The 57,671-nt window shown below is 47.4% G+C and carries 40 protein-coding genes (2 of these 40 cut by a window edge); 26 read left to right on the top strand and 14 right to left on the bottom strand.

Annotated features, from left to right (window positions below; genetic code table 11):
• From LRP49_RS15640 to LRP49_RS15610, 7 genes are all read left to right on the top strand, one after another.
• Window positions 1–365, top strand: partial view of a dihydroxyacetone kinase subunit DhaK gene (locus tag LRP49_RS15640; protein WP_274143238.1) — the 3' end only. Its footprint begins 1,270 nt before the window's first position; the window shows 365 of its 1,635 coding nt (coding positions 1,271–1,635); the start codon falls outside the window, past its left edge; the stop codon is at window positions 363–365.
• Window positions 366–392: 27 nt separating this feature from the next.
• Complete coding sequence (locus LRP49_RS15635) at window positions 393–1,475, top strand: glycerol dehydrogenase (protein ID WP_274143237.1); 1,083 nt, start codon at window positions 393–395, stop codon at window positions 1,473–1,475.
• A gap of 172 nt (window positions 1,476–1,647) precedes the next feature.
• Window positions 1,648–3,444 (top strand): helix-turn-helix domain-containing protein, encoded by a 1,797-nt coding sequence (locus LRP49_RS15630; protein WP_274143236.1) that lies wholly within the window; start codon window positions 1,648–1,650, stop codon window positions 3,442–3,444.
• 9 nt (window positions 3,445–3,453) lie between these two features.
• Entirely contained in the window at window positions 3,454–5,145 is a 1,692-nt protein-coding gene (locus tag LRP49_RS15625; protein WP_274143235.1) for a sigma 54-interacting transcriptional regulator, read from the top strand.
• Between the two features lie 529 nt (window positions 5,146–5,674).
• A complete protein-coding gene (locus LRP49_RS15620) occupies window positions 5,675–6,835 on the top strand; it encodes an N-acetylneuraminate epimerase (protein WP_274143234.1) in 1,161 nt (386 codons plus the stop codon).
• A 261-nt stretch (window positions 6,836–7,096) separates the two neighbouring features.
• Complete coding sequence (locus LRP49_RS15615) at window positions 7,097–7,387, top strand: hypothetical protein (protein WP_274143233.1); 291 nt, start codon at window positions 7,097–7,099, stop codon at window positions 7,385–7,387.
• A 92-nt stretch (window positions 7,388–7,479) separates the two neighbouring features.
• Window positions 7,480–7,791, top strand: coding sequence for an antibiotic biosynthesis monooxygenase family protein (locus LRP49_RS15610; protein WP_274143232.1), 312 nt, complete (start codon window positions 7,480–7,482; stop codon window positions 7,789–7,791).
• Between the two features lie 66 nt (window positions 7,792–7,857).
• Here the strand turns inward: LRP49_RS15610 and LRP49_RS15605 are convergent, their stop codons facing one another.
• The 3 genes from LRP49_RS15605 to LRP49_RS15595 form a co-directional block, all read right to left on the bottom strand.
• Entirely contained in the window at window positions 7,858–9,960 is a 2,103-nt protein-coding gene (locus LRP49_RS15605; protein ID WP_274143231.1) for a TonB-dependent hemoglobin/transferrin/lactoferrin family receptor, read from the bottom strand.
• A 311-nt stretch (window positions 9,961–10,271) separates the two neighbouring features.
• Window positions 10,272–10,883, bottom strand: coding sequence for a response regulator transcription factor (locus LRP49_RS15600; RefSeq protein WP_274143230.1), 612 nt, complete (start codon window positions 10,881–10,883; stop codon window positions 10,272–10,274).
• Window positions 10,880–12,586: a sensor histidine kinase gene (locus LRP49_RS15595; RefSeq protein ID WP_274143229.1), complete on the bottom strand. Its 1,707-nt coding sequence runs from the start codon at window positions 12,584–12,586 to the stop codon at window positions 10,880–10,882. Before LRP49_RS15595 ends, LRP49_RS15600 begins: the two co-directional genes overlap by 4 nt.
• A gap of 400 nt (window positions 12,587–12,986) precedes the next feature.
• Here LRP49_RS15595 and LRP49_RS15590 point away from each other — a divergent pair, with 400 nt between their 5' ends.
• The 15 genes from LRP49_RS15590 (at window position 12,987) to LRP49_RS15520 (ending at window position 38,070) form a co-directional block, all read left to right on the top strand.
• Window positions 12,987–13,973 carry a sulfurtransferase gene (locus LRP49_RS15590; RefSeq protein WP_274143228.1) on the top strand — a complete coding sequence of 329 codons (987 nt, stop codon included), beginning with the start codon at window positions 12,987–12,989 and terminating at the stop codon, window positions 13,971–13,973.
• Between the two features lie 118 nt (window positions 13,974–14,091).
• On the top strand, window positions 14,092–15,885 hold the full coding sequence (locus LRP49_RS15585; protein WP_274143227.1) for an FAD-dependent oxidoreductase: 1,794 nt from the start codon (window positions 14,092–14,094) through the stop codon (window positions 15,883–15,885).
• Window positions 15,882–16,652, top strand: coding sequence for a heterodisulfide reductase-related iron-sulfur binding cluster (locus LRP49_RS15580; protein ID WP_078753152.1), 771 nt, complete (start codon window positions 15,882–15,884; stop codon window positions 16,650–16,652). Before LRP49_RS15585 ends, LRP49_RS15580 begins: the two co-directional genes overlap by 4 nt.
• Window positions 16,653–16,799: 147 nt before the next feature.
• On the top strand, window positions 16,800–17,477 hold the full coding sequence (locus LRP49_RS15575; protein WP_274143226.1) for a TVP38/TMEM64 family protein: 678 nt from the start codon (window positions 16,800–16,802) through the stop codon (window positions 17,475–17,477).
• Window positions 17,478–17,638: 161 nt separating this feature from the next.
• Window positions 17,639–18,787 carry an ABC transporter substrate-binding protein gene (locus LRP49_RS15570; RefSeq protein WP_274143225.1) on the top strand — a complete coding sequence of 383 codons (1,149 nt, stop codon included), beginning with the start codon at window positions 17,639–17,641 and terminating at the stop codon, window positions 18,785–18,787.
• 6 nt (window positions 18,788–18,793) lie between these two features.
• Window positions 18,794–20,503 (top strand): ABC transporter permease, encoded by a 1,710-nt coding sequence (locus LRP49_RS15565; RefSeq protein WP_274143292.1) that lies wholly within the window; start codon window positions 18,794–18,796, stop codon window positions 20,501–20,503.
• Window positions 20,469–21,131, top strand: a complete 663-nt coding sequence (locus LRP49_RS15560) for an ATP-binding cassette domain-containing protein (RefSeq protein WP_274143224.1) — start codon at window positions 20,469–20,471, stop codon at window positions 21,129–21,131. Before LRP49_RS15565 ends, LRP49_RS15560 begins: the two co-directional genes overlap by 35 nt.
• Entirely contained in the window at window positions 21,124–21,735 is a 612-nt protein-coding gene (locus LRP49_RS15555; RefSeq protein ID WP_274143223.1) for a CDP-alcohol phosphatidyltransferase family protein, read from the top strand. The genes LRP49_RS15560 and LRP49_RS15555 overlap by 8 nt, the downstream gene beginning before the upstream one ends.
• Before the next feature lie 239 nt (window positions 21,736–21,974).
• Window positions 21,975–22,271 (top strand): PTS fructose transporter subunit IIB, encoded by a 297-nt coding sequence (locus LRP49_RS15550; protein WP_274143222.1) that lies wholly within the window; start codon window positions 21,975–21,977, stop codon window positions 22,269–22,271.
• Window positions 22,272–22,276: 5 nt separating this feature from the next.
• Window positions 22,277–24,757, top strand: coding sequence for a phosphoenolpyruvate--protein phosphotransferase (gene ptsP / locus LRP49_RS15545; protein ID WP_274143221.1), 2,481 nt, complete (start codon window positions 22,277–22,279; stop codon window positions 24,755–24,757).
• 70 nt (window positions 24,758–24,827) lie between these two features.
• Window positions 24,828–27,260: a GH92 family glycosyl hydrolase gene (locus tag LRP49_RS15540; protein WP_274143220.1), complete on the top strand. Its 2,433-nt coding sequence runs from the start codon at window positions 24,828–24,830 to the stop codon at window positions 27,258–27,260.
• 254 nt (window positions 27,261–27,514) lie between these two features.
• Window positions 27,515–30,223 (top strand): GH92 family glycosyl hydrolase, encoded by a 2,709-nt coding sequence (locus LRP49_RS15535; RefSeq protein WP_274143219.1) that lies wholly within the window; start codon window positions 27,515–27,517, stop codon window positions 30,221–30,223.
• A 68-nt stretch (window positions 30,224–30,291) separates the two neighbouring features.
• Window positions 30,292–32,988 (top strand): GH92 family glycosyl hydrolase, encoded by a 2,697-nt coding sequence (locus LRP49_RS15530; RefSeq protein ID WP_274143218.1) that lies wholly within the window; start codon window positions 30,292–30,294, stop codon window positions 32,986–32,988.
• 75 nt (window positions 32,989–33,063) lie between these two features.
• On the top strand, window positions 33,064–35,520 hold the full coding sequence (locus tag LRP49_RS15525; RefSeq protein WP_274143217.1) for a GH92 family glycosyl hydrolase: 2,457 nt from the start codon (window positions 33,064–33,066) through the stop codon (window positions 35,518–35,520).
• 54 nt (window positions 35,521–35,574) lie between these two features.
• On the top strand, window positions 35,575–38,070 hold the full coding sequence (locus tag LRP49_RS15520) for a GH92 family glycosyl hydrolase (protein WP_274143216.1): 2,496 nt from the start codon (window positions 35,575–35,577) through the stop codon (window positions 38,068–38,070).
• 125 nt (window positions 38,071–38,195) lie between these two features.
• Here LRP49_RS15520 and LRP49_RS15515 read toward each other — a convergent pair whose 3' ends face one another.
• The 5 genes from LRP49_RS15515 to LRP49_RS15495 all read right to left on the bottom strand — a co-directional run bounded on the left by LRP49_RS15515 (window position 38,196) and on the right by LRP49_RS15495 (window position 46,039).
• Window positions 38,196–39,527, bottom strand: a complete 1,332-nt coding sequence (locus LRP49_RS15515; RefSeq protein WP_274143215.1) for an NCS2 family permease — start codon at window positions 39,525–39,527, stop codon at window positions 38,196–38,198.
• A gap of 33 nt (window positions 39,528–39,560) precedes the next feature.
• Window positions 39,561–40,661: an adenosine deaminase family protein gene (locus tag LRP49_RS15510; protein ID WP_274143214.1), complete on the bottom strand. Its 1,101-nt coding sequence runs from the start codon at window positions 40,659–40,661 to the stop codon at window positions 39,561–39,563.
• A 150-nt stretch (window positions 40,662–40,811) separates the two neighbouring features.
• Window positions 40,812–41,729: a LysR family transcriptional regulator gene (locus tag LRP49_RS15505; RefSeq protein WP_274143213.1), complete on the bottom strand. Its 918-nt coding sequence runs from the start codon at window positions 41,727–41,729 to the stop codon at window positions 40,812–40,814.
• A 516-nt stretch (window positions 41,730–42,245) separates the two neighbouring features.
• Complete coding sequence (locus LRP49_RS15500; RefSeq protein ID WP_274143212.1) at window positions 42,246–42,905, bottom strand: imm11 family protein; 660 nt, start codon at window positions 42,903–42,905, stop codon at window positions 42,246–42,248.
• A gap of 467 nt (window positions 42,906–43,372) precedes the next feature.
• Window positions 43,373–46,039, bottom strand: coding sequence for a beta propeller repeat protein (locus LRP49_RS15495; protein ID WP_274143211.1), 2,667 nt, complete (start codon window positions 46,037–46,039; stop codon window positions 43,373–43,375).
• A 219-nt stretch (window positions 46,040–46,258) separates the two neighbouring features.
• Between LRP49_RS15495 and LRP49_RS15490 the strand changes: the two genes are divergently transcribed.
• On the top strand, window positions 46,259–47,221 hold the full coding sequence (locus LRP49_RS15490) for a transposase (RefSeq protein ID WP_274143210.1): 963 nt from the start codon (window positions 46,259–46,261) through the stop codon (window positions 47,219–47,221).
• A 234-nt stretch (window positions 47,222–47,455) separates the two neighbouring features.
• On the opposite strand, the gene LRP49_RS15485 is transcribed toward LRP49_RS15490, so the two are convergent.
• The 6 genes from LRP49_RS15485 to LRP49_RS15460 form a co-directional block, all read right to left on the bottom strand.
• Window positions 47,456–47,899, bottom strand: a complete 444-nt coding sequence (locus tag LRP49_RS15485) for a pentapeptide repeat-containing protein (RefSeq protein WP_274143209.1) — start codon at window positions 47,897–47,899, stop codon at window positions 47,456–47,458.
• A 60-nt stretch (window positions 47,900–47,959) separates the two neighbouring features.
• Window positions 47,960–48,358, bottom strand: coding sequence for an ArsR/SmtB family transcription factor (locus LRP49_RS15480; RefSeq protein ID WP_274143208.1), 399 nt, complete (start codon window positions 48,356–48,358; stop codon window positions 47,960–47,962).
• Window positions 48,359–48,435: 77 nt separating this feature from the next.
• Window positions 48,436–49,359, bottom strand: a complete 924-nt coding sequence (locus LRP49_RS15475; RefSeq protein WP_274143207.1) for a permease — start codon at window positions 49,357–49,359, stop codon at window positions 48,436–48,438.
• 504 nt (window positions 49,360–49,863) lie between these two features.
• Window positions 49,864–50,691 carry a helix-turn-helix transcriptional regulator gene (locus tag LRP49_RS15470; RefSeq protein ID WP_274143206.1) on the bottom strand — a complete coding sequence of 276 codons (828 nt, stop codon included), beginning with the start codon at window positions 50,689–50,691 and terminating at the stop codon, window positions 49,864–49,866.
• A 213-nt stretch (window positions 50,692–50,904) separates the two neighbouring features.
• Window positions 50,905–51,219: a PTS fructose-like transporter subunit IIB gene (locus tag LRP49_RS15465; RefSeq protein ID WP_420791591.1), complete on the bottom strand. Its 315-nt coding sequence runs from the start codon at window positions 51,217–51,219 to the stop codon at window positions 50,905–50,907.
• A gap of 40 nt (window positions 51,220–51,259) precedes the next feature.
• A complete protein-coding gene (locus LRP49_RS15460; protein ID WP_078754633.1) occupies window positions 51,260–52,312 on the bottom strand; it encodes a PTS fructose transporter subunit EIIC in 1,053 nt (350 codons plus the stop codon).
• 561 nt (window positions 52,313–52,873) lie between these two features.
• On the opposite strand from LRP49_RS15460, the gene LRP49_RS15455 reads away from it, so the two are divergent.
• The 3 genes from LRP49_RS15455 to LRP49_RS15445 all read left to right on the top strand — a co-directional run.
• Window positions 52,874–55,129, top strand: a complete 2,256-nt coding sequence (locus LRP49_RS15455; protein ID WP_274143205.1) for a hypothetical protein — start codon at window positions 52,874–52,876, stop codon at window positions 55,127–55,129.
• Window positions 55,130–55,133: 4 nt separating this feature from the next.
• The gene (locus LRP49_RS15450) at window positions 55,134–57,029 is read left to right on the top strand and encodes a toxin-antitoxin system YwqK family antitoxin (protein ID WP_274143204.1); all 1,896 of its coding nucleotides are present in this window, start codon (window positions 55,134–55,136) and stop codon (window positions 57,027–57,029) included.
• Window positions 57,030–57,102: 73 nt separating this feature from the next.
• Window positions 57,103–57,671 carry the start of a toxin-antitoxin system YwqK family antitoxin gene (locus LRP49_RS15445; RefSeq protein WP_274143203.1) on the top strand. Its footprint extends 1,114 nt past the window's final position, so only the first 569 of its 1,683 coding nucleotides appear in the window; the start codon lies at window positions 57,103–57,105; the stop codon falls past the right edge of the window.

The raw sequence follows: 57,671 nt of genomic DNA, 5'->3' as shown, positions 1-57,671 counted from the left end.
GCGTGATGGGTGGTTCTTCAGGCGTTCTACTTTCCATCTTCTTCACCGCCGCTGGCCGCCACTTGGCAACAAGCAATGACTTGGTTGCAGCTTTGCAAGACGGTCTTGCACGCATGATGCAATACGGCGGCGCGAAACCAGGCGACCGCACCATGATTGATGCACTGTTCCCGGCGTTTAACGCGTGGGCGGAGCAAGGTCTGGAAGGTGCTGCAATCGCAGCACGTGAAGGTGCTGAAGCGACAGCAACCATGCTGAAAGCGAACGCAGGACGCTCTTCTTATCTAAACAGCGACAGCCTGAACGGCACCAAAGATCCAGGTGCATTTGCGGTTGAAAGTGTATTCGCTTCATTGACTAAATAACACGAATTAAGAATAGGAAAGTCACTCATGGACAAAATTATTATCTCTCCAAGCAAGTACATCCAAGGCGAAGGCGCACTGGCTAACATCGGCAAATACGTTTCAACCTTCGGTTGCAAACCGTTTGCTATCGCGGACGACTTTGTGATGGCGTTGACGCAAGACACGGTTTGCACCAGCTTCGCGGCGAATGACATGTCAGTCCAGATGGAACGTTTCAACGGCGAATGTTCTCGCCCTGAAATTGAGCGTTTGCTTGCATTGGCAGAAGGTATCGAAGCGGATGTGATCATCGGCCTCGGTGGTGGTAAAACGCTGGATACCGCAAAAGCGATCGCGTTCTATGCAAAACGCCCAGTGGTTGTTGTTCCAACTATCGCTTCAACCGATGCGCCAACCTCAGCACTGGCAGTTATCTACACACCAGAAGGTGAGTTTGCAGAGTACCTGCTGTTCCCATCAAACCCGAACATGGTGATCATGGACACTGCAATCATCGCGAAAGCACCTGCACGTTTGCTGGTGGCAGGCATGGGGGATGCATTGTCTACGTGGTTTGAAGCGCGTGCAAATATGACCTCTGGCAAGGCAACCATGGCGGGCGGCGCACCAACGCGTTCAGCACAAGCACTGGCGAAACTGTGCTACGAAACCCTGCTCGCTGATGGCCTGAAAGCGAAAGTGGCGGTAGAAAATGGTGTGTCTACCAAGGCGGTTGAGAACATCATCGAAGCGAACACTTACCTGAGCGGCATCGGCTTTGAATCAAGCGGTCTGGCGGGTGCACACGCAATCCACAACGGTTTGACCAAACTGGAAGAGTGTCACCACCTTCTGCACGGTGAGAAAGTGGCGTTCGGTACGCTGGTTCAACTGGTTCTGGAAAACGCTGACTACGAAGAAATCCAAACGGTTATCGGCTTCTGTCGCAGCGTGGGACTGCCAACAAACCTGCATCAAATGGGTGTTGAAGAGTTGGACAATGACAAGTTGATGGAAGTGGCTGCTGCGTCTTGTGCAGAAGGTGAAACCATCCACAACATGCCTTTCCCAGTGACGGCTGAGAAAGTGTTTGCGGCGATTCTGACTGCGCACCAATTGGGTCAGTAATGCGCTGATTTAAAATAGAAAAAACCTCGGTACTGCGTAGTGGTGCCGAGGTTTTTGATTAGCGTCAAAATGCATGCATTTTAGCTGTTCAAACCTCTCACTATTGCCATAACGCGATATGTAATAAAAACCCACGTATTACAATGATTTGTCTTTAATTCGAGTTGTAAATATGCGTCGTTCCGGTGACCGTTATAAGAAGTGGCAACTTCACACACAAAACCATTGGCCAAACAGAAAAGAAATACAGGAACCTTTGGTTCAATCGTGGTGGGAAGACCGCGAACTTTGTGCATTTGATTGGCAAATTCAGAAAAAACCTGCTGCAGAGTTACTCCTGAACAATCGAAACGGTGCGAGTAGTTATCTCGATTACTTATTCAGTGCAGATTTGCTCTCACAATTAGGTGATGGCGCGGCATGGTGTCTGTTAGATAATCAGGGTGTTGTGTTGTCGTTGCTGGCGTCACCTTCAGTACGTCCACTGATTGAAGAACGTGGGATCAGTGAAGGTTTTAGCTTCGCGAAGGCGGATGTGGGCACAACGGCATTTTCATTGGCGCAATCCAAAACTGACAGTGCTTTGGTGTATTGCTACGAGACGTATAAAAAATCGCTGCATGTCTTTGCTTCTGTTTGTGTACCTGTCAAAAACGATACCCGCGGCTATTTTCTGATGGCGTTGTTTGATGAAGAACACGAGAAGAATCTGGTGATGACACAGGCCAGATTGGAAAGGCTGGTGCGTTACCCTTCAGAAAATCTCTCAAAAGTCGCCCTCTACAGCAATATTCTGGATGCATTGCCACAGATGATATTTGTGCTTAGTGAGGACGGTAAGCTCAAGTACCGAAACGAAGAAGCAAAGCGAAATTCAACCGCAGTCGGCATTTTGGTGGAAGGAATCACGGCATTTACATTTACCGATATGATGCAGGCGACGGACGAACCACTAAACCGGACTTTACCGTCAATGCGTGTTTCGATGAGAGTTGAAAAGCGTACTCAGGGTACTGATGTACTTTGTTTTGTGACCGTCAAATCTGAATCAATCAATGATGACACGTGGAAATATCGCGTTGTCGGCCAGTGTTTAGGAAAAGACAGTTTTCTCGATAAAGCCATAGCGCAAAGGGCCAAAGGCGGGTTAAGACTGTTTCTAACATCAGACGTGGGGGCTGGCGAGCAGTATGTTGTTAGATATATAGCCCAGCATTTTAGCGAGAAAACACGTCACACTTTGGATTGCATGGCGGGTTTCTCAGGTAAAAGCGCGTCAGAAGCAGCAAAAATACAATTTATTAATCATCTGCAGAATGCCAACGGCCATGTTCTGTGTATCGAGAACATCCATGCACTGGCCACAGATCTGAAAAGTACCTTATTAAAGTTCTTGTCGACAGGTTTAATCACCGATCATGACAGCTGTGTCGTGCCGCTTAATATCGAGCTTGTTTGTTGCTCGTCGCCACGTTTTGATTGGCAGGAAAGTCGGATCAGCCGTTTGTTGTTCCTCATGCTTTCGGGGATGCAATTGGATCTCAAACCCTTGTCGTCAGACCAAGCGAAAGTCGATGTGGCACTGGATTTGGCGTTGGAACAGCTCAATCTTCGTGAAGGGAAGCATTACGTTGTCGATCTCATCGCCAGAGATGCATTACTGAATTATCGATGGCCGGGCAACTACTTAGAGCTATTTCAAGTCGTCGAAAACGCGGCACTGCGCTGTGTAAATGACACCTTATCGCTTGAAGACTTACCAGAAAGAATGAAACAGAAATCAGAGGTTGGCAGCGGGTTTGCCAACATCATTGAAGCCGAAAGAAACGCCATCATCGTCGCGTGGCGAGAGAATGGCGGTCGAGTTACGCGCGTTGCGAATGCACTCGGTTTAAGCCGCACAACGTTGTGGCGAAAAATGAAAAAACTAGAACTAGATCGTCAGGGCTTGGTCGAAGGAAAATACTAAGGATAAACCATGGTTGCACTACATTACGGCATTGCGGAAGCACGGCTGGAAGGCGTTAAATCGCCAGGGATGATTAAGGATTTCATTCGCGTGATGACCAAAATCGGACATCTTCCGATGGGCATGGAAGGCGTGTTTGTTCTCTTTAGCCACGAGTTTGTCAGTCTGTCTCTACGTGGCAACAAAGACATAAAATTAGAAATTGAAGCCCATTCATTGGCGGTAGGCAGCTATTGGTCTCCGGAAACGCTCGGTCTTCAAGATTCTGAAAGCTTGCGCATTGGAAACCTCAAATCGTTGTCTATTCAGAGTGTGCCTGTGGTAGACCCAGAGTCAGGTGTATTGGGGTATGTTGCTTATATTCATTCCGACAGTGAGGCTGTTAAAACAGCAGAACTGACGTTAATGGTACTGACTGAATACCTGATTGAAACAGGCATGGGACGTCGTCACCGTTTTGAAGATGAAATCAATAAACGTTTCGTGGAACAGAGTCAGGCTTGTTTTCTCGTCATTGATAATGAGCATTTTATTACCTACGCAAGCCCAGAATTCTATGATCAGTTCAATTCCAGCGCGCAAGAAATTGTGAATGGAAACTTGTTCGAGTACTTCCTGTTTCCGCCGAAAATAAAAGTACAGATCCACGAAGGGCAGGTGATAGACGGCGAAAATGTTGATTTCGATTATTCGGGCAACCTTAAACAACTCAGTGTGTCGGTAAATGCGCTTGATAATTCACACCGCGTGATTCGATTCTTGCCTATCCAGTCATCGCGTGCGAAGACAGATAAAAATCACCGCTTGGTGTCGACGCTAGACCGCTTTCAAACTCAATCACCGGCGATGCAGCGTGTTGTCAATGCAGCAAAAGAGTCAATCAAAGGCACGTCTCCCATTTACATCATGGGGGAAGAGGGAACGGGAAAACGCAGCTTAGCACTGACCATTCATAATTCCTGTGAACGCTACCGCGAGGGGCCTTTCATTGCCGTTAATCTCCATTCAGTGAAGAAAGAAGATCTGTCTACTTTGCTCCTTGGCAATGAAGAAGAAGGTTCTAAATCAAAATTTGAAATGGCAAATGGCGGCACGCTTTATATCGAACGGATTGATTTGTTACCGGGTGTATTGCAAGCAGCTCTGACGCACATCATCCTGACAAAAACGCTGTTTGACATTAACACCAATAAATCCATCAGCTTGAATTTCAGGCTAATAACCAGCTCAATTAAGCCGTTGGAGGATCTGGTGCATGAGCGTCGGTTCTGTCCATCGTTGTATTACTACCTTACGGGTGCATCACTGATTCTGCCGAATCTCCAGCATCGCATGGAAGATATTCCCATGTTTGTTGATCGCAAACTGGGGGACTTGTATGGCGGCCGAGAAGACATTGATGAAAACCTGCGTCAATTGTTGGTAGAGCATGCGGCGAATCGCACGTGGATAGGGAATATCTCTGAACTGGCGAAATGGATTGAACATACATTCTTGCATCGAGACAGCGTGCTACTTGATGCATCGGCGGTTGATGCAATGGCGGTGGTAGCAACACCTATCCAGCCATTGGATGACATTGAGAAGCGGGAAATTGCGAACGCCCTTGCCGTATTAAACCGTAAGTATATCGATGTGGCTGATCAGTTAGGGATCAGTCTTTCCACCCTTCGCAGAAAGATTGCTAAGTACGATTTATAAAGATTGACGCCATATTGAGAAGCACTCTCTTACTGAGAGGCTTCTCTTAGCTATAAAGTGCTCCTCAAACGCACGTTGTGACACCTCTTTCGTTTCATCCACTGGCTCGACAATTTTTCTACGAGTAGGTCCATTTATACCGCGTCTTTACGCTGCATTTTCGTGACATGGCTTCATGCTGACCAGATCCTTTAGCATTGACAGCTGTTTTTTTGATGACTTTTCGTGGCGCAGATCTCCATTGTGAAAATATGCATTTGAAGTAATACTCCGCTGCGTTTAATTTAGTCATATTAACAGTGTCGTGAGGTGCGATAAGTTTAAATAACAAATCAGTTTCTTAATAAAGTATGGAAAGCGTTAACACCTAGGAATGTATTTTTCATGATAGTGAGAAAATGCATATTTTCGGGTTTTTAACGTAAGCCAAATATCAAACTAAAAATAAAATATCAGTGCGTATGCCTTCGTTGGCAGGTTATGTCTCGCATTAACATTTAGCTATCTGTTTTTCGCAAGGAATATAGAAATGAATAAGGTGAAACCATTAACTTCTGCTCTTTTAGCCCTTCCTTTTCTCGCCGCTTTTTCAGTTTCTGCACATGCTAATCAAGCTTGGCCCGACTTGCCTGACGGCGTAAAAAATGGCGTGGGTGCGCAAATAGAATCCAAAATTTATGTCGGTCTCGGGTCAATGGGCAAACAATTTTATATGCTTGATTTGGAGCAGCTTGATAAAGGCTGGCAAAAACAAGCAGACTTTTCTGGCCCAGCGCGTGATGGCGCGACTGCAAGCGTGATAGGCGATGATATTTATATTTTTGGTGGTTCTGGAAAAGTAGACAGCAACGCCAAATCGCCCATTGTGTTTGATAGCGTGTACCGCTTCGATGCAGATGCAAATTCATGGTCTGAAGTGGCGACCAAAGCCCCTGTGGGTTTATTAGGTGCGGCATCTTACTCTCCGGATGACGAACAAATTCTCTTTTTTGGCGGCTACAACAAAGGGAAGTTTGACCAATACCTTCATGACGTGCTGACGACCGACTCAAAAGAGGAGCCAGAGAAATGGCAGAAAATTGTCAGTGACTTTATGGGTATGAAACCGACGGATTACCAATGGAACCGTCAGGTACTCAGTTACACCCCATCAACCAATGAATGGCAAGATTTGGGTGCTTCGCCGTACTTACCAAACTGCGGTGCCGCATTAGTTGTTGACGATGAAAACGCGTTATTGATCAGCGGTGAAATTAAGCCCGGTTTACGCACAGCGGAAGTGAAATCCTATCATTTCGGTGAGGCTCAACCTTGGCTAAGTGAACATCCATTGCCAACACCAAGCTCACAGCCACAGCAAGAAGGGGTGGCGGGTGCTTTTGCTGGCTTCAGTAACGGGGTTGTACTCGTTGCTGGCGGTGCGAATTTCCATGGCGCAAAACTCACATTTGATAAGGGCAATATGTTCGCGCATAACGGCTTGCCAAAAGCCTTTAACGCAGAAACCTACGTGTTTGCAGACGGTGCGTGGAAGCAAGACGTCAACCTCAAAGAGCCTTTGGCGTATGGTGTGTCCTTCTCCATTGATGACGGGATTTTAATGGTTGGCGGCGAAAACCCAGACAGTTCCGCGAGTCCTAAAGTCACCAAATTGGCGTGGAATGGTAAACATGTGGAGCAACAGGATTAGCGCGTTTTTTAACGGATAAATTTTTTCTTCACGTCTAAAAGCTCGGACACTGGATGTCTGAGCTTTTTTTATGAACCCACGCTAAGGGCCAAGCGATTGATGTTTAATTGATAGTTTTACATTTAGGTACACGTTAAATTGCAGAACGAAACTCAAATTTATTATTGTCGCTTTATTGTTGGCGTCTCCATTGCTAGGTTGGGAGCTTGCTATTACCTTTTCGCGCAAGCACCGTTTTAATAGCAAAGGGATGAAGAAAATATGGATATTTGGGCTTTATTGCTACTCGGTGGCGGTGCGCTGTTTTACTTCTTTGTGTTGTATTCGAAGCCTCAGGATGAGGACTGGAAGAAACTCCCGACATTGGAAGAGTATTTGGCGGCGAATCCAGAGTGCAGGGTAGAGGACCCTCAGTTGGCTAAATGTCGTCATTGTGGTTCGGAGAAGATCGTTTTCCAAACTTTGACAGGAGTGGCGTCAGACCCGCGCTTTAAATATATCTGTGTTTCCTGCAAGAAAGTGCTTTATCGCGACAAATCCCTCATGTCTTAATCCATCCGATATTTAGTTTAATACGCTAAATTGACGCTATTCAGGTTCATTCGGGCCTGAATGCGTTTATATCTAGATGAAAAGGAATTCACATGATCGCAAGGGAATGGAAGGCCCGTTGTCCCAAACAACATGAACAAGGTTTTGTCGACTATCTCTATGAGACGGGCGTGAAGGAGACCTCAGAAACAGAGGGATTTCTCGGGGCGCAGATATTCAACCGAGATCTCGGCGACCAAGCTGAGATCACCCTCATTTCCTATTGGAAAACCCTTGAATGTATTCAAGCGTTCGCTGGGGAAAATATTGGTATTGCAAAGCTATATCCGGAAGATGACAAGTACGAACTGGATCCGGATAGGCATGTGAACCATTATGAAGTGGTAGAAAACCGCTGGGTTTAATTGTTACGGATTAACCAAAAGCCCAGCATAGTCGCTGGGCTTTTTATTGAGCTACGTTCGTGAAGATTAGAAGTCGTATTTGGCGGTAATGGCCCAATTACGCTTCGGCTGGGTGAGGTCTTTGTTCTCGCTGGTGGCACCGCGAACATCGTTCCAGTGGTAGTACTCTTCGTCGGTGAGGTTAAAGATACCTGCGCGAAGCGTGAGATCTTCCATGGGTTTGTAGTAGGCCGTCAGATCAACAACGGTTGCGCTTGATAGCGGCAAAATGTCGTCTCCGTTGATCTCGCTGCCTGATTTGGCGGCGGTGTAACTGACATTCAGTGTCGAGCCCCAGTGCTTTTCAGAGTCGTAGCTAACGCCAGCGACAATGTTCCATGGGTTCACACTGTTAAGCGGGTTACCTTCGCCATCTTCGCCTTCGGTATAAGCAGCAGCGACGCGAGAGCTAAAGCCTTCCACCGGCATAAAGCCATTCCAAGACAGACTGTTCGAGGCTTCGATACCTTTGATTGTTGCTTTACCAATGTTAACAGACTTGAAGACGGCAGGGTCCACAACAGGAATGAACCTGCCCGATACTTGCTGTCTTTCGATGAAGTTATCGTAGTCGCTGTAGAAGATGGCCACTTCGCTGCTTGCCGTGCGGTTGTTGTGACGCCAGCCAAGCTCATAAGAAACACTCTTCTCCGCTTCCAGCTCTGGGTTCGGCTTATTGACGTAACCGTGCGTTGGATTGCCAAAGGAGTAATACAACTCTTGGAAATCGGGCGCGCGGAAGCCTTGGCTGATTTGCGCAAAGAGACGATGTTCTTCGTTAAGCGCATAAACGGTGCCCAATCTCGCTGTGAACGCGGAATCGGAAAAGTCGCTGTATTCATCTTCTGGGTTCTGGCTTGGGTTGTCAGACGATGAACCGGGGCTCGTTTTGAAATTGTCATAACGAATGCCCGGTGTAACCGTCCATTTCCCAAACGACATTTCGTCTTGAATAAAGAAACCATAGCGGCGTTCAGTCGCCGAAGGGATGTAGAAAATCTCTTTATCTGAACCCACGGTGTTGTATTCACTGTTGGTGTTCTTAATGTCTTTGTCCGTAAGGGATGCACCGTAAACGATATAGTGTTCAACGCTGCCAACGGTCAGGAACTTATCCAATTGAAGGTCGAATTGAAAACCCTCGTCAGAATAGATGTAGTCTTTGCGTTGCTGGTTACTTGTCGCGGTGTTGATTCGATTGGTAATGCTGTTTTCGTCTTTGCTCAGCCAATCAAATTGCCAAGTGAGCGTATCGACAGCAGCGACGTTTACGTCCCAGATATGCTTAATGCCAAGTTGGTACTGCTTTGTATCATCGCTGCCAATAACATCGGTATAGCGTTGCCCACGAATGACGGTATCAGGCAAATTTGTATCGCCGTTCTTGTTGATATAGCTGCCATTGAACTCAAGGCGGTGCGCATCGTTAAGTTGGTACTGCAACTTGACCAGAAGGTTGTCAGCATCGTTATCTTGCTGGTCGGGCTCACCAAAGTTTTTCACTTCTTTGCCATCGCGGCGGGTATAAGCCACCAAAGACTCTAAATCGCCGTTGCGACTTGCTAGCGCAACGGACTCGCTGAAGGTTTCGTCTGACGAGGAATAGTTGAACTTGGCGTGGCCACCAAAATCACTGTCTTTGAGGAAATCAGCAGGGTCTTTTGTTTCGAAGGCAACGATACCGCCGATCGCGTCGGAGCCGTGTAATGAAGAGGCCGCGCCTTTAACGACTTCAACGGCTTTTAGCAGGTCAGTGTCAACGTCAACACGTGCTGAGTTAATAAAGCTGTTACCGGACTCGAATTGGTTACCTAGCGCGACGCCATCAACCAGTACTTTGATTCGGTTACCTTCGATACCGCGGATATTGATACTTTGTACGCCTTGGCGCGAGTTGGTTTCGACCGTAACGCCAGGTGTGTACTTGAAGAGATCCTCCAAGCCCGTGATCATTTCTTCTTCAATTTGTTGTTCACCAATCACAGTGACAGATGCTGCTGTATCTTGAATTTGTGTGTTGGTACGCGTGGCAGAGACAACGACTTCGTCAAAAGTGATTGGCTCTTCGGCGTTGACTCCCGAAGAAAGGGCTAAAAGAATGGATGCCGAGAGAAGAGACTTTTTACACATTGAATTTACCGCCTTTAATCCATGTTAAGCATTAAAACGGGCATCATCCTATATAATACTAATGATAATTACTATCATTATCGTTAAGATTTATGCTTATTTGTATTCGAATTGTGTGTACTTAGATGGGCTTTATTTCTTATATAACAGTAAATTAACGAGAGTTTCCCCCTCCTGTTTATTTGATGTTTTGTTTCAAATATGGGATGTGGGTCGAACACGCCCACAAAGGTGAGGGACGTTGATTTCAAATGCTTGATGAGAAAACGGGGACTGAAGAGGTGGCCAAATAGCCACCCTTTAAAGAGAGATTAAAGCTTGTTTTGTTGGATAAGATGGCTGAGCCGAAGGACGAGATCGGCCACGTTTGTCGCTTCAAATTTCTTCATCATGTTTGCGCGATGAACTTCAATGGTACGCAGTGAAACACACAAGGTTGTCGCCATTTGTTGGTTAGTTTGGCCTTTCAGCACTTCTTTCAAAACCGACTTTTCACGCTCTGTCAGGCTATAAAACTTGTTTTCAACGCCCACATGGTTTGCACGTTGAAATGAATGGGTTAGGGCCTTTTCAATTGCCTTAACCAGCAAATCACCGTCGACGGGTTTTTGAAAGAAATCGACCGCTCCGTCTTTTAATGCATCAACTGCCATCGGTACGTCACCATGGCCAGTAAGAAAAATGATAGAAAGGGGACTGCGTGTTTCGTTCAGTACCGCTTGTAGCTCCTGACCGCGCATTTCGGGCATACGGCTATCTAGCACAATACAACCTGGCTGCGTGGTGTCGACGTGCTCTAGAAAAGCAGTGGCCGATGCAAAGTCTTTGATATTTAGACCATAGCTTTCCAGCATAAATACCAAAGATTCGCGCACGGAATCTTCATCATCGACGATGTATATCAAACCATCTGTGTTGCTCATTCTTGTTCTTCTCGTTGAATAGGTATGATAACGGTAACTTCGCAGCCGTGAGGTTTTGTTGGCTGCATGATCAGGTGGCCTTTGTGGGCCTCTATAACTTCTCGACAAATGGGTAGGCCGAGACCCAAACCATCGTCTTTCGTGGTGTAGAAAGGTTCCTTAACTTCGGTAACGCTGGCAGCTAAACCGATGCCATTATCTTGCACGCGAATAACCACTTCGTTGAGGCCGTACAGCAGCTCAACATTCACCGTCGGGTTGTGGTTGCAGCCAGTGTTTTCCAAGCATGCATCCTTGGCATTTCGCAGCAGGTTCAACATGACTTGTTGCATGCCAATGATGTCGAATTGCCCCTGTTGAGGTACGCCGTCAATGGACAGGTCAAGGTGGATATTTTTCGCCTTGAAGTCATATTCGATGAGCGCAATGGACTCTCGTACAAAATCAGCAGGGTCGCAGGTCACGTAGTCAGTAGGCGTTTGTTTGATCAAGCCACGTAAACGTTGAATGATACCGCTAGCAACGGTGACTTGATGCTGGATTTTGCCTAACACTGGGGCCAGATCTTCCGGGCTCATACCTTGATCTAATCGGCGGATCACGCCTTCCGAATAATTCTTTATAGTCGAAAGTGGCTGGTTAATTTCATGGGCAATGCTGCTACCTAACTCACTAACAATCATGGTGCGTTGGGCGTGCTCTAGCATTGAGTTTCGCTCTTGAAGTTCGAACAAGGTATTTTCAAGTTGTCGTTTACTGCGATTGAAATGAAACTCCACCCAGACGTGATAAATGCTCATCATGACAAAGACAAACACGCAGGCGAATGCAATCAGCTTATTGTTTTCCAGCCATTGGTAAAGCATCTCTTGTTTGCTTTTTTGCAACGGATGAATATCGAGGTGTTTGAATACCTTATCAACCGACACAGGGCTTGCTGGCAGTGTCCAGCCAACATTGCCTGCCGAGAATGCGGCATCGGCATCGGCGGGCATGTCGAGTAAGGCTTGGGTAACTTTCTTACCTATTTCGTTAGATGCACGTTCTGTTTTGGCAAAGGTCCAGTTGGGGTAGACACCCGTCGAGACATCACATACAGAGTCATAGGGATTGCGTCTTTCCAGTACACGCACATCAGTGCGGTTGATAAGACCTTCTTTGGTCATGTTCTCGAGCGTACAGGCGGGGACAATGGCGACATCTAAGTCACCTTCTAGGACATCATAAAGCAGCTTGTCAGTCGGTGGCCCTGTAAAACGGATGTTCTCGTAGAAATCAGCGTTGAAGTAGCGTCGCTTATCAAGTTCGTAACGGAAGGCAAGGAATCCGCCGAACGCTTTTTCCGAAACGGCTGCGATATTCGCGTGTTTAATATCTCGCAAATAAAAGTACGGAGAGTCTCTGTGCACAACCACCACGGAAGCAATGGAATGGGTGGCATTAGAACTGTAAGGCGTTTTTTGAGTGGCTAGCCAATTAAGCTGGTATTCACGCGCAATACGGGTGGCCTGACCGGGACTCGTTAACAGGAAGTCGAGTTGGTTGTGTTTAAACGCATCGTCGAGTTCATCAAAGTCATAAGTGTGAAGGTCGAAATATACACCCGGAATCTGAGTCGACAGCCAATCGAGTGTCGGTTGCCACGATTTTTTTGCATGATCGTCTCCGCGAAGGGCTAAGACGCCGACATCGTAATGTTGCATCGTATCGGCTTGTGCTGGGCAAACGCATATACAGCAAAGCGTGATAATTGATAGGAACACCGTCTTGATAGCAACGAGGGGTGTTAAGCGCATGAAATACTGGAACAAGGGGCCGCTAAAAAATCTTAATCTGACAGGCGCGCATCATACCTGATAAATACCCAAACAATAGGGTGCTTTAGATCAAACTTTTGAACTTATTGTGGTAAACCACAATATCCCCACTTTTTCTAATGTCACACAATCCGTGCCACAGGCTCAGAGCAGCCTATTTGCGAATTTTTGTGTGATGTTTCGCTGGCACCAACTATAAACAATAAAGCCGACATGCCGACCTCACACCACCGATTTCAAATTGCCTGTTGAAGGCGCAAACTTTACACAAAATTGGATGTTAGTAATGAAGAAATCGACTGTTGCAATCGGTGTGGTTGCGGCTGTGTTGGCAGGTGGCTATGTTGCCTACAACACTATGTTTGGTGCAGAAGCCGTACAAGTAAGTGCTGAAGCGTTAGACCAAAAATTCGCAGAATACTCAAATCCAGAAGCGTTTGTGTCTGCACAAGAGCTGAAAGGCCTGATGGACAAAGGCGAGAACGTGGTTGTCATTGGCGCGCTGAACCCAGTGAAGCCAGATGCGCCTATCTCTGGTTCTTTTTCTATGTGGCGTGGTGACTACTCTGCGGCAGAAGGCGAATACGCTTATGACGGTATGCGCAACTCTGTAGAAGACATGGAAGCTCTGCTGAGCAAGTTTGGTGCAAACACTGACACCACTATCGTTGTTTACGCAGCAAACGCACACCACGACGCTGCTCGCCTGTTCTGGCAAATCAAAAACCTTGGTCACGATAACGTTCGCTACCTTGACGGTGGTTTGAATGCATGGATTGGTGAAGGTTACCCAACCGGTGATGCGAACCCTACCGTCGTGGCAACCGATTACGATGCACCAGCACCACAAGTCGAAGAGTCTGCACTTGCAACTCTGGACATGGTTCTGGCGGCGCAAAACGCACAAGATTGGGTGATCATCGACACCCGTGGTCAGGAAGAATTTGACGGTACGACTACCGTAGGCGGCGCATTTGGTCCTGGTACCATTCCTGGCAGCGTTCACATCAACTGGACGAAAGCACTGAACGCCGACACCACGCTGAAATCAGCAGAAGAGCTACAAGCTCTGTACGGCGATGTCATCAAAGACAAGAAAGTGATCGCGTACTGCCAATCTGGTGTGCGTTCAGCACACACCATGATGGTTCTGGAAGAAGTTCTGGGTGCACAAGACGTCTACAACTATGACGGTTCTTGGATTGAATATAGCTACGCCCACTACGAACAAAAACGCGAAGACGTAAACGTTCAGAACGGCGCGAAAGGCTAATAACCCCCCACATTTGATGTCGCAGCGGTAATGACTGCGACATTCATGGGCTCGGTTATTCAAGAGGGCAAATAAAGCCCCGCACAACAGAATTTTAAAAACTGGAACTATAAAAATAATGAACAATGTCATTTTTAGCCAAAAGCTATACGACGCGGCGCAGAACGTTGTCGATGGCTGTATGGGCGATGCCGATCCGGCGTGTCAAACAGCTTGTCCAATGCACACTGATGTTAAGCAGTACGTGCGTCTGGCAGGTGAAGGTAAATATCAGGAAGCGTTAGACGTTATTCGCGGCAAACTTTTCCTACCTCAAACACTGGGCCGCATTTGTGCGCACCCTTGTGAAGCGGCGTGTCGTCGTCAAACAGAATACGGTCAAGCAATCAGCGTAGCGGGTATCAAACGCTTTGTTGCAGAGAAGATGGACAACCAGGAAAACTGGGATCTGGCTATCTTGAACCCGACCGGTAAGAAAATTGCGATTGTGGGTGCTGGCCCTGCGGGTGCACAAGCTGCAATCGAACTGCGTCGTAAAGGCCACGAAGTGACTATCTTCGAAAAACTCGACGTTTACGGCGGCATGATGCGTGTCGGTATCCCTGAATACCGTCTGCCACGCAATGTTATCGATTTCGAATACAGCTACCTGAACATGCTGGGTATTGAAACCAAGTTCGGCGTAGAGATCGGTAAAGACATCTCATTTGAAGAACTACGTAACACGCACGATGCAGTTGTACTGGCGCACGGTGCACACGTTGGTTCAATCATCCCACTTCCGGGTCACAAAGCAGAAGGCGTTTTCTCTGCAGTTGAGTACCTGAAAGAAGTGTCTGAAACTCGCGCATTCCCACGTTCTGGTAAGCGTGTCATGGTTATCGGCGGCGGCGACGTTGCAATGGACTGTGCGCGTTCTTCTTGGCGCATCGGTTGCGACGAAGTTTACCAGTGTTCACTGGAAGCGATGGACGCACTGCCAGCAAGCCACATTGAAATTGAAGAGTCGCTGGAAGAAGGCGTTGTGTTCAACGCGGGCTGGGGTCCAGTTTCTATCGAAGAACAAGACGGCAAAGTCGTGTCTATCACCCTGAAGCGCGTTCTGTCTATTTTCGATGAGCAAGGCAACTTCGCGCCAAGCTACAGCGATGAAACCCGCACTATCGAAGTCGATACTGTTCTGTTCGCAACAGGTCAGATCGTAGCAGATATCACTGGCGGCGCACTGGAGCAAACCCGTGGCGGTCGTTACGTAGTGGATAAAAACACGCTGGCAACGTCTATGGAAGGCGTATACGTGGCAGGTGATGCAGCTGGCGGCAACATTGTTATCGAAGCAATGGCACTTGGCCGTAAAGCAGCAATGAGCATCGAGCGTCAATTCGCAGGTCGTCCTTTGGAAGAAGGTCGCGACTTCGTTGAAGAATACAGCTACAAGTCTCGTCTAGACATCCCATTGCCAAAAGGCACGACCGATGTACCTCGTCTACACGGCGAACTGCGTGATGCAGAAGTGCGCAAGCGTGACTTCGCTCAGGTAGACCTTGGCTTTACCCAAGAACAAATCAAGCAAGAATCAGCGCGCTGCCTGCAGTGTACCTGCAAGCTGTGTATGAGCGAGTGCATCATGATGAACGACTTCGGCGACTGTCCGAAGACTCTGTTCGGTGATTTCGTCACTAAGAAAGAGATGGATCCACTGTTGGCATACTCCTGTAACGCCTGTGACCAGTGCACCATCGTTTGCCCGAAAGATTACCCAATGAAGGAAATCTTCCTGGGTGCGCGTATTGACTTTGTTAACGCTAACAACGGTGAATCACCGATGAAAGGCCACAAGGCAATCAATATGCACCAGAAACTGGGCTTCTCGAAACTCTTCACAATGGCTAAACGCGCGGTAACCAAATAATGAGCAAAGTATTTATGCCAGGCTGTAGCCTGCCGTCTTATTCGCCAGAAGGTGTAGCTGCGATTGCACAACACCTGAAAAACGTATTTCCAGAAATGGGCGCGGTTCAAAAGTGCTGTGGTAAACCAACAGCGGCAGTAGGCCAATACGAAAAATTTAAAGAGCGTTACGGTCAGCTGCAAGCGGACTTTGACAAGCTGGAAGCTGAAGAAGTGATCGTGGCATGTCAGAGCTGCTACGGCATGATCAAGAAATCTGGCGGTACACAAAAGCCAGTTTCTCTGTGGAAACTTCTGCCAGAAATCGGCCTGCCACCAGAATTGGTTGGCAAAGCAAAAGACAGTGACGTGGTATTCACCATTCACGATTCTTGCTCAACCCGCTACGAGCGCGAACTGCAAGACGGTATCCGTTGGATCCTGAACGAGCTGGGCTACAAAACCGCTGAGCCTGAGCACACACGTGAAAACACGCGTTGTTGTGGCTTCGGCGGCATGGTTGTTCCTGCTAACCCAGGCGTCGCTACTCGCGTTGTTCAACGCCGTGTAGATGAGTTTGAAACTGACTTCGTTGTTGTTTACTGCTCAGCTTGTCGCGCGTCAATGATGGGTGTTGGCACCAAGTCTTGGCACATCCTGGATCTGGTATTCGGCCCAGTTGTTATGCAAAACAGCGAGCCACCAGTGAACGTGCTGGCAAGCCCTGCGAAAGCATGGTTCAACCGCTACAAATCAAAAGCTGGCCTGATTAAGTGCATGTCAGTGTGATTTAAAGAAGTCGCTGAGAAGAAAACTCATACGCACTATGACAGGGTCGAGGTTGTCTCCCTCGGCTCTTCCTCAGCGCGCTTCTTTCCCCCTTTGGTTAACGCCTCTGGGCTTAAAGAATTTCAAAATATTTTCAGGTAAATCATCATGAAATTTCTAAAAATCGGTATCGCGCTGCTGGTTGTAGCGTTAGCACTTTTCGCGGCAAAGCAAACGGGCATTCTTGAAATCATCACTGACATCAAGAGCCTGCAAGAGTGGATCGCAAGCTTCGGCGCATTAGGTTACGTTGTTTTCGTTGCGGCATTCGTGTTTGCATGTGTGTTCTTGCTGCCTGGCAGTGCGTTCACCATCGTAGCGGGTATCGTATTCGGCCCAATCAAAGGCGGTATTCTGGCTCTGTTCTCGGCGACGCTGGGCGCAGTAGTTGCATTCGTTGTTGCACGTTTCTTGCTGCGCAATACCATCATGAAGAAGTTTGGTGACAACCCAATCTTTAAGAAAATTGATGACGGTGTAGCGCAAAACGGTACCAGCTTCCTGATCCTGACCCGTCTGGTTCCTGTGTTCCCATTCAGCCTGCAAAACTACGCGTACGGTTTGACCAGCCTGAACCTAGGTACTTACGCTCTGGTTTCTTTGGTCACCATGGCACCGGGTGCATTTATCTTTGCTTACATGGCAGGTGACATTGCAACCAACGGTGTGTCTGCAATGCTGCTGGTGAAATTCGCCGCTGCAGGTCTGGTGCTGTTTGGCATGTCTCTGATCCCGAAATACATTGCCAAGAAGAAAGGCATTGATATGGCAGAACTGTCGAAATAACTTGCGCTGGATAGCGAAGTGAATATTGTATCGTCCCCTGCTTAATGTAGGGGGCGATTTTCGCGTTTCGGGGGGCCGGAAAAGTGGTGGTTTCAAAGAGCAAATTTTTGGCCAAACCCACTTTGATGGGAATGCAAAAAAATACATAAGAACAACGCGCTATGAAAAAACTGATTTCTGCGATAGCGATGCTCTCTGCGTCGTTTTCAACGCTCGCAATGGACCCAACAAACTGGCAACAGGTGGAAGCCGATGCCGAGGGTCAGCACGTCTATTTCCATGCCTGGGGTGGTAGCCAAGAAATTAACCGCTATATCCATTGGGCGAAGAAAGAACTTCAACGTCGTTACGACGTCACGCTTCATCACGTCAAAGTCACCGATATTTCTGAAACCACCACGCGACTGATTGCTGAAAAAGCAGCAGGGAAAGAAGAGGGTGGCAGCGTTGATCTGATTTGGGTTAACGGAGAAAACTTCAAATCGCTCAAAGATAACAAGATGCTGTTTGGTCCGTTTGCTGAGTCTTTACCAAGCTGGCAATACGTGGACACAAATCTGCCTGTGACCGTTGATTTCTCTGAGCCGACAGAAGGGCTTGAGGCACCGTGGGGCATGAGTCAATTGGTCTTCATTCACGACACGGAAGAATTGCCGAACCCACCTCGCAGTTACGCAGACATGTTGAATCACGCCAAGGTGAACCCAAACCGCCTGACGTACCCGCGTCCGCCGGAATTTCATGGCACCAGTTTCCTGAAATCGCTGCTGATTGAACTTTCTTCAAACGATCCGCGTTTGCAACAACCGGTTTCTGAGGCGGATTATGCTGCGGTAACAAAACCGCTGTGGGATTACTTGAATGAATTCCACACCGTCGCGTGGCGTGGTGGCAAACAGTTCCCATCGGGCACAGCGGAAACCTTGCAATTGTTGGATGACGGCCAAATTGATTTAGCCATTACGTTCAACCCAAATGCCGTGTATGCCGCGCATGCGTCGGGCAATTTGGCGGAATCTACCGTCGCGTATGCGATGGACTCCGGTGCGTTGTCGAACATTCACTATCTGGCTGTGCCTTGGAATGCCAATGCAAAAGCCGCAGCGTTAGTGACTGCTAACTTCCTGCTGAGCCCTGAAGCGCAATCGCGTAAAGGTAACATCTACATCTGGGGTGATCCTTCCGTGTTGAAGTCTGAGTTCCTTTCTGGCTCAGCAAAAGAAAACAAAGCGTTTAAGTCAGTACAGGAAACACACCCAAGCTGGCAAAACGCCATTGAGAAAGAGTGGCTGCAACGTTATGGAAGCTAATTGCTGATGTTACGTGCGTTCTATCTCGTCATCATTCTTTGCTGCGTATTGCCGACGGCCTTTGGATTAACCGGCGTGGCGGTGTCGTCACTTGGTTACATTCCGCCTTTGGACATGCATACGCTGACCCTGAGCGGCTTTTCGATGGTCTTCTCTTGGGAAGGCGTGTGGCAGTCGATTGGTATGACGGTTTACTCGGCGATTGCCAGCACATATTTGGCATGCCTGATCACGTTCGCGATTTTGCAGGCGAGTTGGGGGACGCGTTTTTGGCGCAGTGTTGAAGTCGCACTATCGCCGTTATTGGCGGTTCCCCATGTTGCGTTTGCCATCGGTTTTGCCTTCTTGTTCGCACCCACAGGTATTGGTGCTCGACTATTGAGTTCGACCTTTGGGTATGAAGCGTCAGCTAACGGGGTTGAAGATCTCGCGCTACTGGTGAAAGACCCATACGCACTCGGCATGATCCTGATGCTTGCGCTCAAAGAGGTGCCTTTCCTGTTGCTGATGAGTATTTCTGTGCTTCAGCAAGTAAAGGTCAACCAGATTGAAAAAGTCAGTGCATCTTTGGGATACAACCGCGCACAGGCGTGGTGGAAGTGCGTGTTCCCACAATGGTTGGCAAAGCTGCGTTTTCCGATGCTGGCTGTCATGGCATATGGCTTATCAGTCGTCGATGTTGCGCTGATTATTGGTCCAACGAACCCTCCAACGTTTGCGGTGTTAGTGTGGCAGTGGTTTAACGACCCTGATCTAACCTTATTGCCTCGTGCCGCCGCAGGTGCTGTTGTATTGTTCGCCATTTCGTTGATGCTAATTGGTGTTGCTCGCGTCGTAGAATGGACCGTCACCAAAGGCGCGCGTGCGTGGCAATACGCCGGACGTCGTGGTGTCGCGCTGCCGGGCAAATCGGTGTTCACAACCTTGGCGGTGTTATCTGCCCTGATGATCCCAATCATGCTTCTTTGGAGTGTGGCACAACGTTGGCGATTCCCAGATTTGCTGCCAAGCCGTTATAGCCTGCGTTTTTGGGAATACGAGTGGACATCAATTCTTAATACAGTTGAGCAAAGTCTGGCAATTGCGCTGTTTTGTTCGACCGTTGCGTTGGTCATGGCATTGCTTGCCCATGAATACCGTATTCGTCATCGACTTCAAGTGCCGGGATATGTCATCGCAGTCCCGATGCTGATCCCGCAACTCTCCGTGCTCTTTGGTATGCAAGTCGCGACCTTGTACGTGAATGCGGACGCCCACCATCTGTGGGTGTGTTGGGCGCACGTTTTCTTCGCTTTCCCGTATGTGTATTTGTCATTGGATGGCCCTTGGCGCAGTTATGACGAGCGCTTAACGCGCGCGGCATTGAGCTTAGGTAAGTCCCCACTTCGCGTCTGGTTCAGTGTGAAAATGCCCATTCTGTTACCTGCCATTGCGTTTGCATGGGCGATTGGTATCAGCGTGAGTTTGGCGCAGTACCTGCCAACGCTGATTTTGGGCGCGGGACGTATTAGCACCATCACAACGGAAGCGGTAGCACTGTCGAGCGGCTTTGACCGTCGCGTGACGGCAATTTATGCCATCTGGCAGGCACTACTGCCATTTATGTTCTTCTCTCTGGCGATATTAACCAGTCGTTTGCAACTGAAATACCGTCGATTTTCTTCCCGGAGAAATATTCGCAATGAGCTTATGTCTCGAAAACCTCGCCATTCGTAAAGCGGGTGGCGAAGAGCTTTTTTCTTCACTGAACATGCGTGTAGAAAAAGGTGAAATCCTTTGTTTGATGGGGCCGAGTGGCTGTGGCAAATCGACCTTGTTAGATGTCGTAGCAGGGCACTTGTCCGGCGAGTTTTCTTATTCTGGCAGCGTTCGACTGAACGACGTGCTGTTGGACGGTGTGCCGCCGCATAAGCGCGAAGTGGGCATTCTGTTTCAAGACGACCTTCTGTTCCCGCACCTGAGTGTATGGGAGAACTTGGCTTTCGCGTTGCCCGATCATATTAAAGGCGAAGCGCGCCGAGACCGCGCGATGCTGGCACTGAGAAATATTTCACTGTCCAAGCTGGCAGAGTCGTATCCGGATCAGATATCAGGTGGTCAGCGTGCCCGTATCAGTTTGACACGTATGCTGTTGGCAAACCCTAAGGTTGCGTTGCTGGATGAACCGTTCAGCAAACTGGATAAAACCCTGCGTACGCAATTTCGTGACTGGGTGGTTGAGCAGCTAAAAGAGGCGAATATTCCCGCGTTGATGGTCACACACGATATGGAAGATATCCCCCCTGGCAGTCAGCTTTTAAGCTGGCCATGGAATGCGGTACGTGAGGAAGCGACCCATGCTTGATAGTGTTGGCATTAAAGTGGTGCGTTGGCCACTGTCGCAAACGGCAAAGCTCGTGGACAACCTAGGTGTAACGGCTAACCAAACCACCCTAGCCGGTTTCTTGATTGGCTGCTTGGCGTTGCCATCCCTGATTTTTCAGCAGTATGAACTGGCGTTGGTGTTCATCTTGCTTAATCGCATGCTGGACGGTTTAGACGGCGCATTGGCGCGTATTCAGGGTGTGACGGATGCGGGTGGCTTTCTTGATATCAGTCTGGACTTTCTGTTCTATTCGCTGGTGCCGTTCGGTTTTATTCTCGCGAACCCTGAGCAAAATGCAGTGGCGGGAGCATTTCTGATTTTCTCGTTTATTGGTACGGGAAGTAGTTTTCTGGCGTTTGCCATTATGGCGGGTAAGCAGGGTATTAATGACCCCGTGTATAAAAACAAATCACTCTACTACATGACAGGACTGACTGAAGGTTCAGAGACGATTCTCTGCTTCATTGTTATGTGCGTATTTCCTCATTATTTCGTAGAGATTGCCTGCGTGTTTGGTGCGATGTGTTGGTTTACGACCTCGTCACGAATTTACAATGGTTTCAAAACGCTCGCGAAATGTTAACCGTTCTAATTCCGCCTCAAATTGTAAATTAATCCAGTTGAAACCCGCTATTTATGCGGGTTTTTCTTTTTTTGCTGCAATGTCACAGAATTATATACCCCCCTCCCGATTTCCGGTGACCCAATTCACACATTGATTTGTATGCGACTTTTATCCAGTAAATGCGAGTTATTTCATCTGTTTGAGCCGCCCCGAAAACAATAGGATAGGCCCATCCTAGTCAAACGAAAGTCGTGTTTATGAAAGTTGTTGCTATTACCGCATGCCACACAGGTATTGCGCATTGTTATATGGCTGCAGACCGCCTGATAGAAGCGGCGCAAGTGCTTTCTATTCAAATCAAAGTAGAAACGCAAGGCGCTATGGGCATTGAAAACAAAATCTCACAACGAGAATTTGATGAAGCAGACCATATCTTATTAGCAACCGAAATCACGCCGTCTGAGAGCGACCGTTACGAAGGCAAAAACCTGACAATCGTCTCCGTACAAGATGCACTCAATAACCCAATCGCATTACTAAAAAAATTTAAGTGAACACAATGAAAAAAGAAGTCGCATTTACCTGTGAACTGCCAAACGGCATCCACGCTCGCCCTGCGAATCATCTGGAAGCAGTATGCAGCAAGTTCAACAGTGACATTACATTGAAAAATCTGCGCAACGGAAACGAAGGCTCGGCGAAAAGCGTTCTTTCGTTGGTTGGTACGGATACGCTGCTGAATGACCCGTGCTCACTGATCATCGAAGGTGACGATGCAGAAAGCGCATTTGAAACCCTCGCGAAATATATTCAGGAAGAGTTTCCGCATTGTGATGAAGCGTTAGAAGTGATGGAGCAAGGTGATGTTCTTCTTCCTCAATCGCTGATGCATCACAACCCAAATCTGGTACACGCAAAACGTTTGTCTACGGGTATCGCGAAAGGCAAATTGGTACGTTACACCGACGTTGAGCTTTCACTGTTCAACGACGCAGAATCAGACATGTCATTTGCACAAGCAAAACAGGCAGTGACTGAGACGCTGTTGGCGAAAGCGGAAACGGCAAACGGCCAAGAAAAAGAAATCATCAATGCGCATTTGGGCATTCTGAAAGACGAAGCACTGAACAGCCAAGTCATGGATGCGGTCTCTCAAGGCAAAACGCTGGCTCGCGGTATTTTGACTGCAGTAGCAAGCATTACTGAAACCTTGTTGCAGTCGTCGTCTGACTACCTGAAAGAGCGTGTGCTGGACATCAAAGACATCGCGCTTCAATTGCTGATCACCGCGCACCCGCACATGAACGTGTCGACCGAATTTACACTGACTGAGGCGTCGATTGTTATCGCCAATGATCTGACGCCTAGCCAATTCCTGGGTCTGGATCGTGCTCACCTGCAAGGTTTGATCCTGACGCAAGCGGGTTCAACCTCGCACACCGTGATTCTGGCGCGTGCATTCAACATTCCGGCGGTTTCTGGCGTGTCTATCGACCAGTGTGCATCGCAAGAAGGTGAACTGGTTTACGTCGATGGCGGTTTGGGTGTTGTTGCACTTGAAGCGTCTCAAGACGTTGCGACTTACTTCGAGCGCGCGATTTGGTTGGCTGAGCAAAAAGCCAAGGTAGAAAGCGAGTTTGTTAACGACGCAGCGCAAACCAAAGACGGTAAGCACATTGAAATCGCGGCAAACATTGCGTGTACGGTAGAAGCCGAGCCAGCGTTTGCGAAAGGTGCTGAAGGCGTTGGTCTATTCCGTACTGAGATGCTGTTCATGGACCGCGCGACTGCACCGGATGAAGACGAGCAGTTCAATGCGTACAAAGCAGTACTGGAAGCGGCAGAGGGCAAGGCTGTCATTATCCGTACTATGGATATCGGCGGTGACAAGCCAATTGATTACCTGAACCTGCCACACGAGCACAACCCATTCTTGGGTTACCGCGCGGTGCGTATTTACCCGCAGTTTATTGCGCTGTTCCATACCCAAATTCGTGCCATCTTGCGTGCTGCACCGTTCGGTCACACCAAAGTAATGATCCCGATGATCCAAAGCATCGAAGAGATCCGCTGGGTGAAAGAACAAATCGCGACGGTAAAAGCGGTGATGGACAGCGAAGGCGTTGCTTACGGCGACATCGAACTGGGCATCATGGTGGAAATCCCATCGGTTGCATTCATCATGGATCAGTTCTGTAAAGAAGTGGACTTCTTCAGTATTGGTTCGAACGACATGACCCAATACCTGCTGGCAGTAGACCGCGACAACGACAACGTTGCCAAGCTATACAACAGCCTTGCGCCATCTTTCCTTCGCTTGTTGAAGGCAGTGGTAGAGGGTGCACATGAGCACGGTAAGTGGGTTGGCCTGTGTGGCGAACTGGGTGCAAACAAGAAAGTCCTTCCACTGCTAGTTGGCGCGGGTCTGGACGAGTTGAGCATGGCTGCACCAAGCATTGCTCCTACCAAAGCTGCACTGCGTCAATTTGACAGCGAGCAATGCCGTGACTTGTTTGCTCAGGCTTGCGATTGCGCGACCATCGCCGACGTAGAAGCACTGCTTGATGCGTTCAGCAAAGCACAAGAAGACAAGCCACTTTTGGCAACCGAATGTGTGCTGCTGGATTGCGAATTCAACAGCAAAGAAGAAGCGATTCAAACGCTGGTAGGTAACTTAGGTATTCGCGGCCGTACTCACTTGGTAAGTGAACTGGAAGCGGACATCTGGGCGCGTGAAGCTGTGTTCTCAACGGGCTTGGGTAACGGCTTTGCCATTCCTCACACGAAATCAGACAACATCGCGCACTCTTCAATCTCTATCGCGCGTCTGAAAAAACCAGTGCGTTGGAGCGAAGACGAAGATGGTGATGCAGAGTTCGTTATCATGCTGACGCTAAACAAAGATCAGGGTGACCAACACATGCGCATCTTCTCTGGTCTTGCACGCAAACTGATCCACGAAAACTTCAGAAACACCCTTAAGAGCATGCCGACAGAAGACGAAGTCATCGCCTTCTTGAAGTCAGAACTGGCTCTCTAAGTTAAATAAAAATTATAAAAATATGGTGCTGCATCCCCCTGCGGCACCCTTTTTCCTAAAGGTAAATAAGATGAACATCAAGATAGCGCCTTGTGCACTAGCTGTAGCCCTTGCTTTGTCTATTGTTGGCTGTAATTCAGATTCTTCTACGGATCAGCCAAGCATTTCAATTCCATCAGTTTCTATCGTTGATAAAACGGTACTGAAATACGTTGATCCAATGATTGGTACCGCTGCATCGGGCCACACATTCCCAGGTGCCGTTGTGCCAGCGGGTATGGTTCAACTTTCACCAGATACCTTCATTGGCTCAGAACAAGGCCATGAATCAGGCCAGAATGCATGGCATTCGGCGTCAGGTTACTGGGATTCGTCCAACTATGAGACCGGCGAAATTGTGGATACCGATGTATCACTTTACGGTTTCTCTCACACCCACCTGTCGGGTACAGGCGCGACTGACTTAGGTGACATTCTTGTTCTGCCTTACGCAGATTTGAACGACGCAGAGCTAAATACGTTCGATAAAGTGAACGAAGTTGCCACTGCAGGCTATTACAAAACCACATTAAACAACGGTGCAATTGATGTAGAACTGACCACGACGAAACGTGTTGGTTTGCACAAATACACCTTTGCGAAAGGCGCTGATCGTAACGTGAAGTTCGATTTGGGCCATACCTTGTTGCCGAATGGCGGCAAGTCGCTAAAAAACAAGATTGAAGTGATCGACGAATACACCATTCGCGGTCGTAAATCGTCAACGGGTTGGTTCCAGGGCCAAGACCACCAAGGTCATGACATCTTCTTCTACGCCAAATTCAGCCAGCCAGTTGCAGAAGCATTGCTAGGCAAAGATGGCAAACTACCTGAAACAAGCATGCGCCACAATGCGGTGTATCAAGGCGATGATCTAACCGCATTCCTTAATTTTGGTGCTGGCGACGACGCGATCGAAATTCGCGTAGGTATTTCACCGGTTAACTGGCACGGCGCTCAGAAGAACTTGGAAGCAGAAGCACCAACGTTTGATTTTGCGAAAGTGAAAGCTGACGCTGAGTTTGCTTGGGCTGAAAAACTGGCGAAAGTGAAAGTAGAAGGCGGTACAGACGCTGAGAAAACCAACTTCTACACCGGTATGTACCATATGATGATTGCGCCAATCGAGTTCTATGACGTCGATGGCCGCTACGTGGATATGCTGGGTACGACGCGCACTCTGGAAGAAGGCGATACGCCAAACTATTCAATTTATTCAACGTGGGATACGTTCCGCGCGGTTCACCCATTCTGGACCATCATCGATCCAAAACAAGCCACGCTGTATGCGGAAGACTTGATCCGTAAATCAAATGACGAATTCGGTATGTTGCCGAAGTGGGAAGGTCATGGTTCTGAAACCGGCACCATGATTGGCTACCCATCAACGGCGATTCTGGGTGATGCGGTGACCAAAGGGCTGGTGGATGCAGAAGAAGCTCTGACAGCCTCTGTGAAATCTGCGCGTTATCGTCCGCATGACTTCCCACAGATCAACGATGGTATCTTGACTGCGCTTATGGCGGGTCAATTGAACTACCACATTAATGAGAAGTGTGTACGTGTTCCAAACTGGAACTCAGTATCTTACTCACTTGAATTCTCTTTCTACGATTGGACCATTGCTGAAATGGCGAAGGCCGCTGGCGACATGGCAACGTATGACGAATTCAAAGCGCGCTCTTACAACTCGTTGACTCATTGGGATGCTGAAACTGGCTTCTTCGTACCAACCGTTCAAGTGGGTGATGACAAGTGTGCGCCGCTTGCAGGCTCTGGCACCTCATGGGAACAAGATTTGTATCCGGAAGGCTTTAGCCCTTACGTCGCTAACCCTTATGCGTTCACCGAAGGTAATGCATGGCAGTGGCAGTGGGCGTTCATGCAAGACTTGGACAAGCTGACTGAAATCATGGGCGGCACAGCCGGCCTGAACCAGAAACTCAACAACCTGTTCAATGCAGATTCAAACGAAGGCGACCAGCACCAAGACATGACGGGTTACATTGGTCAGTACATTCACGGTAACGAGCCGTCACACCACGTGATTTACTTGTACAACCGTACTGAAGAGTCTTACAAGGCGCAGGAATACTTGGATCAGGTTTACGACAATTTCTACAAGCCTACGCCAGACGGCATCATCGGTAACGAAGATGTGGGTCAGATGTCAGCGTGGTACTTGATGTCTGCACTTGGCTTCTACCAAATTTCGCCGACTGATCCGACTTACAGCATCGGTCGTCCAATCTTCGACAAAGCCACTATGTCGATTGGCGACGGTAAGTTTACGGTTATCGCGGAAAACAATGGTCCAGATAACCTGTATGTGAAATCGGTGACCATCAACGGTAAGCCGTTGGAGAAATTCAATACCTTCAAACACGACGAGTTTGTGGCGGGTGGCGAATTGCGATTTGTGATGACCGCAGACAAGTCTGAGGCGATGCAAGCGAATCTGTAAGTAATGAACGTTTAATAACGTCTCACTGAAAATAAAGGAGAACCGTCCAAGTTATTTAAGCAAGGTTTCAATGTTTAAGTACTGGGCGGTTTTTTTATGAAATACCCAAAACAATAAAATAATTGGCAGTCGAATCTTATGTAATCCCCTTTATATAAGCGGTGATTTCTATGTGAAATAAATATGCATGCTGAATTCAGCAGGGATTCGTTCACGCCAAATTCCTGAATAACGTTAATGAATAAAGGTCGAAAATGATAAATAAAAAGTCTGTACTCGCGATGGCCATATTTTTTGCATTGGCAGGGTGTCACTCTGATTCAAATGAATCTGACGATCTGACGGGTACCTTGCCACAACCTGACCTGTCGGTACTGAACTACGTTGATACCATGATTGGCACCAAGGGATTGGGGAACGTAAACCCGTCACCTGTGATGCCAGAAGGCATGATCCAGCCTTCTCCTGATAACTTTGATCCTAATGGCTGGAACGGCAAGGGCTCTCCTTCTGAGTACGACCCATCAAATGCTCTTCTGTCTGGCTTTACCATGACCCACATTTCAGGTGCAGGTAAAGGTGACTTAAACGATTTCGCTTTCCTGCCATACACGGGTTTCAACACTGACGCGCCAACCATCAACAAAACGACCGAAACCGCAGAAGTGGGTTACTACGCCGTTGATCTGGTCGAAACGGGCGTTAGAGCAGAACTGACAGCAACGGACCGCGTTGCGTTTCAACGTTACAACTTCAAAGACGGGGAAGACCGCAAAGTCCTTATCGACCTTCAGCACGAGCTGCTCGAAGTCTACGGTAACCACTCGCGCAATATTTACTACAAGCGTTTGAATGACACCACCGTGGTGGGTGCGCGTACTTCAAACGAATGGGGTCAGTGGCAAACCGTCTTCTTTGTCGCTGAATTCTCCGAGCCAATCGTTGAAGAAAACCTATATGCCAAGCTGGCGTCTGAAAGCCAGTTACGACCTGTTGACGCGACAGAAATTGGCCTTGCTGACTACCGCGGCTACGCAGAACATCAACCGATGCCGGGCGAGCCAGAGCCAGATGCTGACCGTCTGGCACAACGCGCCAATGACGTAATGACACACCTGAACTTTGGTAAAGGTGATGCACCAATTACAGTGAAAGTGGCCATTTCTGGTACCAGCATTGATGGCGCGATTAACAACCTAAACGCGGATACAAACGGCTTCGACTTCGACGCAGTGGTTGAGAAAAACCGCAACGCATGGGCGACTGTGCTGGGTAAATTCAAGCTGGAAGGTGGTAAAGAAGCGGATAAGACCATGTTCTTTACCTCGCTGTATCGCACCTACATTGCGCCATTTGTCTACCAAGATGTTGACGGCAAATATCGCGGTATGGACGGCAAAGTACACCAAGCTGAAGATGGATTGGTGAACTACTCGGTTTACTCCATGTGGGATACCTTCCGTGCTGCCCACCCGCTGAAAACCATCATCGATAAGCCTCGTGCCATTGAATACGCACATGACTTGCTGAACAAATACAAAACCGGTGGCGTGCTGCCGAAATGGGAACTTCACTCTGATTACACGGGCGAAATGGTCGGTCATCCAGCCGTTTCTGTGATTGCAGATATCATGGTGAAACACCCAGAAGCGTTCACGCAAGAACACTTTGAACTTGCGATTCAGGCTGCCAATGACACGCTTGATTTTGACCTGATGAAAACCGACAGCTGGGTGCCTTATCGTGATGCATGGTCTGGTGACAAGCGCTTTACGGTGATGACCCGTCACAATACCTACCAAGAAGATCTGGGTTACATTCCGGCTAACACCAAATGGGCAGATGATTCGGGTGACAAACCAGCTTACGTAAACGGCCTGAAAAACGACAAGTACGACGAACTGGTCAATGAGTCAGTCTCCTACGGTTTGGAAAATGCCTACTACGACTGGACCGTTGCTCAGATTGCCAAGTTAGCGGGTGATGACGTTGCGTTTGAACGCTACATGGCGCGCTCAGAGTCGTTCAAGAACTACTTCGACTACAACCCTGACTTCTACGGAAAACTGCTGGATAGCAAAGGCAACTCACTAGGTGCGACAGGCTTTATGCGTCCGGTGTACAACCTGAATGGCACCAAGACCTTTGCCAATAACCTGAAAGCGGATTGTGTAGACGCAAACCTAGCACTGTCTATCCCTGACGGCTTGGATTACAACGGCTGTAAAGACCGTAAGACCCTGACAGAAAACGATGTGTTCTGGCCATACCGTGCTGAGCACCGTGGCGAAGACTTTACCGAAGGTAACACCTGGCAGTGGACATGGTTTGCCCCGCATAGCATTAGCGGTTTGGCGAATATCATGGGCGGCGAATTCAATGTGCGTACCGACTTTGACACGCCGGAAGCGATGTCAGATGCAGGTAAAGCGGCACTGCTAGCGAACCTTGATGCCTTGTTTAATGCCAACTCAAACGCAGACACCAGCCAATCTCACGATATGTCGGGATACATTGGTCAGTTCGTGATGGGTAATGAGCCTGATCACCACGTACCGATGATTTACAACTGGACGGCAGAGCCTTGGAAGACCCAAGAAATCGTTGATCGCGCCATGAATGAATTCTACCACCCAACGTTGGAAGGCCTGATTGGTAACGAAGATGTCGGTCAAATGTCGGCGTGGTATGTGATGAACGCACTGGGCTTCTATCAGGTAACGCCTGCTGCTCCGTCGTACACCATTACGCGTCCAATTTTCGACAAAGCTGAAATTCCTGTCGACGGTGGTTCATTCACTATTACGACGGAAAATAACAGCGAAGAAAACATTTACGTTAAATCTGTGGTGATTAATGGTCAGCCATTAAATAACAACTTCTCATTTAAACATTCAGATCTTAAACCGGGCGGACAATTGCATTTTGTGATGACCGGAAATAAAGAAGACGCTTTAAAGTAAAAATAAAAAACATGGGGGCCCTGTTTAAGGGCCTCTCTATTCGTATTTTTGTGAAATGAAGGTGTAACATGAAGTTCAGGAAGAGTTTTATTTATGTCGCAGTTATTTCGGGCATCTTAGGATCTGCAGGTTGTACAACGCAGAGTGTTTCTTTAACCGATCAGCCGATGATTGAAATGGGGCTAAATGTTCCTGTTTTATTTGATGACATGGACGTTACCCGTTATGTGAATCCATTTATCGGCACCGGCAATTTAGGCAATACCTATCCGGGCGCAACAACGCCACACGGCATGGTGCAGCTTTCTCCAAACAATGGCTCTAACGGTTGGGAATATACCTCGGGGTATTACTACAACGACAACCGTACCGTCGGCTTTTCCCACACCCACCTTTCTGGTGCTGGCGCAGGTGACCTGAATGACATTCTGGTAATGCCTATTAACAGCCGCTCAGACTACATGCTCAATGAAGGTTCATCGCGTTTGCATGTGGAAGGCTCGCGCTTCAAGCATAAAAACGAACAAGCGACAGCAGGTTACTATTCGGTCTTCCTTGATGACTATGACATCAAAGCGGAATTAACCGCCTCTGATCGCGTGGGCGTTCACCGTTACTCTTTCCCGCAAGACGAAAAGTCCGAAATCATCGTCAACCTTGGCTTCACCATTAACTGGGACTACACCGCTGAGTCTCACTTTGAGTGGGACAAAGACGCAAACACCTTGTCAGGTCACCGTTTTTCTGATGGTTGGGCGGCCAGCCAGAAAGAATTCTTTGTCATGGAGTTCGATCAGCCAATCAAAAGCATTCGCTTTGAATACTACGACAACGACGCCAAAACGTATGTGCCCGCAGAAGCTGGCCTAACCACGTTCACCAAGCAATATGCGCGTGCCTATGTCGAGTTTGACACTGCAGATTCTGCGCTGGTGGTTGAAGCGAAACTGGCATTGTCTAACACCGAAATTGGCGAAGACAATAAGACTGGTGCATCACTTAATATGACCGAAGTGGCGGGCAAGTCGTTCGACCAAGTTCGTCAAGATGCAACCGCCAAGTGGGAGAAAGAGCTGGGTAAAATTAAAGTGGAAGGGGATGTCGAGTACAAACAAACCTTCTATACCGCGCTTTACCATACCTTCCTTGGTCAAACGATCCATGCTGACCTTGATGGTCGCTACCGTCAGGTACTTCAAGGACGCGGAGCTTACCCAGACGGCACCAACGCCAATGGCGATGTGGTCTCTGAGCCGCTGATTGAAAAAGTACGCATTGCGGATGCCAACAAAGATGGCAAAGCAGACTTTGTACGTTACGACACCTTCTCGCTGTGGGATACCTACCGTTCTGTCCAGCCGCTTTCAAGCATCATTGAGCCTGATCGCTTGGCCGACGTTGTCCTTTCTATGCTGTCCTATGCGGAAGAATCTTGGGTCGATCATAACGGGAAAACCCGTCACGGTCGTTTGCCTGAGTGGACGTTCAAAGGCAATGAAACGGGCATGATGATGGGTATGCACTCAACGCCAGTGATTGCGGATGTGTTGACCAAAGGTTCGTTAGACAAGCGTATGGACGACCTTGGCTTCTCTGAAGCAGAGCAGCAAGACATCAAACTTCGCCTTATCAGTGCCATGATCAAAGACGGCCGCAAAGGCAGTGCGGTTGATTCCATCGACGAGTACGTAAAGAACGGCTTTAAAGCCTCGAAAATGCGTATCGGGAAAGGGGACTTGTGGGCGCACTCGCCATTTGAAACCAGTTGGACCGCCTCTTATTCACTGGAATACGCCTATAACGATTGGACCATTGCACAAGCAATCAAAGCCGTTTTAGGTGAAGACGCGCCGGAGTACAAAGAGTTTGCTGACCGTTCTAACAACTGGATGGCGCAGTTCGATTTCAACGGCAAGAAATACAAAGGCTGGTTCAAAGCTCGTGACACCAAAGGCGACTTTATCGACGCAGATTGGGTCGATCCAGCAACCGGTTTGGCTGTCGATAAAGATTGGCGTCCAGACATGTTCAACTATGCGTTTGCAGAGTCAAACGGTTGGCAATACTCGTTCAGTGTTCAACATGACATTCATGGCTTGATTGACCTGATGACCGAGTTCGATAAAACCCAGAACCCAGACGCAAAACGTGGTGACCTGTTCGCGGCGCGTTTGGATGAGTATTGGTCAACCTACCCAGACCGTAACGCAGGTGACAACCAATTCCCTGTGTTCAATACCGGTAACGTTGGCCAGCATGTTCAGGGCAACGAACCTGACCATCACGTACCGTACCTCTACAACTACGTGGGTCAACCATGGAAGGGACAAGCGGCCATCGCAGCGGCCACTAACGTGTGTTACGACAACACGCCAGACGGCATTTGTGGTAACGACGACTTCGGCACCATGTCTGCGTGGTTTGTGTTCCGTGCCCTTGGCTTCTATCCAGTGAGCGCGTCCACAGGCATCTATGAAATTGGTACGCCGTTGTTTGATAACGCGTCAATTGATGTGGGCAACAGCAAAACCTTCACGGTGAAAGCTGAAAACGTCAGCAGAGAAAACATCTTCATTCAATCTGCAACCTTAAATGGTCGTGAGTTTACGCGTACCTATCTGACGCAAGCAGACATTGTGAATGGCGGAACACTGTCATTCGTGATGGGTGAAGAGCCGAATAAAGCATGGGGTTCTCAGCCAGAAGATACACCACCAGATTTTGGTGTAGGTCGCTTCTTGCATGCGGATGCTATGCCGAAATAACTGCGCGAAGTTAAAACAAAATAACAATAAAAAATAAAGGGAGAGTTCTCTCCCTTTTTCTAAAAGGAATGAAAAATGAAACTTAAATTAGCACCGTTGGCGGTGGTGATCTCTATTGTGCTATCTGGCTGCAACTCAGATTCCAATTCAAACCCGCAAACAGATCTTGGCGGTACTGTTGTTAATAAATCCCTCATCAAATACGTTGACCCGTTTATTGGCACAGGTGCTGACGGCCATACGTTCCCGGGTGCTGTGTACCCAGGCGGCATGGTGCAACTGTCTCCTGATACTGAAATGGAAGGGTGGGGCTCTGCTGCTGGCTACTTTGACCACGGCAAAAAGGTAGATATTCCGGTTTACGGTTTCTCTCATACGCACCTTTCTGGAACCGGTATCACTGACTTGGGTGATATTCTGGTTCTGCCATTCACAGAAAAAAGCAACGCGACATATAACACCTTCGATAAAGAAAATGAAAAAGCGGAAGCGGGTTATTATTCTGTCGAATTAAATCGTGGTGATATTAAAGTGGAATTAACCACTTCGCCGCGTGTGGGTTACCACAAATATACGTTTAAAGAGGGCGCAACACCTTTCCTTAAACTTGATTTAGACCACACCTTAAATAAAAGCTGGGGCAACAGAACCACCATTGGTGACATTGAGTTTATTGATGAATATACCGTGCGTGGTAAACGCAGTTCTGATGGTTGGGCGAACAACCAGCACATCTATTTTTACGCGAAATTCAATCAGCCTGTTGTGAAAGCAACCGCAATGGTTGATGGAGCAGAAACCGAAATTACGCTGGAAAATGATGCGATTCATGCGACCAAAACCATCGCGTATCTGGAGTTCGCACCGTCTAATCAACCGATTGAAATGACCGTAGGTTTGTCGCCAACAAGTGCGCAAGGCGCGAAGAAAAACCTTGATGCGGAAGTCTCAGAGTGGGGCTTTGACAAGGTTCTGGCAAAAGCACAACAAGCGTGGCACAACGAGCTAGCTAAGGTGTCAGTGAAAGGCGGTACTGAAGATCAAAAAGAGATTTTCTACACCGCCATGTATCACGCCAACATCGCACCAATGATCTTCCAAGATGTTGACGGCACTTACCGCGCGATGCGTACCCAAGAGCTAAAAGAGGCCGGAGATACGCCAAACTACTCTATCTACTCCATGTGGGATACCTTCCGCGCCTTCCATCCATTGCAAACCATCATCAATCCTGATCGCGCTGAAGAATACGCGAACGATTTGATCCGCAAGTACAAAGACGGCGGAATTTTACCGAAGTGGGAACTGCACGGTCATTACACAGGCACCATGATTGGTTTCCCTGCGATTTCTATTATCGCGGACGCGATGGCGAAGGGCTTGGACGTCAATGCGCAAGATGCGCTGGAAGCTGCTGAGTTCACCGCACGCTACCACGAAGAAAACGAATTCCCGGATTGGACGGAAGACCAAAACATTGGTGCAGCTAACGTTGTTCAAGTGAAGGTCTACGAAGACAACGGCTTTGTTCACCACGGCTACTGGAACTCTGCGTCATACACCTTGGAATTTGCGTATGGCGATTGGGCAGTATCAGAAATCGCGCGTATGGCGGGTGATGTAAAAGTCCAAGATGAGTTTCTTGCTCGCGCAGACAATTGGTTGAACCACTGGGATGCAGAAACAGGTTTCTTGCGTCCGAAAAATCACCCAGCAAGTTCATCACCAAACAAGCCGCCTCTTGAATTCAACCAACCTCTTGATGAAGAGAGAACAGACGAGTGTATATCGGTTGAATGGCCTGCTGGCTCTGGCACCATGAAAGACAAGTGTCCGCTGCTGCCATTCGACCCTTACTACGTTGATGAATTTGCCTTTACCGAAGGAAATGCGTGGCAGTGGAAGTTCCAGCCTATGCATGACTTTGCGCGTCTGAAGCAAGAAATCTACAACGCAGATGTGGCGAACAACAAAGAAACGACACCTGAGAAAGCGTTCCGCGAAGACTTGGATGAGCTATTCACTGCACGTTCATCAAACACGGGTGAAGAACTGCCTGACTTGACCGGATACATCGGTCAATACATGCACGGTAACGAGCCTTCGCACCACATTCCGTATCTTTACAACCTGACTGATGAGCCTTGGAAAGCGCAAGAGTACCTCGACCGTATTATGGCAGAAATGTACACCATCGAACCGACAGGCTTGATTGGTAACGAGGACGTCGGCCAGATGTCAGCGTGGTACATCATGTCCGCGATGGGCTTCTACCAAGTGTCTCCAGCTGATCCGTCTTACTCCATCGGTCGTCCATTGTTTGATCAAGTGGACATTGACGTCGACGGCGGCACATTCAAGATCATTGCTGACAACAACAGCCCACATAACAAGTACGTGAAATCCGTCACCATCAACGGCAACGAACTCTCTAACGAACTGACCTTTGAGCACAGTGAAATCAGAGCTGGCGGCGAGTTGCGCTTCGTGATGACCGGCGACAAAAAAGAAGCCATGCAGGCAAAAATCTAATTGTTGATAGACCCGATGCCGCCAGTGCGCGGCATCTTTTTCAAGGAATTCTCTATGTCTATTTCTCGTGTTTCAAAAGTGGCGTTGTCAGTTTCTTCGGCACTTTTCTTGTTTGGCTGCCACTCTAGCTCAACCGATTCAGACCCGAATACAGGTGTTATCCCTTCAGAACAGGATGTTCTGAAATACGTTGACCCGTTTATTGGTACTGGCTTTAACGGCCATACCTTCCCGGGTGCCGTCGTGCCAGAGGGCATGGTGCAACTGTCGCCAGATACTGAGCTAATGGGGTGGCACTCTTCATCCGGTTACCACTACGACAAAGACACTCTGTTTGGCTTCTCTCACACCCACCTTTCTGGCACTGGTATGGGCGGGTTGGGCGACATTCTGTTCCTGCCATTTACCGAAGATAACGCCAAATACATTGAAGATTCGGACGATTACCGCGAGGCAATCTCAGTTAAGATGGACAAAGCCTCTGAAGTTGCAGAAGCGGGCTACTACTCAGTAAACATCGCTGAGAACGGTATCAAAGCTGAACTGACTGCTTCTGAGCGCGTGGGCTTCCACCGCTATACCTACCCAGAAGGGCAGCCACAGCGTTTGAAGGTCGACCTAAACTCGATCCTAAACAGCGATTGGGGCTCAACCTCGCTGCGCAATAAACTGACCGTCAGTGACGATGGCTACACCATCACGGGTGAGCGTGATGCGGCGCATTTCTCCGGCTGGGCGAAGAACCAAAAAATCTTCTTCTATGCCACCTTCGACAAGAAGATCAAAAACGTGCAACTGCTCGTGGGCGGAAAAGCGGTTGATGGTCTGAGTGCCGAGCACATTTCTGAACTGGTTTATGACAATGCAGGTAAACCTGTTAAACGCATTAAAGCCGATGTCACCGCATACGTGGAATTTGAACAAGGTGGTTCACAAGCCCTAAATGCACAGGTCGCGATCTCGGCCGTTGATGCGGGTGGCGCGCAAAGGAACCACCAAGCAGAAGCGGGTTTGTCGTTTGATGAAGCACGCAAGCAAGCGAGTGAGAAATGGGCCAATGCTCTGAACCTGAGCATTGAAGGCGGTACGGCTGAGCAGAAAGAGATTTTCTACACTGCGCTTTACCACACCAAAATCGCACCGCAGGTGCATCAAGATGTTGATGGGCAATTCCGTGGAATGGGCAAAGGCTCTATCCGTAATGGCGAAGGTGAGTATTCCATCGCGTACGGTCAAGCCACTGAAGAGCTGCCCAACTTCTCGGTTTACTCCTTGTGGGATACGCACAAAGCCCTGCACCCATTGAAAACCATCACCGAACCGACTCGCGCGGTTCAATACGCGAAGAACCTAGTTCAGAAATACACAGAAAGCGGTTTGCTGCCAAAATGGGAACACTTGGGCGATGAAACCGGCACCATGGTGGGTTACCCAGCGGTTGCTGTGATTGCGGATGCCATCACCAAATTCCCAGATGCGTTCACTCAAGCGGAGAAAGCACTGGCACTGAAAGCGGCCATTGATTCTTCAACCTATGACAATTACGCCGCACTCGCAACAGAGTGGGATGTGCCGGTACTGGACCGGACCCTGACCAAGCATATCGATTACATTGAGAAAGAAGGTTTTGCCCCTGCGATTCAGCGTGAAAATGGTGAACCGGTTAATCCGGATTACACCATCGAATCCGTGTCATATGGCTTGGAAAACGCCTTCTATGACTGGGCTATCGCACAAATCGCAAAAGCGGCGGGTGATACCAGTGCGGAAGCCACCTACCTCGCACGTTCAAAAGGCTACACGCATTACTTCGATAACAACCCGATGGAGTACGCAGACTACGGGGTAACGGGCTTTATGCGTCCGGTCATGATGGACGGGACGTTTATGGCACCGTTCGACCCGTATGGTACGGCGCATGAAACAGGTAACTACACCGAAGGTAATGCATGGCAGTGGACATGGTTTGTCCCACACGACATCGCGGGCCTTAAAGCGATCATGGGTGGCGAAAGTGCGTTCCTCACCAACTTGGAAGCGACATTCACGGCTGAAAGCCAAGGCACTGAAACGCCAGACATGTCGGGTTTGATTGGTCAGGTGGCATTTGGCAATGAGCCATCACACCACATTCCTTACCTGTACAACTGGACTGCAGAGCCATGGAAGACGCAAGAAGTTGTCGACTATATCCTGAATGACATGTACTTCGCGGAACCGCATGGCGTGATCGGTAACGAAGACGTGGGCGCGATGTCAGCCTGGTATGTCATGTCTGCGATGGGCTTTTACCAAGTGAACGCTGCTGACCCAACCTACACCATTGGTCGTCCGCTGTTTGATGCGGTCACGATTCCGGTTGAAGGCGGCACCTTCAAGATCATTGCGGAGAACAATGGTGCAGACAATCTGTACGTGAAGTCAGTAACCATCAATGGCAATGCGTTAGAAGACGGTTTGTTCTTCAAGCACGCGGATATTAAAGCGGGTGGTGAACTGCGCTTTGTGATGACAGCAACCAAATCAGAGGCAATGGTGATTCAGCCGTAAAAATACTCACACCATAACTATTACAATTATATTCACACCGTTTGCCGCTCCCCTACGAGCGGCTTTTTTGTCGTATAGAAAAAGACCACGCGAAACGTGGCCTTATTATTTTCAATCGACGTCAATTAGTGCGCTGAGATGATGTAGAAGTAGTAAATCATCGATGCTGCGATCACATATACCGACCAGTGATCTTCTTTGTATCGACCTGTTGCTAGCTTAAGGAATGCATAAACCAGCATTGCTGCAGCAATACCGTTACCTGCGTTAAAGCTGAAGACACTCATCACAACACAGACAAAAGCAGGAAGATATTCAGTGATGTCGTCATAGTTAATCTTTTTCATTGAGCTCATCATAGCAATACCGATGTACATGAGTACCGGCGCGGTCGCGACTGTCGGAATCATTCCCGCTAGGGGGGCCAAGAAAAGCGTCAAACTAAAGCAAGCTGCTGTTACTAGTGCTGTGAAACCTGTACGACCACCTGCTTCTACACCCGCGGAGCTTTCTACATAGGTTGTTAACACCGGGCAAGAGAACAACGCACCAAATGTAGTTGCACTGGAATCAACGTGGAAGTTTTTCTCAATGCCAGGTAGGTTGCCGTCTTTATCCAAGTAACCAGCTTGTGCACCAATACCCAAAAGCGCACCGAGTGTAGAGAAAAAGTCGGGGATAAAGAATGCGAGCAAGAACGGCAAATAAACAGGGCTTAATGCTCCCATTACATCAAGCTGGAACGTCATGTCGGCGATACTGCCCGGTACGCTGAAAAATGTGTCAGGAATGGCGGTAATACCAAGCGGTATACTAATTACCGTTGTCGCCAAGACTGCAAGGATGATCCCCCCTTGAATTTTGCGCGAAACAAAAAGCAATACCATGAAAAATCCGACAATGGCCAACACCACTTCAGGTGATGATAGGTCACCGAAAATCAGCACGTTTTTCTTGGGGTCGGCAATAATTACGCCTGCTTGCTTGAAACCAAGTAAGGCGATGAACAGGCCAATTCCCACGCCCACAGACACTTTTACACTGTGCGGAATGATTCGAACAACGAAGTCGCGCACACCCAAAAACGAGACTGCCATGAATAGCACGCCACTGATAAATACAATGCCAGCAGCAATGCTGAGTGGTACGTCATTACCAAGTAGTGTGTAAGAGAAAATAGCGACGCTACCAAGGCCAGGGCCAAGAACAAAAGGGCGGTTTGTATAAAGTGCCATGGCGATTGTGGTAATGACAGTCATCAACACCGTCACAGTCAGTGCACTGTTAAACGGGATACCGCCTTTGCTCATCATATTTGGTACGACGGCAATCATGTAGGCCATGGTAGCAAAAGTGGTGAGACCCGCGATGACCTCGGTTTTGAGGTTGGTATTATTTCCTTTGAAATCAAACCAGCTAGCGATACTGGTACGTGATTTTGGGGCAACAGTTTGCATGGAGTTCCTCTACATGTCCTAAATTGCTGATGCTTATCGGCGATATTGAATGAGTTTGTCGGCAGGAATAGTCGGTTCAGCAGCCAACTGGCTGCGGAGCGAATCGAATTCATGACACCATTGCTTCAACCATTGTTGCTTAGTGTCATCGTCCGCCCAACTGGCTTGAATGCTATTCACCATCATCTGGCGTAGGCTATCTAAATCGAAGCCAAAGTCTTCGACCATGACGCGATAGCAGTTTGCGCTGGTGGTGTTGTGGATATGCCAATCATCAGTACAAGGAATTATATTCAGGCCGGCCTTAGCCATGGTGCGAATTGGGTGGTTGAGGCACCAATCTTGATGATCAGGCCATTGCGTAAAATAGTAAGTATTTGATGGTATCACGGTGAAAGGTATACCAGTTTTTGCATAGTGATTGGTTAATTCAAGGTTATCAATAATGGTGTAACCATGATCGATACGTTCAAGTTGGAGCAGTTCAATACCTGTTTCTACGTTACGCCAATGGAGGCCAAACTCAGAGCAGTGGGCGGTAAGACGCAAACCATTTTTCTGAGCGAGCTTGTACGCTTTCCAGAAATGCTCGACGGGCGCATTGTGCTCCTTGTAGTCGATACCGATCCCCAATGCATACGGATGTGAGTAGTCCAGCATCATGTTGACCATTTCGACCGCTTCTTCTGGCGACTTTTCACGATTAATGGAAGGGATGAGACGAATCACAATGCCGAATTGTTGCTGGGTTTTATCAATGGCCTCAGCTAACGCATCGGTCACCGTCGCGTAGCTCAACTCAGTGTCATTTGGGTTCCAGAATGTTTCGATATAGCGAACACCACACGCGTGGGCATCTTCGGCCACTTCGAACAGCACGCGTGCATAGTCTTCAGGTTCTTTCATTATCTGATACAAGAATGTAAGGGCTTCAATCCCACCTTTCACAATGCCGGTTTCGCGCTGATGTGCGCGGTAGTAGCTTTTGGCATCACGTTCACTCAGTTCAACACCGTATTTGCTCGCGAAGTCGAGCATGGTGCTTAAGCGAACGCCACCAAGCAGATGATAATGCAAGTCTGCTTTAGGAAATGAGTGGAAAAATTGGTCGAGAGACAAGGAGTCAGTTGTCACGATTACCTCTTTACGCAACGCTTGCGCAATCGTTTGCTTTTTTTGTGAGTATCTATTTTCCGCTAGGTAAAGTGAAATGCAGATAATGGTATGTCAGTGCCAGATCGGCACTGATAACGATTGGTATATCCTTTTTTGCATTGGGATAAATTATTGCGGTTCGTCAGCTGTCATTTGCCAGCCACTGTTTACAGCATGGTCTAAGTGTTGCCAGAGAGTATTTGCTTGTTTAGATAGAGGTGCTGAGTTCCGATAAATCCGAATCTGATAAGGCAGATTGAAACGTTCTCTATCGATAGGAACCAGTTGCCCATCCTTAAGTTCATCTCGGATTTGGGCATCGGGTAGCCAAGCGATGCCTTTTCCTCGTAATGCCATTTCTTTGTGCAGTTGGCACATAGAGCTTTCGAAGACGGGGTAGGTGTTCAGGTCGCACAGTGATGGCTGTTGCCGCTCTATCAAACGCGCACTGTATGAATCAGCACTGTACCTCAACATTGGTGTTGGCGTAGTTAATGGATCGAACAGGGCCTTTCCGTTCTTGTGGGTTGCAGATACCATCACAAACTCACCGCTACCTATACAAAGACTTTGGAAGGGGGGTTGCAGCAATGAGAGGATTTCAAAGCCCAAAAAAAGGTCGCACTTCCCTTGAGTTAAAGCATCGACGGCTAAATCAACGCGAAGAATGTCCACAGAAAATTGCACATTCAGCGACGCGCTAGTTTGCTCAATGAGATCAAGCAAAACAGGTGATGATAATGAATGAGGCGTGGCGATGCGGATGGGATGTTGAAGGGGCTGCTCGATGCCATTAAGCATTTTAATTCCATCTTCAATTTGCCCCACTATGTTTCTGGCAACGTGGAGGAACTGTCGTCCCGCTGGAGTCAGGCTGATAGGTGTTGTTGTCCGATCAATCAGTGATTGACCAACTGCTTTTTCCAATGCGCGAATATGGCGTCCAAAAGCAGGTTGCGTAATGTGCCTTGCTTCTGCTGCACGAGAGAAATGCTGCAAATCTGCCAGCATCAGAAAGTCTTCAAGCCATTTAGTATCTAAATTCATTGGTTATACGTAGGTTGATAGAGCGGTCTAGGATCGCAGCATTAAATAACGGAAACCATGCGTTTGGGCAAGAGAGAATTTAAAGATGCAATCACCTACGGTGATAGTTTGTGAAATGTTAGGGAATACAGCTAAGACGTTTCGCAGTTTAGCTTAGTACTAGTGCTGATGCTTGCTACTGGCTCTTAACGAATATACAAGGCATGAAAAGGCTGATGTGAGGATGAAAACTAGACAAACACTTTAAGAAAGAACCAAATGGTCAATTTCAGCATGTCATGTTCGTCAGCCCATCTTTAATACCTAAAGATGAAACCATGTTTTGGCGCGATACCTTCATCTCCCATTACTGTTTATCAAAGATACTTCCCATGGCTCAAGCGCGATCATCTCTTATCAGCTTTGCCGACGTCGAGATGACTATCGATAAGAACAATGCAATGAATTTTATTGGTTAAGCAGGGGATCGCGAAGTGGCAATAAGCCGCTCTTTCTAAGCGGCTTTCGCCTTAATGCTTAGCATTCTTCGAAGGTATGGTTAAAGAGGATATTGGTGAGGTTGTGCTTCTTTGCTAAAGCGATAAATTTGTCTGATGCGAGCAAGGGCTCGCCGAGGCGTATGTCATACCAGGCTGCTTTTTCAGAAACGATGTCACGATGCAACTGTATCCCTTTTAGATCTGTTTCATGAAGGCTTTCCACGGGAGCCATAACAACACGCTTTGTGCCATTCATGTTTGGAATGATGGCATTAAATATATTGAGCGTGCGCCAGAAGTAGGCTTTCCCGAGTATGTTGCCTTTGCTGCTAACAATGTCAACGGGATAAAAGTGGTGGTTATCGACTTCAATACTCTCAATGCACGACTTGAATTTTTCACTGACCAATGAAAGACCTACATGCCATGTGTTGAAGTCTGCACACATTTGGTCATTCACAGAGCGTAGTGTGCGAGGTAGCCATGCTGTGTTTATTGTATGTTTGATGATTTCAAAGCGTGTATTTAGGATGCCGTCATTGCCACTGTCGAAGAGCATTCGGTCTTCTGCGGTACTTTCGATATCTCTATGTTCTTTTGCGAGTTTCTCTAAATTGTCCTTATCTTTTTGATTCAGAAATTCAAAGTCCGCTGTTGAATGAGCGGGGTTTGTTCCTGATTGAATAAATGCCGCCATTGGAATGGGCACTCCTTGTGGACACACCCTATCAGTACAACAAATTTCAAACCTTCATGCAGCGAGGTTTTTCTTTGTCGAGCGCGAAGAAAAACCACATTGCAACACGGTGTCACACCCAAACATCTTGAGGGAATAGAAAAGTAGGCTGACCCGTCAAGAAAGAGAAAAAGAAAAAACACTCAGTTTTAGCATTTTTATGTTCATCAGCCCATCTAGACGATGAATAGATGAAACCAAGGTTTGTCTGCGATATTTTTCTATTACATGCTGTGTATTGTCTTGCGATCAATTAGCAATTGCCCACCGATATTTTCAACGTCCTAATTTGCTGTCCAAAAGCATGTTGTGTAATGCTCCTTGATACTTCTGCACAAGAGAAATGCCACATGTCAGCCAGCATCACGAAGCAGAAAACACCCAATGCAGAGATGAGCCTGAAATTGGGTGTCGTCATTTGTTGAAGTTTAGGCCGGTTGAAGGATTATCTTGCCTAGCCTTAAGAAGGTTTCGTGCGTGTTGGGGTGAAACAAGCCCAGTAGCACTGATGAGTTGCCAGTGATGTTATTCCATTGCCCGTTCTCAAGGCAGATCTCCTTCGCGGTTACCCCGTTATTTGTTACCCACACGCTGTTGCCACTTACGAAGAAATGACAATGGGTTGAAGCGAATGTGCGTTCTACTTGGAATGATAAATCGGTCTCGACCCACTCATATCCTTTCTTCGACGTTAAGCAATGACCGTCATAGAAACACATAAATGAATCATTTATACGCGTAATGATGGGGTCTTTGACATTTTTCTTATCACTGTACCATGAGCAATCACGCCATTTTCGAGAAAGGTTTAGGTAACTGACAAAGGGTTCAGTATTGATGTGTGCGTTTTTGCGTGAGTAATACCAGTCATACTCGCAGAAAGCGATCAAGCAGTGTGTATCAGGGAGAGACTGAATACGGTTGACCAGAGTGCCTGTTGGGAAGTGAAACGAATCTTCCCATTCCACCCAAGTGTCAGTCAGAGAATTAGCACAATATAACGTCGACTTTTCATAGCTGGACGTTTCTTTGGTATTAAAAAGAAGGCCTTTATCCGTATAGGTATATTCGACGCGCTCTTTGATATGCCATAGCCACTTATCTTTGAAAAAAAACAAGTTTTGTGTCAGATGTTTACCAAAAACGTTCTTATCTACAGGGGATGAGCCTGAAGTCCAAGATTCTCCATCGTGTGAGAAGAGCACTTGATTGTTATAACCAGTAAAGATAAGCCAAGTACCATTTACGTGGGTAATCGCGTTAATCGAAGACGTGGATTCACATGTATTAAAAGATACGTCAACCCAGTCAGTGCCATTATTGCTTCGATACAATTGCCCACTACTATCAACAATTAACCAGATTTCTCCATTGGTTTCGATGTGCTGAATGTCTTCTGGGTGACATGGTGGAGTTTCAATGGTGTGCCATAAAATAGAGAGATTATGGGGTTGATTATCGATGGTTAATGGGACCGTTTTCTTGGACGCTTTCTCTTCTTCTATGCGCTCTTGCGTCTCACGGCTTTTTTGCTTTCTAATGTCCAACGCTGACGTTTTAAACTCGCCATTGCAAAAAAAGTCAATCTGCTCCAAACCGAGGCTGCATGCCGAAGAAAAGGATTCGAGGGCACTCTCCATTTCGTTTATGCCGTGATCAAATTCGCTTGCCCAATGGGTGTTTGATGCTGAGTTATCAAGGTCGTAGTTTGAAGCGCTTATGGATGAATGTTGTGGAAGAGCAGCGATGTTCCATTCAGCGAGTAGGTCATTGGTCTTGGATAATAATGAACGTTGTGCTTCTAGAAAGTTATAAGCTTTTTTACGGATATCATTGAGGCTGGATGTCGCGGATTTTCGGCCAATAAAATAAGCGGAACTGCGGGCTTTAGAGGCCATTTTGGCCACTAAGGTAAAGTCATCTTCAAAGAAGTGAAGGTAATCCAGGGATTTAAAACTTACACTCATTACTTCTGAACTTAGGTTGTGCGCATCGGAATGGGCTTTCTGCAACAAGTTTTGATGCTCAATAAAGCATTCTGAAAAGTCGATTGAGCGGTAGTGAACGATGTTTTTCCAGCCGTTGGTCTTTGTGATAATTGACTGGATGATCTCTCGAACTTGTTGTGCGCCGTCTATTGTGAGGAGTGCGCGCATGTGGGGGAAGTCAATTTTAAACTTAGGTATCGGCAATGCATCAATAAGTTTTTTCATGGATTGATTTTCAAGCGGCCTGTTACAGAGCGTTTGAAAATAGAAAGCATCCATAACCCATGTGTAGGCTTTGTCTTCGTTGTCGAGCAATGCGGTTAGTTTTGGTAAAAGCTCATGATATTTATAGGGGCTATCAACAAATGCAAGCATATCGTTGAGTGCTTGTGACGATGCCGCTTTGTCGGCAAGCAGCGCGAGAAATTCTTTGGCAGCATGCGGGATCTCATTTTCTGACTCAACGCAAAGCGAAAATAGGCGAATATAGTCAACACATTGCTCTTGGGTTGTATCTGGATCGTCGAAAAATGTATGAGAAGATATGATTGGATGAGTCATATCAAAAGAGATAGGCTCGATGTTTTTGCTCTCTTCGTGTTCGAGCATCTCATTTTGTTCTTCAAGGAGAAATTCCCTTTGATACAGCGTGATGGCGTGTAAACTCCCGCCAATAAACTCTTGAATCAAATCACGAATACGATAACAGCATGTCAGTCCCTGGAACGTATTACCAAAGAATTTACTGATGAATTCTTCTCGGGCTTCCGCTTTTGCTAGTGCGTCAACGGACAAAATATCAATGATTTTCTCATATTGCTCTGAGAGGTAATACAGCGAGTTAAATCCGACGCCGGATATATTATCAAGCAAGTAGGCAATGGGAATAACATCGCTCTGACAGTTAAGCGTGATGGTGTGTTCAAATACTGGCAGACCAAAGTCGTCAATATTGTCAATAAGTTCGACGATGATATCCAATAGCCTGACTTCTTCATCACAGTTAACGCCAAGCTCATCCAAGGCAACAATGAGGTGATTGATGTCATTGATTGAGGAGATGGCATGACTGTGATGTTTAATAAAATCATAGGTTAAACACAACATTAAGAAATGTTTAGGGTAATGAGACCATTGGCGTTTATTCGCCTTGATAACAAAACTTAGACAGAGATAACAAAACTTAGACAGACACTTTAAGAAAAGAACAAAACGGTCAGTTTCAGCATTTCATGTCCGTCAGCTCATCTTTAATACCTAAAGATGAAACCATGTTTTGGCCGCGATATCTTCATCTCCAAATACTGTTTATCAAAGATACTTCCCATGGCTCAAGCGCGTTCGTCTCTTATCAGCATTGACGCTACTCCCTACTATCACTGCGTGTCTCGTTGCGTACGTCGCTCATTTTTGTGTGGTCATGATGAGGCAACCAATTCAAGCTATGAACACCGACGTGGATGGATTGAAAAGCGTTTATTAGCTCTCTCACAAGCGTTTTGTATCGATATATGTGCCTACGCCATCATGAGCAATCATTATCATGTTGTGCTTCATATCAATGCTGACCAAGCCAAGACACTATCACCCGCAGAAGTGGCCGAACGTTGGCTGGCATTTCATCAAGGCCCCTTGCTTGTGAGGCGGTTTATGCAAGGCGATAAGCTTTCGGAAGCAGAAACGGAAAACTGTCTGGGCATCATTGAAGTTTGGAGAGAGCGTCTAAGCTGCATCAGTTGGTTTATGCGCCTTATTAATCAGCACATCGCTGCTGAAGCGAACAGAGAAGACAAGTGCACAGGCCACTTCTGGGAAGGACGATTTAAAAGCCAAGCACTGTTGGATGAAAAAGCGTTGGTGGCAGCCATGGCCTATGTCGACTTAAACCCCGTACGTGCGGCAATCGCTGACACGCCAGAAACGTCTGACCATACATCTGTGAAAAGCCGAATTGAGTCTCTGAAAAATGACGAAGTGACAGCACCAAACTTATTTCCGTTTGCCGGAAACCCTCGTAAAGACATGCCGGATGGGCTCCCTTTTCGGCTAATGGACTATTTGGCGTTGGTTGATTGGACAGGAAAACAAGTGCGTGATGACAAGCGAGGGTATATCGACAATACGTTACCGCCAATGCTCGCACGCCTTGGTCTAGATACTGAATGTTGGTTACAAGCATGCACACGGATTGAAAGAGGGAGTATTGTTGGGGCTGAATCGGCTGTGAAAGCAGCACTGCCTTATTTAAATCGACAACGGATGTCGGGCATTAGACTGCCGGATAGCTAACCAAATAGTCATTTTCGCTTTATCAATCAGCTCACTTTAATCGTCAGATACTTGTCTGGGCCTTCCGCTTTTCGAAAATCGCTGAAAACACTAACCTCTTTATCAACATGCGCGGATTTTTGCCACTTAAAGCAAAATAGCAAACGAACGAATCACCTTTTCCAGATTAGCTATTAGGTTTTCTTTAAAGTGTGAGTCTCGCTTTGCCGCACTGTACTTTTTGAAAAAATTATTTCATTTAGAAATACACTGTTGATTTGGATTTCGCAGTTTGATGACGGTCTTGCTAACGTCGACACAGTTGGGTGCACTATCTCTTATATTGGCTTGACTGAAATCGGTTCGAAATAGGTCAGCGCGATATAAATCGACGTCGAGCATTTGCGCGTGAGTCATGTTTGCGTTTCGTAAGTCTGCATCACGGAAAGTCGCATTGTTCAGCTTCGCATAGCTAAAGTCGGCGTAAGTAATGTCAGCTTCATTCATGTTGGTGCCTGATAAATCTGCATTACTAAAGTTAGTACGGATTAGATTGGCGCAACGAAGATCAAGGTTTTGAAGTGCTAAGTGGCTTAGGTCAGCATTGTGTAATTGTGCACGTTTCCCGCCTTTGTTTTCGAGCCAAAGTTTGTGTTGCATAAGAATAGAATTAAGTTCTTGCTGAGTGTAAGTATTCATAGGTCACACCACTATTTTCAAAAGGGATACCCTAGGTATCCCCTTATCGCGCCTCGTTTATTAAGAACTAGCATTCTTGCTGTGCCATATCTCGCTGTCTGGGCCGATAACACATTCCCCATCAACTCGCATAGATAAACGAATTAGGCAACGTTTGACTACTTCTTTAAAATCGTCTTCGGGCAAGTGTCTTACTGAATCTATCAAGGCTTTACAGTGTGGAGCCGTTTGTTCTTTTAAGGTGTAGAACACCCACTTACCTTTCTTCTCATGGTTGAGTAAGCCTGCTTTGTAGAGCATTTTTAGATTGCGAGACACGTTGTATTGAGTTTCACCAATGATGTCTATTGCTTCAGCTACTGCTATGCATTCATCAACATGCAGGAACAACCAGAACAGTCGTAGTCGATTTGGCTCCGACAAGGCTTTTAGCGAATCAATATATTTTTCATCTATCACGGTTTTTACCCTTTCAACGAAGTCGCGCCACTCACTATGAGTGGCGCGAAGTTTTATATTGTCCTGAGCAACCTATTTTACACAACGTATTGGAAGATAGTGCCACCAATGATGGCTGTCGTTAAGACGATTCCTATAAACGCGATGACGGCTTTTCTTTTTAGGACAGCTGATACTAGCGCGATTTCAGGCAAACTGGCACCTGTTCCGCCAATAATTAATGCCAAAGCGGCACCTAAGCCCATTCCTTTTGCAATTAACACGTTAAGCAGCGGAATCGCCATCTCGATACGTAGGTAAAGCGGAATACCAATCAATGAAGCGACCACGATAGATTGGAAGCTATCGCCACCCACGTATTTCTCCACCAAGTCTGCTGGCAGGTAAGCCGCCGAAAATCCACTGATTGCTGCACCCAGTAGTACATAAGGGATGATTCGCTTAAACAAAGCCCAAGCTCCACTCATCGCATTACGCATTCTTGATGCTGAAGAAGGGGTTGCGCCACAAATGTTGGTTGTGTTTTTACTTGAACAGCCTTTACCTTCAGTGTCTTCAAGTTCAGCACCACGTTTAATCTCGTTTCTCCAAGGTGACTTCGAAATCAAGTAACCACCCAGCACTGCTGCCGTAAATGTCACGAAGAAGTACACAGCAGTGATCTTCAATCCGAACGCCGCGTACACCATCGCTAATACGATGAAGTTACACAGTGGAGCCGAGATGATGAAACTCATCACAGTTCCCAATGATGCACCCATTGAAGCCATTGCCATGGTCACAGGAACCACGGCTGCGCTACAAAATGGGGTTAGCATTCCGAACAAAGCACCTAATAAGGTTCCCCATTTGTCGTGTTTGGTCAGCGTCGCTTGGAGTTTATCTTGAGGGATATACTCTCGCATGATGCCAGTCAATACCGACACTATAGCGATGATAACGACTAATCCTTTGGCCACATAAAAGAACTCATTTAACGCAATAACTAATTTGGCATCCACAATTGGAGTCTCTAGTAAGTAAAAGATGCGCGATAATATACACATATGCACAATCGTGCAAGTATGTATATTTAGTATTGGACATTATAATTGTGTTTGTGATCTACGATTTTTGTCGGAAGAATTGTTTCACTTATTTAATTACCACAAAAAATCAACATGTTGCGCGTGAGGTGGGCTGTCGGCAAAGGGGGGGGGGAAGAAGTGTTGATGAGCAAGTTGGGTATGTGGTTGAGGCATGATTTAAGTTCCTATCGCTATTAGGGCGACAACTTATTTGACCTCGTTGCAGATTTCGGTATTAGTAAAAACCAACTCAGGCAACAAATTGTCTACAAAAGAGTTCGACTGGTGCAGGCTTGTTTTGGGGAAAAAATCTAAAACAAACCCTCTGTTATCGATTGGACAAACTTAAATAACGAAGCCTTCAACGGGTATTGAAGGCTTTCGAGAGTAGTGTGTTTTTTGGTTGAATAGCCCTTTCGGAAAAGAACTGTTAGCGGACTATCCTGCCGCTAAACGATACCCACTTGGTGTCTTACCGGTTTTCTGTTTAAACACACGGCAGAAGTAGTTGGTGTCTCTGAAGCCACAGCGGTGCGCGATTTCATCGACTTTGAAGTTGTACTTCTTGAGCATAAACTTCGCGCGGTCGAGGCGTACGTAGGTTACGTAGTCTGCAAACTTCACTGAGCCTTCTTGGTTAAACAGGCGTGAGACATGCGCTTGCGAAACGCCAAAGCGATCGGCGATAGACACGCGCGTAATGTCTTTGTGGAAGTTCTCCTGCACGTAAATACACATGCTGCGGTAGAGTTTTTCCGAGCGGCTGGTTTTCTCTAGTTGCGGGTTTTGCAGCAGCTCACGGCAGTAAATAAGCAAAGCCTTGGCCAACGACCCACCCATGGCACTGAAACGTGGTTCGGTCGCGAGGCTGTTTAGTGAGTCAATGAGGTGCTCTAAAGCCATTGAAGAGGGGAGTGGCATGGCGTGTTTGAACACCTCAACAAAGCCTTCGCCTTCTTGGAAGTGAACAAAGCTGAAACCGACCTGATTTTTACTGAACAAGATCGACATCATTTTGCAGGAGTTTTCCCAAGTGGGTTTGCTCCACGCATTCGACGGGATGTAGATCATGTCGTTTTGATTTAGCGTAAGGTGTTCATCACCTTGGTTCGCATCCACGACCAAATCATATTTCCCCTCAAGAATGATTTCCAAGCGGTTAAAGTTAACCTGATACGCGCCTTCTGGCGGCGTATTTTCACTGCTGCAGATGCGAACAAGTGAACCTTGGAAAGCACTCAATGAGTCGGAAATATGTTGGTACATGGTGTAGCCCTGACGTTGTTTTTTTATTATTCGAAATACCTAAGCAACCTAACGGGTGTTGTGTGGAAGTGGCTTAGGTATTAGCGAAAAGGTATTAGCGAAAAATTGGCGACTTTGGCTAAGTAGGTGTCGCGATGCCTGAGGTGATTTCCGTCACTGGAATAAAAGAATGCAGGGTGGATTATTGTTGCCACCCTGCATCGCTCTTTTTTCTTACGCTTGCGCTAACATCGCTTCTAGCTTGCTAACGATTTCAGGCGCTTGTTTTGCTGCTTGTGTTACCGTTACACGAACGATTTTCTTGCCCGCAAAACGCTCTTCTTTCTTGATGGCGATATCTTTAGTCAGTACCACAACATCTGCTGCTTCGATGTCTGCTGCGGTCAGTTCGTTTTCGATACCAATCGCGCCTTGTGTTTCAATCTTTGCTTCCCAACCTTTAGCGCGTGCTGCGGTTTCCAGAGCTTCAGCAGCCATGTAAGTGTGCGCTACGCCAGATGGGCAAGATGTTACACCAATCAATTTCATAATCATTTACCTATGTATTTCTTATTTGTGTCTTTATTCATTAATCGAAGGACAGTTCCAGTTCTTCGGTTTGCGTTTGCTTTTCTTCTTCGCGGTCTGCTACTGGTTTTTTCAGTGCGTTGACAATCAGAGCCGTGGTTGCGGCACCGGCGATGACAGCGACGACGTACATCATGCGGCCTTCAACTACCGGCAGAACAATCAGGCCACCCCAAGGTGCGTGGTTCAGTACGCCAGCCAGGAATGCGACGACGTTACCTACGATACCGCCTGCTACGATTGCTGGGATTACACGTGCTGGGTCATTCGCTGCGAATGGGATTGCACCTTCAGTGATACCGATACAGCCCATGATTGCCGCTGCTTTACCTGCTTCTTTCTCTTCTGGAGAGTATTTCTTAGGAGCAAGGAATGTTGCCAGAGCCATACCTAGTGGTGGAACACAGATTGCGACACCAACACCGCCCATCAGCCAAGGCTGAGTGCCAACTTGAGTTTGTGCGAACAGGGTTGCTACTTTGTTGATTGGACCGCCCATATCGAATGCAGTCATACCACCTAGGATTGCACCCAGAACCGCTTTAGAAGTACCCGCCATTGATTGCAGACCTTCGTTCATGAACAGCATGAAAGAAGCGATTGGCTGGCCGATCACCCATACAACCAGTGCAGATACGATGAAAGTACCGCCGATTGGGATGATGAAATAAGTAGAAAGCGCTTTAAGCTTGTTAGAAAGAGGGATGCGCTTCAGTTGCAGTACTACATAACCCGCGATGAAACCCACCACGATAGCACCAAGGAAACCTGCTTGTACTTGGTTAGCAAGGTAAGCACCAATCATACCAGGCGCTAGAGCTGGACGGTCAGCGATTGAGTAAGCGATGTAACCACCCAGAACAGGAACGAACAGGGTGAAACCTGCGATACCCATGTCCCAAATGCCTTCTAGGAAAACACCTTCTGGAACCGCGCCTTTACCACCCAGCATTACAGACAGAGCAAGAAGTACACCACCCGCAACAACGAACGGCAGCATGTGGCTGGTACCCGTGAGGAGGTGTCGTTTGAGTTCTGCAACATTTGTTTTCATAAGAGACCTTTTCATTAACGTTTTGGAATTAATAAGGTTTTTCACCTCGTTGTTTATGGGGAGATTATGCGCCGCAGACGTTGCCAAAGATATTGGACAAATACGCCCTTTACTGGAGAAATGTTGCATGTTTCATCGAACGAGAAGGCAATCACACAACGGGGTCTATTTGTGAATTTGGTAGGCTTTTGGTGGGTTTTTAGGCGGGATTATCGTGATGTAGACCTAAAAAAAGGTGCCATAAGGCACCTTTTCGCAATAGCACTAGAAAAATGTAAGTTGCATATAGATACAGTTTAAAATTTGAAGTGAAAGCAGAAAGATGAATTCAGATTTAAATCAACTATTTAACTGAGCAATGTGTCGATACTATCTCGACCTGAAAGTTTTTACTAAACGTTGGTTTTTAAGGCGATATCGCTTCGTTCTCGGACGGTATTGCTATCAAGCCAGCCAGCGTTGAGATGTTTTTACTGCGTGATTTTAAGCGGGTATTTCCTTTTTAAATGGCCGAATTGCGCAACTGCGAGCTCAGAATTTACTTTGTTATGGGATAAATGGATGTACCTAACTAACTGTTTAAAAGCACTTTTCCTTCCTGTTATTTTTACCCTCACTGCCTGCGGCGAGTCCGTCACCTTTTCACCAGAACAGGGCGATGAAAAACGCTATTGGGTTTATGCCCATACAGCGCGAGATGCAGAACGGGAGCCAGTCACGTTGATGCTTAGCCAGAGCTTGGTGCATTACCGGGTTGATCAGGTGGGCGATACGCTGAAATTGCACGTTACGCCAGAGCACTTGCAATTAGGCGTCGGTTCTTCAGGTTTCTCTAGTATCGAGTCGCCACACGGTAATGACCGAATTCAACAGGTATTTTCGTCCGGTTTTGATCTTTCTTTGAATGGCAAAAGTGGGGAACTGACAGATTTTAAAGCCAAGAATACCGATCAATGGCAAACGTTCGTCGCTCAAGGTGGGCAAGTCTTAATCAACGGCCTGCAATCGACCATGAATACGCCGGGATTCCTTCAGTCGATTCCCGTAGAAGAGGGTAGCCAGATTGCGTTGCCGCATTTTCATGGTGAATCGGCCACGTTAACCGTTCAAAAAGTCACAGAGAAATCCTTGTTTGTCACTGTCTCTTCTCAATCCGAGGACGACGCAAAGACACAGCTTTATGGCCAACTTGAAATTAGCCGTGAAAACGGTTGGTTTGAAAAAGTGCTGCTTGTCATGAACGTGCCCGTCGAGGTGTTCGGTGCCACCAAGATGACGCAATTTGCGTTGGCAATGCACCCCGAAGAGGAACCAATAGGGACGTTCGCAGAGATCTTTTACAACGCCTACTATGACGATGAACGCTATTGGTTTGATATCCCGCCGTTGTCGGAGGGTAAGCAAGCCCCCGTCGTGCTTAACCTCGACGATGTATTGCCGTATGACCGCGGCATGATGTACGAAAATCACGAAGGGTTTCAGGTTGCTTTCGCCACAGATCTTACTGAAGACACGCAAATTGGTAAGATCGTATTTCGTGATGCAAGTGCTTCCTCCGGCGGTAAGCCAATCGACATTGCACTCGCCTTCCCACTCGATCAGCAGTTCCTTGATGAGCAAATGAATGTATCTGCAAACGTGATGCCGCTTGGTTGGAGCAAGCAAGAAGCGATAAAGGACATTGAAACAATCTCTGCGCGGGTTGATTACTATGACGTGTCGTCGAAGCGTCATAACGTGCAGTGGACACAAAGCGAAAAACAAACCTTTCAACTCGGTGACATCACACTGACGGCGACAAAGGTTGCGGATACGCAAAATGAGTACTTACTAGAGTACACCGACACCGAACACAGCCAGTTGGCATTGGACATTGGTGGCATGCAGGGGCAAATCAGTTTCCTGCAACCAGAGAGCCTTCCTCAGTGGTTTATGCCTAGTGCCAAACAAATGTTTAGCTATTTGGGAGACCCTGCGACGACAGAAAGAACGATCGCGGTGAAGCTTTCAGAGGCGCCGACAAACGTTACCTTCCTTGTGCATAGCCAAAGCAAAGACGTGAGTTTCTCGCGTGACGTGGTTTTCGTTGAGAAATCGTTGTTCTTGTCGAGTGCTGAAATGCCGCCAATGGATGTATCACCAGACTACGGCTACGTGGTTGTCGAATCAGACATCAAAAAACCAAGCCAAAACAACACAACATTTAGCTTTACCGGTGATTTGAGTTTGGAAACCGAGTCTGCTCAAAATGCGGCGGTTGCACTGCCTTATGAGTGGGAGAACGTGTGCCAATTCAGCATTGAGAATGCGCCTGAGATTAATGGCCACAAATTGGTCTGGAAACCGCAACCAATGACGAACAATGACGTCGCCGGTGCGCCATCCAAAATTGCGAAAAACTCGACGGCATATCAACTGATGACGCCAGATGGCATCAGACGCTATTTCTACGATTTAGAAGTCACGACACGCTTAGCATGTGAAGGAAAGCCATCGTGGGGGGATGTCGCGCTTACAACAAGCACTTTTCCTTGGTTGATTGACGTGAATACCGTGGAAGGCTTCGATAAAAATCAAACGCTTAAGCAGTTTGTCAGTCGCTATCGCATTTCCGACAAGTCAGGCCAACAACTCTTGCCGATTGATACCCACGGCAATGTATTTACCGTTGACGATAGACCCATTACAGAGGTTTTGTTTGATGATACGTATATCAAAATGTCCGGCAAAATATCCCGTGCTGAGTACTTCAAAATAGAAGGTGAGCCTTTAGAGAGAACCTTCGTGACGACTTTCCCACCGCTGAAAAAAGGATAAGAAGATGCAACGATTATTGGTTCGTTCGCTCGTCCTTGCGAGCATGTTCAGCGCGTTGACCGTTTGGGCTTCGCCAATTTGGCTTGATGACGATTGGAATATTGTTAAGTCAGAATCTCAAGCCAGCTACTATCTCCGCGAACCGCTGGTGGAGCGTGATGGTGTGTGGCCTGTCAGTGTCTATTTCCAAGGCGGTGAGATACTCAACTTTGAAGGTACGTTTAATAGTGGTGATATTTCCACGGGGAAATCCGTGGGTGAGTACAAGATCTATCATGACAACGGCAATTTGCTTTCTACAGGTAGCCGCAACGAAAAAGGTCAGTATGAAGGATTAACCCGTTTTTATGATGAAAACGGCGTGTTAACTGAAGAGGCTGAGTTTGTCGCGAGTAAAAGGCATGGCATAACCCGAACCTTTTACCCGAGCGGTCAGGTTGAAGAAGAGTACACCAATAAGAACGGCATTGTTGTCGGAGAAAACCTCTATTACTTCGAAGATGGCACGGTGTCGCACCGTTTTAACTATGTGGATGGTAAAACCGATGGCCGACAACTGTATTACTCCCGAAACGGCACGGTTAGCTACAGCGTTCATCACAAGATGGATAGGGTGCACGGCGAGTACACGAGCTACTACGAAAATGGGCAAGTTTCTCATCGCGTCAATTATGTGAATGATAAGCGAGAAGGCATCGGGTATTCCTACAGCGAGAATGGTTTTTTATACCTTGAAACCGCCTTCCGAAATGACAAAAAGCACGGTGTTGTTCGCGGGTGGTATGCAGAAGACAAATTGCGCTATGAAGAAAACTACGCGTACGGAAAGCAGCATGGCTCGGTGACGCACTACTATGCGTCTGGCAATTTGAAGCGCGTTAATTACCTTGTTAAAGGCATACAGGTTGGTTCACAGCGCAGTTATTTTGACCGGGTTGACGCGGTTCAAGAAGCGGCCAATATCAATAAAGATGGAGAGGTAACGGACAGAGTTCGTTTTAACGAAGAAGGTGCTAAAACCTACGAATACGTTGCGTCATTTAAGAACAAAAAACGCATTAGTGATGAAAAGGAGTATCGCAATTCGGTGCTTGTTTCACGCATCCAAGAAAACGAACACAAGAAATGGCAGCTAGAAGAGCGCTTTGACGAGGAAGGGAATCTGACGCGCCGGGAGGAAGAGGTAGCTGGTAAGCGTCATAACGTCTTTATCCAAATCGATGTCTTCACGGATAACGTGGAAACGACCCATTACAAGCACGGCGTTCGACATGGCAAATACTTTGTTGTTACGCCGGTGGGCGACACGATAGAAAGTGGCACCTACTACAACGGCAAAAAGAGCGGTTCGTGGGTATGGCACTTTGACGGAATTGTTCGCACCGAGAACTACAACCGTAAGGGTCAATTACATGGCGAGCTAACCTCGATTAATGCGGATGGCAGACAAACCGTGAGCGAGCAGTACCGCAATGGCCAACTACATGGCCTTACCGAAAATTACAGCGACGAAGGCGGGTTACTCGCTAAAGGTAACTATATTGACGGCAAGCGGGATGGCCAATGGCAACATCAAGAAGAGTATGAGTACGACGTTAGAATTTGGTCTGGTGAATATCAAGACGGAATTAAAGTCGGGAAATGGTTTGCGCGCTCCGGCGCAGGGTATGAAATGGGCCGCGAGCAATTCGATGAGTTAGGTCGAAAGCAAGGCGCATTCTACTATTTTGGCGAAAGTGGAAACCTGAAGCTCATCGTACGTTATGTCGATGACGAAAGGGACGGAAACACCGACAGCTACGGCACCGATGGCAAGATCTACTATTCAGAGATTTATAGCATGGGAAGCCTTGTGATGAGTGATGATAAAGGCTTATCTATATTCGGTGACAATAGTTAAAAATACCAAGGCACCCAAGGGTGCCTTGTTCTCTCAAACTCTCTGCCGCTCTACAACGCCAAAAGAGGAACTGATGCGTTACTTAACTCTGTTTGGACTCATGGTGAGTTCATTGTTCATGATGTCACCTGTTTTTGCCGAAAGCCTATTACTTGATAGCAAGTTCGCGTTGGTGTCTGACGATAAGAAAGCCACCTATTACATGAGAGAGCCTCTCACCGAGCAAAACGGAACCTGGCCTGCGGTTATTTATTACATTGACTACAACACGGCCTATTTTAAAGGAGCGTTTAACGCACCCGTGCCGGGGAAAGCAAATATCGTCGGTGATTTTGAGTACTACACATGGCAAGGCATCATTAAACGTAAGGGGCACCGAAACAGTGAAGGAAATCTGCATGGCGTGCAGCAGACTTATTCTTCTGGTGTTCTAAAGAAAGAGCAGCATTATGTAAATGGTGTATTGGAAGGGACGCAGAAGGTCTTCTATTCAAATGGTCATTTGTCTGAACAGTTTGAAATGCTGGATGGGAAAAAAACCGGAGAAAGCCTGCAGTATCGGGGAAATGGCTCCGTCATGACCCTGACAACGTGGCTCGATGATGAGATGCATGGACCCACGTTCAACTATTTTGAAAATGC

Origin of the sequence: Enterovibrio qingdaonensis, from assembly GCF_028683135.1 — a bacterium.
GTDB lineage: Bacteria > Pseudomonadota > Gammaproteobacteria > Enterobacterales > Vibrionaceae > Enterovibrio > Enterovibrio qingdaonensis.
Note: the sequence above shows the minus strand (reverse complement) of the source record. Positions and strands in the feature narration are given on the sequence as shown.

Bases quoted from the DNA above. Each gene is read 5' to 3' on its own strand.
- LRP49_RS15595 (WP_274143229.1), bottom strand. From the start codon at position 12,586: ATGCAACATTACGATGTCGGCGTCTTAGCCCTTCGCGGAGACGATCAT.
- LRP49_RS15610 (WP_274143232.1), top strand. From the start codon at position 7,480: ATGATCGCAAGGGAATGGAAGGCCCGTTGTCCCAAACAACATGAACAA.
- LRP49_RS15455 (WP_274143205.1), top strand. From the start codon at position 52,874: ATGTACCTAACTAACTGTTTAAAAGCACTTTTCCTTCCTGTTATTTTT.
- LRP49_RS15465 (WP_420791591.1), bottom strand. From the start codon at position 51,219: ATGAAATTGATTGGTGTAACATCTTGCCCATCTGGCGTAGCGCACACT.
- LRP49_RS15500 (WP_274143212.1), bottom strand. From the start codon at position 42,905: ATGGCGGCATTTATTCAATCAGGAACAAACCCCGCTCATTCAACAGCG.
- LRP49_RS15460 (WP_078754633.1), bottom strand. From the start codon at position 52,312: ATGAAAACAAATGTTGCAGAACTCAAACGACACCTCCTCACGGGTACC.
- LRP49_RS15530 (WP_274143218.1), top strand. From the start codon at position 30,292: ATGAAGTTCAGGAAGAGTTTTATTTATGTCGCAGTTATTTCGGGCATC.
- LRP49_RS15520 (WP_274143216.1), top strand. From the start codon at position 35,575: ATGTCTATTTCTCGTGTTTCAAAAGTGGCGTTGTCAGTTTCTTCGGCA.
- LRP49_RS15630 (WP_274143236.1), top strand. From the start codon at position 1,648: ATGCGTCGTTCCGGTGACCGTTATAAGAAGTGGCAACTTCACACACAA.
- LRP49_RS15550 (WP_274143222.1), top strand. From the start codon at position 21,975: ATGAAAGTTGTTGCTATTACCGCATGCCACACAGGTATTGCGCATTGT.
- LRP49_RS15570 (WP_274143225.1), top strand. From the start codon at position 17,639: ATGAAAAAACTGATTTCTGCGATAGCGATGCTCTCTGCGTCGTTTTCA.
- LRP49_RS15620 (WP_274143234.1), top strand. From the start codon at position 5,675: ATGAATAAGGTGAAACCATTAACTTCTGCTCTTTTAGCCCTTCCTTTT.
- LRP49_RS15615 (WP_274143233.1), top strand. From the start codon at position 7,097: ATGGATATTTGGGCTTTATTGCTACTCGGTGGCGGTGCGCTGTTTTAC.
- LRP49_RS15575 (WP_274143226.1), top strand. From the start codon at position 16,800: ATGAAATTTCTAAAAATCGGTATCGCGCTGCTGGTTGTAGCGTTAGCA.
- LRP49_RS15485 (WP_274143209.1), bottom strand. From the start codon at position 47,899: ATGAATACTTACACTCAGCAAGAACTTAATTCTATTCTTATGCAACAC.
- LRP49_RS15515 (WP_274143215.1), bottom strand. From the start codon at position 39,527: ATGCAAACTGTTGCCCCAAAATCACGTACCAGTATCGCTAGCTGGTTT.
- LRP49_RS15535 (WP_274143219.1), top strand. From the start codon at position 27,515: ATGATAAATAAAAAGTCTGTACTCGCGATGGCCATATTTTTTGCATTG.
- LRP49_RS15560 (WP_274143224.1), top strand. From the start codon at position 20,469: ATGAGCTTATGTCTCGAAAACCTCGCCATTCGTAAAGCGGGTGGCGAA.
- LRP49_RS15625 (WP_274143235.1), top strand. From the start codon at position 3,454: ATGGTTGCACTACATTACGGCATTGCGGAAGCACGGCTGGAAGGCGTT.
- LRP49_RS15555 (WP_274143223.1), top strand. From the start codon at position 21,124: ATGCTTGATAGTGTTGGCATTAAAGTGGTGCGTTGGCCACTGTCGCAA.
- LRP49_RS15590 (WP_274143228.1), top strand. From the start codon at position 12,987: ATGAAGAAATCGACTGTTGCAATCGGTGTGGTTGCGGCTGTGTTGGCA.
- LRP49_RS15525 (WP_274143217.1), top strand. From the start codon at position 33,064: ATGAAACTTAAATTAGCACCGTTGGCGGTGGTGATCTCTATTGTGCTA.
- LRP49_RS15540 (WP_274143220.1), top strand. From the start codon at position 24,828: ATGAACATCAAGATAGCGCCTTGTGCACTAGCTGTAGCCCTTGCTTTG.
- LRP49_RS15490 (WP_274143210.1), top strand. From the start codon at position 46,259: ATGGCTCAAGCGCGTTCGTCTCTTATCAGCATTGACGCTACTCCCTAC.
- ptsP (WP_274143221.1), top strand. From the start codon at position 22,277: ATGAAAAAAGAAGTCGCATTTACCTGTGAACTGCCAAACGGCATCCAC.
- LRP49_RS15605 (WP_274143231.1), bottom strand. From the start codon at position 9,960: ATGTGTAAAAAGTCTCTTCTCTCGGCATCCATTCTTTTAGCCCTTTCT.
- LRP49_RS15565 (WP_274143292.1), top strand. From the start codon at position 18,794: ATGTTACGTGCGTTCTATCTCGTCATCATTCTTTGCTGCGTATTGCCG.
- LRP49_RS15495 (WP_274143211.1), bottom strand. From the start codon at position 46,039: ATGTTGTGTTTAACCTATGATTTTATTAAACATCACAGTCATGCCATC.
- LRP49_RS15505 (WP_274143213.1), bottom strand. From the start codon at position 41,729: ATGAATTTAGATACTAAATGGCTTGAAGACTTTCTGATGCTGGCAGAT.
- LRP49_RS15635 (WP_274143237.1), top strand. From the start codon at position 393: ATGGACAAAATTATTATCTCTCCAAGCAAGTACATCCAAGGCGAAGGC.
- LRP49_RS15585 (WP_274143227.1), top strand. From the start codon at position 14,092: ATGAACAATGTCATTTTTAGCCAAAAGCTATACGACGCGGCGCAGAAC.
- LRP49_RS15450 (WP_274143204.1), top strand. From the start codon at position 55,134: ATGCAACGATTATTGGTTCGTTCGCTCGTCCTTGCGAGCATGTTCAGC.
- LRP49_RS15600 (WP_274143230.1), bottom strand. From the start codon at position 10,883: ATGAGCAACACAGATGGTTTGATATACATCGTCGATGATGAAGATTCC.
- LRP49_RS15470 (WP_274143206.1), bottom strand. From the start codon at position 50,691: ATGTACCAACATATTTCCGACTCATTGAGTGCTTTCCAAGGTTCACTT.